Raw genomic sequence first — 52,955 nt, 5'->3', positions numbered from 1 at the left:
TCTGGAACACCGAGGATGAGCGGCTCTGCAGGTAGAGCGCGAAGTCCCTGCGGCCCTGGTTCCACAGCCAGTGCGCCAGCCGATGCGTTTGGATGGCATGGAAACCCTTGAAATAGAGCACCGGCATGATGAAGCGGTCGCAGGCCGGGTCGCGATCGTAATAGGCCTGGATGTCGACGCGCACCGTTGTGCTCCACTCCGTATCGTCGGCAAGCATGGCCTTGAACGTCTGCCGGATGAGGTCGGAGCCGATGTCCTGATGCGCCAGGCGCTCGGCCAGCCGGTGAATGACCGCTTCCTCCAGGCTCTCCTGGTTGAGAATGGTCGAATAGAGGAACGCTGCAAGCAGCGGATCGCGGTTCACCGCTTCCATCGCCTCATCGCGGATCGAACGCCAGATGGGATCGACCGGCTGCACCATGCTGGGGCGCGCTATCGTTACGCTGTTCATCGACGGTCTCCGGCCTGCTCGTTCTCCGGCGCACATATAGGCCATATCATAGCACGGTTGAACTCAATTTTCCTTAGTGCTTTGTCAAATGGACTTGGTTCATCGAAATTCAACCCGCAATGGAAAACGAACCCTTGATCGACGAAGCCCTGAAAAGCGAGCTTTCCGCCCTCTATCGGGCCGCGGATCGGCACTACCACAGCCTCGCCCATATCGAGGCCATGCTGGCGCTAGCCGCGAAGTACAAGAGCCTGCTCCACGACCCGGACGCCGTTGAGGCGGCGATCTGGTTCCACGACGCCGTCTATGACAGCCGCGCCAAGGACAACGAGGCCAAAAGCGCGGCGTTGGCCGCGAAAAAGCTCTCCGGCCGCATCAGCCCCGAGCGCCTCGCACACGTCGCGGTGATGATCAACGCCACCGCCACGCACCAACTGCCGCCGCTCGGCGATGAGCATGCCGCCTATGACGCAGCCCTGTTCCTCGACATAGACCTGGCGGTCCTCGGCGCCGAACCGGATGCCTTCGATGCTTATGAAAAGGCGGTCCGACGCGAATATGGCTGGGTCGAGGAGCCGATGTGGCGCGCCGGCCGCGCTGCCGTTCTGAAGAGCTTCCTCGATCGCCCGCACATCTTCCACACCGCGGAATTCCGGAAGCGTTTCGAGCCTCGGGCGAGGCAAAACCTGAAAAGGTCGCTGGCCGCGCTCGAAGCCGGATAATGTCGCTCAGAGTGGGTTTTCGGCGTAGAACTCCAGCACGCGCTGCTTGAAGCTCTTGTCGCCGACGGCGAGCATATGGTCGCGGCCTTCGATGTGGAACGCTTTTGCGTTGGGCATCAGGACGGCCAGTTCGTCGGGTGAGCCGGCGATGTCGTCTTTGGTCCCGACGGCGATCAGGGCCGGCTGGGCAATGCGCGCGACATCCTCCTCGCTCATGGATGCGCGCGAGCCGACGATGCAGACGGCGAGCGCCCGGCGGTCGCTGCGCGTCTGGTCGGCGAAGGCGCGAAACGAGCGGCCGCGCGCATGGCCGATCGTACCAGGATCCTCGGCCAGAAGCGCATCGGCGATCGGGTCCCAATCGCCGACGCCATCGACAAGGCCGACGCCGAGGCCGCCGAGCACCAGCGTCGCCACCTTGTCCGGATTGGACAATGCCATGAATGCGGATACCCGCGCGCCCATCGAATAGCCCATGACATGGGCGCGTTCGATGCCAAGATGATCGAGCAAGGCGGCCGCGTCCGAAGCCATCCTGGCCGGCGTGTAGTCGGCCTCCTCGTAGCTCTTGGTTGAAGAGCCGTGGCCGCGATTGTCGAAGGCGATGGCGCGGTACCCGGCGTCGTTCAGCGTCTTGAACCAGCCGGGCGAGACCCAGTTGACGTAATGGCTAGAGGCGAAGCCGTGGATCATCAGCACCGGATCGCCCTGCCCGGACGCCGGCTGGCGGTCGAGGTAAGCGAGTTCGAAGCCGTCATGGGAAAAATATTGCATTTGGCGCTGCCGAGGTCAGTTGGAACCGGCGCCTGCGGCCTTGTCGATCGCCGGGTGGCGCAAAACGTCTCCATCCGCGAGACCGTCCCTGGCGGCCGTTCCCGCCTTCAGCTCGAGCACGAAGCTTACGGGCTGCCCCGGGGAGATGATCGCTTCGGATTCCGGTTCGCCGCGCTTGATGGCCTTGATCCTGCCGTCCTGGCCGACGAAGACCAGGTCGAGCGGCATCGGCGTGTTCTTCATCCAGAAATTCACCTCGCCAGGCCTCTCGAACACGAACAGCATGCCGTGATCGTCGGTCATGTCCTTGCGGAACATCAGCCCGGCCTCGCGCTCGTCGGAGGTGTCGGCGATCTCGATGGAGAAGGAATGCTTGCCGGAGCCGGTCACCGCGACCAGCGGCGTCGGATCGACCGGCAGCATCATGGCCTGGCCGTCCGCCGAACTCGGCTTCAGGGCGCTGAAAGTGGCGGCCAAAACGATGGCGGCGGAAAGCGCGCCTGCAGTCAGCCAGTTACGATAAGCCATATGATACCTCGTCCAGGGCTCGTCCTAGACCATGGTCCAGGCGAGTGGAACCGGTTTTTCGGACACGATCGGCCTTTGCACCGGACAAGGGCTATCGTGTCGGGAAAGCCTATTGCATGTCTCCCAAAAGCGCGAAGCGGTTTTGGGAGAACGACATGCACAAAGACCTAAAGCGCGTCGCATGAATCCGTTTTACGCGACGCGCTTTAGTGCGAGACCGGCAAGGTGCCCATATCGGGGTGAATTTCGGCGGCCATAAGGCCTTTGTCGCCGCGGCCGAAGCGAACCAGAACGACCTGGCCGGGTCTCAGTTCGGTGATGCCGTAGCGCCGCAACGTCTCCATATGGACGAAGATGTCCTCGGTGCCCTCGCCCCGGGTCAGGAAGCCGAAGCCCTTGGTGCGGTTGAACCACTTCACCAGCGCCCGCTCGAGCCCGCTCTCCGCCGTCACGGTGACATGCGTCCGCTGCTCCTGCTCCGCCGGATGCACCGCTGTCGAGGCGTCCATCGAAAGAACGCGGAAAGCCTGCAGGCCACGCTCGCCCTGCTTGACGAGGCAGACGACGCGGGCGCCTTCCAACGCGGTCTGGAAGCCGTCCCTTCGAAGACATGTCACATGGAGGAGAATATCACCCGAGACGCCGTCGTCCGGAAGAATGAAGCCGTAGCCCTTGGCCACGTCGAACCATTTGATAGCGCCGGCGATTTCGACAAGCTCGGCGGAGTCGCCGCCACTGTCTCGCGTCAAGGCGTCGTCAAGGCTTCCGTCCCGCCTCGTGAAAGAGGCTTTTTCCCCCATAAGAATGCCCCCTTTTCAACTGCAACCGCTACTGATTCTTGCCATCAGATTAACACCGCGGCTTCCGGGGTGTGCAAGACCTGACGTGCCTTTTTTCACCGTTGAGCACCGGAAAGCCTTAATTGTTGTTTGCCGGCACCGCTTGACGCGCGACGGCGCGGCCCTGAAATCGACCGATCCGTCCGTTTTGTCCGACGATTGCCCTTTGGCGGAGCGGCTCCTATGGTGCGCCGCACGCAACGTTCCGAGGAGCCCGATATGCGCTATCTTCACACCATGGTCCGTATCGCCGACATTGATCGATCGCTCGATTTCTACTGCAACAAGCTCGGCCTCAAGGAAGTGCGTCGCTACGAGAACGAGCACGGACGCTATACGCTGATCTTCCTCGCCGCGCCCGAGGATGAGCAAAACGGCATTGCCGAGAAGGCGCCGCTGGTCGAGCTGACCTACAATTGGGATCCGGAAGAGTATAAGGGCGGCCGCAATTTCGGCCACCTTGCCTATGAGGTCGACGACATCTACGCCACCTGCCAGAAGCTTATGGACAATGGCGTGACCATCAACCGGCCGCCGCGCGACGGCAACATGGCTTTCGTCCGCTCGCCGGACGGCATCTCGATCGAGCTCTTGCAGAAGGGCCCTGCCAAGGCGAAGGCCGAGCCCTGGGCCTCGATGCAGAACACGGGAAGCTGGTAATCCCAGGGAGGCTTCACCTGGCGCTTCACCAGGCAGCGCCTATCTATTCGTGAGTGGCGCCAGCCTGGCCAGGCTGGCGCTTTCTTGATCCGCCGGGAGAATTTCATGCCGACCAGCCGCGCCGATGTCGCCACCGAACATGCCAGCCGCTATCTGCAGCAGCTCTGCAAGCATTGGTCGCACAAGTTCCCGGTCGAGTTCGATCCGCATCACGGCGCCATCCAGCTTTCGCTCGGCCGCACCGTGATGGATGCCGACGACAAGGCTCTTCATATCGCGGTTGCCGCTGACGACGCTGCCTCGCTCGAGCGCCTGGAAACCGTGGTCGCCGACCACATCAAGCGCTTCGCCTTCCGTGAGGAGCTGACCTTCGACTGGCAGCAGGTCGCCTGAGTCCGGAGCAATTCCAGGAAAAGTGCCTCGCGGTTTTCCGTCCGGAATTGCGCAGAATGAATAATCAGCCGCCGGCCTTGCCCGCAATTTCGAGCAGGGCAAGGACGCTCCGCCAGTTACGCGCCGTGCCCGGCACCTTGAGCGTGCGCGGGATGAGATTGGCGAACACCGATTTGCCGAGCCCTTCCGGCGCGTGCAGGTAGAGCACGTCGCCCTTGATCTCGAAACGCTCCGGGCCGGTGCATTTTTCCGCAAGCCGCTTGGTCTCTTCCGCGGTCGGCTCGCGCTCCAGGGCATAGGCATGCAGCTTGGTCGGCTCCCCGGCCACTTCCGGATAGGGATTGTCTGCCACCAGCCGCTCGAACCAGCCGGCATCGCGCACCATGATGCGCGAATTGAAGCCCCATTTCTTCTCGAAGGCCGCTTCGAGCTGCTTCGTCAGCGAGACAGCATCGCCCTTTTTCGCGCGAAACACCACGTTGCCGCTCTGCACGTAGGTCGCGACGTCGGTGAAGCCGAGGCCTTCGAAGAACGACTTTAGCTCCGCCATCTTGACGATGCGGTTGCCGCCGACATTGATGCCGGAAAAAAGCGCGACGAAGACGGCTCCCTTTTCACTCGTTTTTGGCCCGCTCATATGATGAACCCCGCCAGCGTTTCGTTGTCGGTAATGTCCTGATACTGCACGCCCTCGGCGTCGAAATTGGCCTTCAGCAGATCGAAATTGCGCCGGTCCTTGGTCTCGATGCCGATCAGCACCGAGCCGAAATTGCGCGCCGACTTCTTCAGATACTCGAAACGCGCGATGTCGTCGTCGGGGCCGAGCATTTCGAGGAAGTCACGCAGCGCGCCCGGCCGCTGCGGGAAGCGGATGATGAAATACTTCTTCAACCCCTCGAAACGCAGCGCCCGCTCCTTGACGTCCGGCAGGCGCTCGAAATCGAAATTGCCCCCGGAGACGACCGCGACGACGGTCTTGCCCCTGATCTCCTTGCGCGAAAAATCCTTGAGCGCATCGATCGCCAAGGCACCGGCCGGCTCCAGCACCACGCCCTCGACGTTGAGCATCTCGATCATCGTCGCGCAGAGCCGGTTTTCCGGGACGAGCCGGACGGCATCGGCGGTGAACTCCTTGAGATGGCGCAGCGGCTCGCGGCCGATCTCGGCCACCGCCGCGCCGTCGACGAAATTGTCGACCTTGGCGAGCTTGACCCGCTTGCTGCTGGACAGGCTCTCGCGGAGGCTCGGCGCGCCCGCCGGTTCGCAGAAGACGAAGCGCGTGTCGCGGTGCCGGTCCGCGAAATAGTGCGTCACCCCGGCGGCCAGGCCGCCGCCGCCCACCGGCAGCATGACGATGTCGGGCATGCGCCCGCCAGGCATCTGGGCCGCGATTTCATAGGCAACCGTCGCCTGGCCCTCGATGATGTCCTTGTGGTCGAAGGGCGGCACCATATGCGCGCCGGCGGTTTCGGTGAATTCAAAGGCAGCACGATAGCAATCGTCGAAGAAGTCGCCGACCAGCCTGATCTCGACGAAGTCGCCGCCGAACAGCCGCGTCTTGTCGATCTTCTGCTGCGGCGTCGTCACCGGCATGAACACGATGCCTCGTTTGCCGAAATGCCGGCAGACGAAGGCAAAGCCCTGGGCATGGTTGCCGGCCGAGGCGCAGACGAACAGCTCGGCGTTGTTGCCGGCAGCGAGCGCCTTGCGGAAGAAATTGAAGGCTCCCCTGATCTTGTAGGAGCGGACCGGGGTCAGGTCCTCGCGCTTCAGAAGAATGCGGGCGCCGGTCTTCTTCGACAGGTAATCGTTCTCCTGCAGCGGCGTTTCCGGAAAGATCTCGCGGATCGCCTCGGCGGCGGCGGCAACACGGGAGGAGAAACTGTTCATGAGGCAACCGGGTCCGGGATCACGTGGTTCGCGGCCCAAGCCTATTGCATAGTTTGGTTTTTGCGGCCACCGATGCGGCCGCCCCAGGCTTAGATCGCTTTGGCTTTCGCGCAACAGTGCCGGAGCCGTCGCCGGCCGCCGAGCAAATTTCCGCTGGACACGACTTACTTCCGCCGCACTTCGCCTGTCCGGGAGGTTCGCGAGGGGGGATGGCCAATTGGGGCAGGAGCGGATTTGTTCGACGTGCATGTGAAGACGCTTTTGATCATTGCCCTGGCTCTGTCGATCGCAGGCTGCGCAGGGCGGCAGACACAGGAAATTCTGGGCAGCGTCGTCGTACCGACGACGGCGACCGAGATTGCCGGCAATCACTCGATCTTCATCACCACCACCCGCAAGCGCTCCGACGATCCGAACAAGGTCTTCGACGGCGAACGCTCGGCGACGCTGAACTATGCCCGCGTCAACGTCACGGTGCCGCCGGTCCACCAGACCGGCCAGATCGAGCGGCGCTCGCGCGGCAAGTCGAACGACCCGACCAAATATTTCATGGCTTCCGAGGTCGTCGGCTACGACACGCAGCCGAAATTCGCTGGCGCGCTCAACGCCGATATCGATGCGCGTGGCGGCCGCGTCATGGTCTTCGTCCATGGTTACAACACAGGCTTCGACGACGCCGTCTACCGGCTGACCCAGATCGTCCACGATTCCGGCTATCCCGGCACGCCGGTGCTGTTCTCCTGGGCTTCAGGCGCCAAGACCACCGACTATGTCTATGACAAGGAAAGTGCCGCCGCCGCCCGCGACCAGCTGGAAGTGACGCTGAGGATGCTCGCGCAGACAGGTGCGCGGCGCATCGACATCGTCGCGCATTCGATGGGGACCTGGGTGACGATGGAGACGCTGCGCCAGATCGCCATCACCGGCGACCGCGACCTCGGCGGCAAGCTCGGCGACGTCGTTCTGGCCTCGCCCGACATCGATGTCGATGTCTTCAAGAGCCAGATGCGCCGCTACGGCAAGCCCGACAAGCCCTTCATCCTGCTCCTGTCGGACGACGACCGCGCGCTTCGGCTTTCCGGCCTGATTGCCGGCTCACGGCCGCGCGTCGGCGACTACAGGGACGCGGCCGATCTCGCCTCCTATGGCGTCACGGTCGTCGACCTCTCCAAAGAGAAGGGCAGCGACAGCTTCAACCACACCAAATTCGCCGACAACCCGGTGCTGGTGAAGATGATCGGCCAGCGGCTGCGCGAGGATGATGGCTTTGCCAGCGACCGCGACGTCACCGACCGCATCAGCCAGCTCGCCACCCAGTAACCGTGTTCACGCGGTTGCTGGCCTGCACCGACTTTGAACTGGACCGGGCTCGGCTCTGGCTTTATCGAAGTGGCAGGAGAGGTTTGCCGCCCTTGGGGGACCCCGGGTGATCGTGCGTTCGAAGATCGTCCTTGGCCTTGCCTTTGCGCTTGTCCTGTCGGGCTGCGCCGGGCGGAGCGCGCATGACCTGCTCAGCCGGACGGCCGTTACGGTCCCCGCATCGGACATAGCGGCCAAGCACGGGATCTTCGTCGCCACGACCCGCCAGCAGGCGACCAAGGACCCGCGGCAGGTTTTCGATGGCGACCGTTCGCTGACCACCAGCTATGCCCGTGTCGATGTCACGGTTCCAAAGATCCATCAGGTCGGCGCGATCGAGCGCGCCAAGGGTTCGGCCGACAGCAATCCGGCCAAGCAGTTCACCGCCACCGATGTCGTCCACTACGGCGACGCTTCGCAATTCGCCAAGGCGGTCGGCGCCGATATTGCCATACGCGGCGACCGCGCCCTGGTCTTCGTGCACGGCTTCAACAACGGCTTCGACGATGGCGTTTACCGCCTGACGCAGATCGCGCACGACACGAACTATCCGGGCACGCCGGTGCTGTTCTCGTGGGCATCGAGCGCCAAGACGACCGGCTACATCTATGACAAGGACAGCTCCACCGCCGCGCGCGACGACCTCGAGGCGACGCTGAGGATGCTTGCCAAGTCACGCGCCAAAAGCATCGACATAATCGCCCATTCGATGGGGACCTGGCTGACGATGGAAGCTTTGCGTCAGCTCGCCATCACCGGCGACCGCGATCTCAACGGCAAGCTCGGCTATGTCATCCTCGCCTCGCCCGACATCGACGTCGATGTCTTCAAGAAGCAGATGATCCGCTACGGCAAGCCCGACAAGCCGTTCGCCATCCTGCTCTCGGGCGACGACCGGGCGCTCAAGCTGTCCAGCTTCATTTCCGGCGACAAGCCCCGCGTCGGCGACTATGGCAACGCGGCTGATCTCGCCAATTACGGCGTGACGGTTGTCGATCTGACCCAAACCAAGGGCGGTGACCAGTTGAACCATGCCAAGTTCGCCGACAATCCGATCCTGGTGCAGCTGCTCGGCAATCGCTTGCGTACGCCTGCCGGCCTTGCCTCCGATGAGCCCGATCCGACGCAGCTCAATAATATCGGCCAGGGTCTCGGCAAGGCGGTCGGCTCGGTCGCCGAGGTGGTCATCACCACGCCGTTCAAGGTGCTGACCATCGCCACCGGCGGATGATCAGCTGACGCCGCCCCGCTCACACAAATAGATCGACCTTCTGGAACGTCGTCACGTCGACAAGGCCGACGTCTGAGATCCTAAGCTCCGGGATAACCACCAGCGCCAGCAGCGAATGCTGCATATAGGCGTTGTTGAGCGAGCAACCGACCTTGCGCATCGCCTCGGTCAATTGCTCGGCTTTGGCCGCGACGATCTCGGCGCGTTCGTCCGACATCAGCCCGGCGATCGGCATCTCGACCAGCGCCAGTTCCTTGCCTTTGGAATAAAGCACGACGCCGCCGCCAACCTCGCCCAGCCGGTTGACCGCTAAAGCCATGTCCTCCTTGTTGGTGCCGACGACGATGATGTGGTGAGCGTCATGCGCCACGCTCGAGGCCATGGCGCAGTCGTCCATGTAGCCGAAGCCAGAAACGAAGGCGTTGGTGACGCCGCCCGTGCCCCTGTGGCGCTCCACCAGGGCAATCTGGCAGATGTCGTTGCGGCGGTCCATGGCGACCAGCCCGTCCTCGACCGGCAGGTCGGCCTCCAGCGCCCGCGTCGGCGCCTGGTTCTCGATCACGCCGATCACCCGCGCCCGCACCTCGTTGGCGCCCTGAGGTGCGGCGATGTCGAAATCCGCCGCCTTGAGCCTCTTGCCGAGCTTGACCGTATTCTTCGCCGTCTGCGGATAATCATAGGCCGGAATGTCGATCTCGAGCTTGCCGGCCTTGGCCAGCCTGACGCCGCGGCCATAGACCTCGTCTATTGCCATCTGGGCGAGATCGGAGACGATCAAAAGATCGGCCAGCCGACCGGGCGCGATCGAGCCGATCTCGCGCTCCAGCCTGAAATGCTGGGCGGTGTTGAGCGTCGCCATCTGGATCGCCGTCACCGGCTTCAGGCCCTGGCTGATGGCGTGCCGCACCACGCGGTCCATATGCCCTTCATGCACCAGCGTGCCGGAATGGCTGTCGTCGGTGCACAGGATGAAATTGCGCGGATCGACGCCGCCTTCGGTGACCGCCTTGATCTGCGCCGCGACGTCGTACCAGGCGGACCCCAGCCTCAGCATCGCCTTCATGCCCTGGCGCACGCGCGCGATCGCGTCCTCCGCGCGCGTGCCTTCATGATCGTCCTCGGCGCCGCCGGCGACATAGCCATGGAACGGCAGGCCGAGGTCGCGCGAGGCATAGTGGCCGCCGACCGTCTTGCCGGCCTTGATCGTCTCGGCGATCTCGCCCGACATCACCGGATCGTTGGCGGCGACGCCCGGAAAGTTCATCACTTCGCCAAGGCCGATGATGTTTTCCCAGGTCATCGCCTCGGCGACGTCGGCGACCGTAAGCTCGGCGCCGGCATGTTCCAGGCCGGGCGCCGAAGGTACGCAAGACGGCATCTGCACATGCACGTTGATCGGCATCGCGACAGCCTCGTCATGCATCAGGCGGACGCCCGGCAGGCCCAGCACATTGGCGATCTCGTGCGGGTCGATGAACATCGAGGTGGTGCCGTGCGGGATCACCGCGCGGCAGAATTCCGTCACCGTCACCATGCCGCTTTCGACATGCATGTGCGCGTCGCAAAGGCCTGGCACCAGATAGCGTCCGCCGGCATCGACCACCTTGGTCCCCTGCCCGATCGCGTGGCCGGCATTCGGCCCGCAATAAGCGAAGCGCCCGGCGGCAATCGCAATGTCGGTGCCGGGGATGATCTCGCCCGAATGGACATTCACCCACCGGCCGTTGCGGATCACGAGATCGGCGGGCTTGCGCCCCATCGCGACGTCGACCAGATGCGTCGCCACCTCGGTCCAGGGCTTGGGTTTTGTTGGATTGGTGCGGCTCGCCATGACGGACTCCTGTTTGCCCGACTGTGCCAAGCGGGCGCGGTTTTGACCAGTTGGCAAAACTGGTTTGTTTTTAAGGCAGACCCAGTTCTCGATATCTCTCCTCCGGCAGGGCGAAAATCGCGTAGACTGAGCGCTCAGGCTGCCGTTCGGGGTGCAAAAAGAGATGGCACAGGCGATCCGGTTGGCAATTTTCGTGCTGTCGGCATGTTGCGCCGGCCTGGCCTTCTTCACCTTGCATTCGCTCTGGGCATGGGCCGTGCCGATCGCCATCTTCATCGCCGGCTCGTTACTTGCCGAGTACGCTTTCAGCCATCTGGCCTCGCCCGAGGAGAAACAGCGCGATCTGGAGGATCGCGTCCGCAACCCGCCGACGTAAACCACTGTTGCAGGAATACAATTCCGTTTCCGGGCGAATAACGCTAGGTTGCGCCGAGGAGTTTTTCGAAACCGCCATTTCGGAGCGCTCGATGGGTCGCCTGACGCTTGCCAGTGCCGGCTTTTTCGCCTTGCTGTCCGGGTCGACCTTGGCCGCGGACGCAGGCGCCGACCTGCCCATGACCGCGCCAGGCTTCGACTGGACGGGTTACTATGCCGGCCTCCAGGCCGGCTATGGCTGGGGCTCCTCCGACATCTCCGGCACCGAAGGCGAGCCGTTCGCTGCCTCGCCCGATCTCGACGGCGGCTTTGTCGGCGGCCATGTCGCCGGCCTGTGGCAGTTCAGCCAGGCGGTGATCGGCGCGCGGGCCGAGCTCAACTATTCCTCGACCGACGGTTCGGCCCTGCTGGGCCCCGGAAATTCTGTTGGCACCGACATCAAATGGTTCGGATCGGTCAATGCCGAGGCCGGCTTGGCGGTCGATCGCTGGCTGATCTACGGCGTTGGCGGCGTCGCCTTCGCCAGCATCGAGACGTCGCAAGAGGCCGGACCCAGCTTCGCCAAGACCCACACAAGCGCCGGCTGGACGATCGGCGCCGGGGTCGACTACGCGCTGAGCAACAATATCGTCGTTGGCGCGCAATACCGCTACTACGATTTCGGCAAGGAGCATTTCGACGTCCCGGACGACTTCTCCGACCGCGACCAGGACGTGAAGCTGCACACGCTGGGCGTGAACTTCAGCTACAAGTTCTGAGAGGAATGAAGGCCGGCGCCCGCAGGGGGCGGGGGAATGGGTAGGGCCTGATAGACGCCGGCCTCGGCAGATCAAATCTGCCACGTGAATAATCTAGCGTATGCCTCCGGAGGCGTAATTCCGCGATCGCGCCACTATCCAGGATCAGCCGAAGCGATCTTTCCGGCTGGCGTTGCCTGAGGCCCTCTTCCAGCCGTCCCAGGCGGGCTTTTTGCCATCGCAAGTGCGCATTCAGGCGGGATGTTGGCTAGAAAAATGCCGATAAGCTCGGTTCGGATAGTCTCCCATGTCTAACACCGCCAATTGACGCTGCAGCGCCGGTTTTACGCTGTCGTGCTTCACGGAAGGACAGCATGCCCTCAAACATGGCTTGACGGCTTCCGGCTGGCATCTGAAAAGGGCTCGCCTGCGGACGTGGCGGAATTGGTAGACGCAAGGGACTTAAAATCCCTCGATCTCTGATCGTACGGGTTCGATTCCCGTCGTCCGCACCACGTTGAAATTCCTAGACAATTCGCCTCTCACCCTACGTCGGGGCTACCCTAGTAAAAGCTGACGTGGGTAGCCGTATGGGTAGCCGAGACACCAGAAACGCCCGAGACGAAGCCGATGTTGAAGCCTGGGGGAATCGCCATCGCGCTAATGGGAAGCGCCCGCTACGTTGCCGCAGCGAGCGCTCCAGTGGCCCCGTTGCCCCTCGACGGCAAGACGGTACGCCTCGCTTAGCTGGATAATAAGCTCGCGCCGGTTGAGGCTCTGCATATTCAAGCTGCGTGACTTTTGTGCCACATAAGAAAGCCCGCCACCGTGAGGCAGCGGGCCAATGTGATTTGTGCGGGTTCTTCTGCAACCCGCACAATCGGTGCACCTTCACCCGTTCATTTCGCGGGCATTGGCAAGAGCGTTCAGCCCTTCACTCATTGCGATGGCATTGGCATCATCGAAGCGCCGCCTGAATTCGGAAGCGACCTCCCGCAATTTCGCAGGAGTCAATCGCCGCAGCAGATGCAGGAATTCTGCTTCGTCGCTGTCGGGCATTTCGGGCACCGTGCTCATAGCGACACCAGCACTTCCTGCGACTGGAGATCGTCGCTCCACATGATCGTTTCGCCATCGGCGACAAGCTCTGGCTCGTCGCCCGCGTCCTGCTCGCCATCGAAGAAAGCGGTATCGGCAACGCCCGCCGCCAGCGCATGCTCTTGGTTGACCGTCACAGTCCAGCCGAGCGAGGCCTCGTGCTCGTCGCCACTGTCCTCCAGGTCCGAGTCGTCCCCTTCGCGTCGTCATCTGAGCCGCCGGCAACTGGCCCGCGTTCTGTCCAGCCCAGATAGGGTTCACCGTCGGCGGTGTCCTCCAGATCGCAATCGGCCTCCATGAGATCCAATGCGGTGATCAGCGACATGGCGCGGTCTAGTAGGTCGTTCAGGCGTTTCTCAACGGAATTGGCGCCATTGGCGAGGATCGACGCCTGCAGGCATGCCGTAGGGCTTTAGAACGGGCGTGTGGGCGTTCATGACCTTGCCCCCGTCAGAGCGAGGGCGTGGACGTAGAGCGATGTTTGTTCAACATCGAGAATGCCGCTGACCAGATACTGAGCGGCGAACTCCACAGGCGTCCTTGCCGGCGCTGCCAGCATGGTCGCCTCAATGACGGCCATGGCGTCGAAGATCCGGGAGCGCTCGTCTGGCATGTCGTCATCAATCGAAGCATTCAGGCCCTGCCATTGGCGCAGTAGGCTCATGACGTGGTCGTCTGTGCCGGCAGATGGTAGCGCCGCCGCAGCCGTCCCTACGGCGGGAACAGACGCTATGGCGCCAAGCAGGGCGCGGCGGGAAAACCGCCCGACGATGATGGTAGGCTGGGCAGCGGGCATGGCTTCGCCGGCGGCCGGAACATGGGTGTTCGGCATGATTTCGTCCTTTCAACGAAAAGCGTTTACCATTCTTGTAAAGCGTTAAACTAAACAAGTGTCAACGAAATTCGTTTGTGGTAGACGGTTTTCGCGGAACAGGAGATGCAGCAGGAAATGTCTATGACGCCTTCACAGTCGCGAGCAGCACGAGGCCTGATAGACTGGTCGCAGCAGGAGTTGGCCGGCCGATCCAACCTCAGCGAGAGCACAATTCGCGATTTCGAAAAGGGGCGCCGTGTCCCGTCAGTCAACAATCTGGCGGCAATGCGCGCTGCTCTCGAATCCGCTGGCGTCGAGTTCATCCCCGAGAATGGCGGGGGCGCTGGGGTGAGGCTGAGGAAGGTGTGATTTCTGCGCTGGCCTGACAAAAAATAAGGGGCCTTAAACGCGAAACCCCAAGCCGGAGCCTGGGGTGTGCTAGGGACGTATCCCGTCGCGGTGATAGCGTTTATGTGATTGAGTCCGGCTAAAAAGTCAAGGCGGGGAAACGTGCCTATTAGGTCCGCGCTTTATGTCGACGGGTTCAATCTTTACCACTCTGTAAAGGACCTAAACGAGGATTTCTTGAAGTGGTGCAATCTTTGGCGGCTCGGGGAAATCATCATCCCTTCCGTCTCAGAAAAGCTTGTAAAAGTTGTTTTTTGCACCGCCTACTACCCTGGAGATCCACAAAAGCGCTGGCGGCATGAACAGCTTATGAACGCTCTGCGAAATGTCGGCGTCGATTGCGTGATGGGCCACTACATTCATGAGGAACGTGATTGTCGAGAATGTGGTCGCGTCTGGCAACAGCCGAACGAAAAGGCGTCTGACCTCAATCTTGGCCTGTCCTTGATCACCGACGCCTGGAATGACGTTTTTGACCGCGCCTACCTGCTCACTGCCGATTCCGATCAGGCGGCCACAGCTCGATTCCTCCGCGAAACCTTCAAAGAGAAAAAGTCATTGGTGACTGTCTCGCCGCCAGGCCGAAATTTCTCTGCGAATATCACACAATTTAGCGAGGGGCGCATAGCGTTGACGAGGGAGCATATAGAGCGGTCTGTTTTCCCGGCCACCATAATGGGTAACGGCCCTCCTGGTCGTCGGCCACGCGAATATGATCCACCTGCCGATTGGGTCCATCCCGACAATCGACCACAGAAAAAGGCCGAGGCTTGATAAGCAGATTCCTCTTGCTCTGGTGGTACGTCGTGCTCGCATTCGCTGCGATCGCAAATCCACTCGTTGCAATCTTTCAACTCTATCGCGGCGATCTAGTTGGAGGAGCATTCTTTACAGCTTTCACCGCAGCATCGTGGCTGGTGGCGCGCAATGTGCTTCGTGACGTGCGAATGTGGAGAAGGAGGACGTAACAGATGGTCATTCCGTATCTTTCAATTGTCACGAGCCTCGTCGCGGCAGGGCTGGGCATCAGAGCGGCAACCATCCCTATCAGGGACAGCATAGACGACATGATGCCTGACATCGGCCGACGGGGAAAATGGGCCAGCTGGGCAGCGGTCGCGGCTGGCGTGTCGGTGGTGTTGCAAGCACTGGATAGGCTTTGGCAGTAGCCGTTTACATCGCCGCAATCGGCGCCGTGATGCTCGCCGGCGCGGTCTGGTCCTTTCGCCGCGGTCGCTTGGTCAGATCCGCGGCCTGCCTGCTGATGGCCGCCGTGTGCGTCTATGCGTTGATGCTTGCGCCGGCTCGCTCAGAGCCAGCGCTGACCCTGATCGCACGTTGCGAATTCTTCCTGCAAACGATGATGTACCGTCGCGGCCTGATCTACCGGCCGACCAAAGCGACCGAGCGAGCCGATCCGCCGGTCGTCACAGTCGAGTTCGAGACGCGGAACCGGGCGCACGCACCAGGCCGATCGGTTATCGGCACCTGCGAATTTGCTCAGGATCATCGGCATATCTCGTTCATCACCTTGGATGGATTGCGCGCCCAGATCGTATACGACTAGGCCCAAGCGGAGGCCCGCCAGCGCGCGTTCTGTCTGGCCGCTGTCCAACACGGGCGATGTGCTTCCCGCGCTCTGGCGCTTCCCGCTGGCCTGAATTTTTGCTTTCCTACGGCGCTCACGGCAATGCTGATACGAGAGGGAGGAGACGCGATGGCTAGGGAAGCCGACTATCAGGATGACGACATAGTGGTCATCTCGCGCAACCCCCTTGTAGGCAAATTGCTGCTGATCACGGAAGACGACGAAGAGATCGATCTTCATCTTGAGAGGGATAGCGCCGAAGCGCTGATGAGCGCGCTGGGTGCCTTCCTGATGGAGGGCGCGATCGGCCCCTTATAGCAACCCGCCAGCGGGAAGCCCGCTTGCGCGCGCCTCCTTTGCCTTTGACGGGCGATCCCTCTAAAATGTGCAGAAGAAAATAAGGGGAAAGGCTTATGACTGAGCCTGACGCTGCGCACGAAGCAATCGTCGATACGTGGCGTGGTTTTGGCGCCTCTGATTATGAGTACTTTGAGCGGTACGAGGATCCTGAGCTGCTGGCTTGGTTTTGGGCACCGGCGAGCCGCTTTCGCAAAGCTTTTGAGCGATATTTGGATTTGGATGATGTGCTTGAGATAGCCAGCGGTGCTGGACGCCATTCGGCGCAGATCGTGGGCCGCTGCAGGCGGCTGACGTTGATCGATACTTCAGTCGACGCCACCGCATTAGCCAGGAAACGGTTTTCAAGCGCTTCTCATGTGACCGTGACGCTTTCGCCGGACGGCAAGAGTCTACCATTTGAAAAGGGGCGTTTTTCCTCTGTTTTCAGTTACGACTCGATGGTTCATTTCGAACCGCTGACCGTGGCGTCGTACATCATGGAAGTCGCCTCCGTCTTGAAGCCGAGGGGGCGAGCCGTCCTTCATCATTCGAACTACTCGGAAAATCCAACCGGAACATTCAAGGAAAATCCCGATTGGCGGAACTTTATGCCAAAGGGATTTGTCGAGCATGTTAGCTCGCGTGCCGGGCTGACCATCATCGAACAGCAGGCGTTCCCCTGGAATGGGAATAGCGAAACTGACGCTCTCACTGTCGTGGAGAAGGTTTAACGGCGCGAGGACACGACCTTCGCCGCCCACCTCGCTGTGCGCATTCGGCCTCCGCTTATCTGGCGTCGCCGCATGGTTTGTGAACACTATTTTAATCGCCTTGCCCAGTGCGATCTGGTTCTATCTGCGCCGCGACTTCATCGGCATGGCCCCCTGTCGCAGGCTTGGCTCTCTACGTGCTGCTCAGCTAGCCCGTCTTAGGCTCGGCTCTGGAGGCCGCGCGTCTGCTCGGCCGCAAAGTGGCTCCGCTTATCTGGCGTCGCCGCATGGTTTGTGAACACTATTTTAATCGCCTTGCCCAGTGCGATCTGGTTCTATCTGCGCCGCGACTTCATCGGCATGGCCCCCTGTCGCAGGCTTGGCTCTCTACGTGCTGCTCAGCTAGCCCGTCTTAGGCTCGGCTCTGGAGGCCGCGCGTCTGCTCGGCCGCAAAGTGGTAGCGCGTCAAGGCTTCCCGCTCGCGCTCGCGTTCCAGCCGGATAGATTCTCTCGGGCAACTGCTGCCAGTGATCTCAGTCTCGGCTGGGGCTCGCCTACGTTTCAGCCCGGCGACCGTGGCTGGGTGGCGGGTTTGGCCGCCGGGCCAAGCCGGAAAACGGGGTTAGGTTCGCCGGCCGGTGAGGTTTATAGGCCAGCTTGCGGCGCTGCCAACTTGGCAAAACTAGGGTGTTTGGCTTGCTCTATTCACAAATTGGATGAGCCCAGAGTCGCGACCCGAAGTATGCCTGCCCTGTTCCGATTCCGAGCCCCCGCCGGTTAGGTCCGGCGTCCACTGGCCTACCCCGCCAGAGCGCCGGGCCGCTCCCGTTTCAGGGGCAAGCCGTCCAGCCCTTGCGCTTATCCGGCGTCGCCGCATGGTTTGGCAATTACTAAATATGAAGCCCGCTGCCAAAGAGCCGGGTGCAGCGGGCCTCATTTACAGCCGGAGAGAGTGGGGGGAAACGCAAGATTGAGGTCCATGGCGGTTCCTTTCCGTGATCGCGGAATTTGTGTTTTCAGCTTGTTTGAAGCATTGTCCGCGCGGGGAGATTGCGCAGCATGAGGGAACGGTTCGGAGATCGCGGCGCTGAAAGCTTCAGCACCACGCTGCCGGCAATGATCGAGGAGATGAAGGCGGCGCCCGAGGCGATGCAGCCCTCGAAGTTCTGGCAAGACCTGAACCGGCGGCATGCCGAGCGCATGGCATCGACCGGGATCGCAAATTTCAAGCGGACGCTGGCCAAGGACTATTTTACTTGGATGCGGGTCCTGCCCTGGGACCCGCAAATCCGTTTTCTGATCGGCCACCTGCCGCCCGCAGCGTCACTCCGGGCCGCGCTTGGTGTCATGTCGCCGTTAAAGCATCGCCATATTCCGTTGTTCGAGGGCTTCGCCCTGAACTTTCTCACCCGGCTCGTCTGGCAATATGCCGGGCAGGAATGCCCGGAAGAGATCGCGGCCCTGTCGGAGCCATCCGTCGGAAACCCGCCGGCCATCCGCATCGGCGGAAGACTTGTTTCCCAGGATCTTGCCAATTCAATCCTGGAATACAAATCGGTCGAGCCGGTCGCGACAGGGACGATCTGCGAGCTCGGTGGCGGCTACGGCCGAACAGCGTTCGTCATTGCCTCGCTGCGTCCGACCGTCAGATACATCATGGTCGATATCCCTCCGGCTCTCGGGGTCGCCCAGGAATATCTCTGCCAGGTGTTTGCTGACAGAAGCATTTCCGCTTTCGTCCCTTCGGCAATTTTGAAACCGTTCGCGACGAATTCGAGGCGTCCGCGCTTGCCTTCCTATTGCCTCATCAACTTAAACTTCTGCCGGATTCCACCGTCGATCTTTTCGTCAACATCTCATCGCTGCACTAAATGCGGCTCGACCAGATCGAGTGCTATCTGTCGGAAATCCACCGCCTCGTTCGCCCGCAGGGACATTTTTACCTGAAAGCCTGGCAAGTTTCGAAAATCCCGTTCGAAGGGATTGTCATCCGGGAGAGTGACTACCCATTGGAACGATGGGATCGCGTCTATCGCCGGCTTCCGAAGGTCCAGGCGAGCTTCTTTGAAACCTTGCTTCGGAAACCGAAAAATTGACACGCCCGCTCATGCGCTCAGTGCCGGAGCAACACTTGCGGCAAGTATTCGGCCGGGCATGACTGGGGAGGTGGGGATGCTCCGTCTGATAGGCACAATAGCATCACTGGCTCTATTTTGCGGTGCAGCGGCGGCCGAAGAACGATCGTGCGAAATGCTCGGCACCTTGCTCTCTAACGGCAACTGTCAGGATGGCGACATAGCCAAGATTGCCGGCATTCGCGCTGACGATGTCCCAGACGCGATCCAAACCTATTGCGACTTCGGTTCCCAAATCCTGACCTTGCCGGACAAAGGCGTAATGACCCAGATTTCGGGCCAGTCTCAGTATGTGGTGCTCTGCAAGTTTCATGAGCGACCGTCTGCACCGAAGAACTAATAGCAGGAAAAACCTTAATGGCTGCAAACAAAGAGCACTGGAAAGCTTTCCGAGCGGAGCTGAGCGAATCGCTTGAAAACGAACGCCGGTTCATTGCCACGGCCGAGGCTGGCCAGACGGGAATTTGGCAAGTTGAGCCAGGCAAAGGAAAGGTCGACACTACTGCGGCGCATATTGCGCAATCGAAGCGAGCAGTTGAGGTTCTTGCCGGACTAATTGCCAAAATCGACCAAGACCATTTGGCCGAGTGAGCCCTGTCCCGCTCTACATCTACCGCCGAAGCGGAAGACTCCGCTGGTGGATAAGCCGACATAGCGAGCATAAGCGGTCGCTAAGAACTGGTGCGAAGACGCCATAAGGGTGGGGATTCACATCCGCCGCGTTCCGATCTAGAATCTTCGGCATGGAAGCGATCTTTGATGACCTTTCCAGTGCTCTCAGGGAGCCACGCGCAGACGTTTCGGCTGCTGTCCGCGCCTTTGCCCTAGACATTGCCGGCAAGCTCTTCCTGGGCATTGCCATTGGCCTTGGCGTCGCCATCGGGCTGGCCATCGCCGGCTGATCTTAGACAGATCCACCAATGACGCGCGGATGGTCAGTTACCGACGTACCTGTCACGCTGCTGGCCAGAGTGTCTCTGAGTTCATGAATGTCTCGGACAAGTGGCGCATAGGCCACTGTCAACGATGTGGGCCGGATCGTGCTCGGCGCATAGCCTTTCGCCAGCGCTGCTATCTCATCGCTGGTTAAGTTCGTTGACCAATATCCGATCTCTGCGATTTCCCCGACGTAAGCTGACCAAAATCCGTTTAGTTGGCTGCACGCAATGGAATAGGTAGGCGTGAGGTTGTTTCCCCAATTGCTTGAGGAATTGCCGGAGACCTCGGAGACGCCGTCAATAAACAGAGCGTTGGCCTGTCCGCTGCTTCTGTTGAAATTGAAAGCGACATGACGCCAATTTCCGTCATTCAAGTTGGATGTGGAAATCAGCGTGATACCTGCCGGGGTGGACGAGGGGTAGCCGACCGCAGTCAGTTTGTTCGCTGTATTGTTCAATAATATCCCGAAGCCCAACCGGCTGCCGGTGCTCCAATGCGACATCACAGAGACATTGGACGTGGTTTGGGTTGTCTTCAGCCAAAACGCAAAGCAGCCCACTGAGGGCTGGGCAGGCGTTGCTGTCCTCGACCAGGAAAATTGATCCGTGCCGCCGGCATTGCTCCTCGCCATCTCACTGCCCCACCATCATGACGCGCAGCAACTCGGCATCACCGGTCGCTGTGTCGTTGGTGACATCGCGCTCGATCTTCAGCCGGAACGCTTCGCCAGCAGCCAGGTTGTCCATATCGTCAGGCGATGACCCGCTGCCGATGTTGACGCTCATCTTCAGGACTTGGCCGCTGGTGCCGGGGACAGTCGTCGCGGTAATCGTCTGGGTGGCCGAAAAGCTGTCGCCGTCGATATCGTGGCCCGATGCATTGATGCGCTCGATCGAGACAAGCCACCCCACCGTTCCGCTCGTAGCCGAAGTGAGCGCGCACCAGACAGAAACCGTCAGGCCGGCGCCGGCATAATCGGCTGGTAGAACTCCGGTGAAGATCGCCGCTTCCTGGGTGGTGGCGTCGAAGTCCAGGCAGGGATGCCCGTTGCGGCTGTCCAACGTCGCGTAGTTGCTTGTCGGCGGCTCATTGACCAGAGGAGACCACTGTAGCTGCCAGGCGCTACCGCTGCCGCCACCGCCAGATACCGCCGCCCAAATGGGATTGAGTCCAGCTCCTTGTGTTTTGAGGTAGTAGCCGCTGGTTCCAGCCGCCAGCCGCCGCCACTGAGCCGGCGAGCTGTTGTCATAGTAGAGGATGTCGCCGGCTGAGGCTCCCTGGAAGGCGTCGATAGACCAAACCGAACCACCGCCGGAAACTGTAATGTCGCCCCTGTCGCCGTCGCTGACGCCGATCGCTCCGGTTGACGATGCCGTGAACCCGTAAAGCCCTGGAGATGAACCGTTGGTATAACCGATGAATATCTCGCCCGGTGCGACGGCCTTGGTCAGCGCCGTCTCAGGGGAACCACCATCGGTGCTTTTCAGCGTGACGGTATATGTCGCGTCGCTGTTGTGGAACTCGAAGGGTCGCTTGATGGCTGGGAGAATGAGCGTTCGGGCAGCCGAGAGTGCAGCGCTCGGCTTGAAGATCATCGCGGAGCGGTATTGTGTCGAGTTCAGCGTGACATTGCCGGCCGAGAAGTCGACGGAATAAGTATCACCAAAGGCATTGCCCAGAGCGGCATCAGCGTCATTGCTCGTTTGCCATTGCCCGTCGGCCTGGCCATCTGCGATCACTGGAAAATTGAGATCATGCGCCATCGGCGAGGCCCTTTAGTTCGCGCTCAGCAAGCGCCATTGCGAGCTTCAAGACTTCCTCGCGATCGAAGCCCAAGGCCTGGCATTTCGCTTGGAATCGCGTGAACTCCAGCACGACGGGAAAAAGCCGGCTGGGCTGCTTGCAGCCAGGTTCGAACATCGCCGGATCGAAGAGGATGCTAAGGCTATCCATCGTTTCCCTTTCTTGGGTCATTTCGACGTCTCCAAAAGCGCCCGTTGCAGCTCGACCGCTTGCTCGTACGATTGGTCGAAAAGGGTGGTCCTAGAATTGGGCGGACGTTCGGGATCACAGCCGAGCGGTTCGATATCGCGCGGCAACGGACTCATTTCCCATGGTCGCAAGCTCAGGGCACGATGCAGGGCCAGGTAGTCATTTGCCTTGAATGCTTCGACCGCCGCCTGCGAGATCCTGCGTTTCACATTTCTGTTTCGTGGTGTGCGTTTCGTCGGCATCAGGGTGCTCCGAACTCGCGATAAGCCGCCGGTAATTGCTGAGTGTCGGTCGGTGTCCATTCGGCTATGAAGCGGGCACCGAAGCGCTTCCAGGCATCCGCCATTTGCTCTTTGAATGCAGCTCGTGCCGCCGGCATTTCCGCCACAGGAACGATCCGGTTTACCGGGTCGACGATGCCGAACTCGCTTAATTCATTGAAGCCATCGTTTCCGGTCTCGAATGCCTCTCGCCATGCCTTGTACTCGGCATTGCCGCCGATATGCCGGCGCCGGATGGGGCTTCGCTTTGTCGCCATCGCTCAGCCTCCATAACCGGGACCGGCAGGGCGGCCGGGCCCGCCATGGAGAGGTTCCAAATCCAAGCCAAGCCGCGCCAAGGTTCTGATGCAGAGGCTCCGCGCTGCCGTTTCGTGCTTCAGCCCCGGATGATCCTTCAAGCCTGCTTTCGTGCGGATGACAGCGCCATCGGCATCGATCTGCGCCTTCAATGCCTCCGCCCGATCGAGCGCCTGGCACGCGGTGACAAGGAACTCGATGCCGGCAGCATCTTCGATGGCGTATTGAGCAACTACCGAACGCCAGAGAGCCATGCCGTGCTGGCCGAGCGGCCTAGGTGGCGCGCAGGTCAAAGGCGGGTTGTCGGCAACGAGTTTCAGATTTTTAGGCACTAGGGTTTTGTCCTTTGAATGTTTTCCTCAATTTCATGCGCGAAAGGGGACCAGACCGGTCTCCGAGGGGATCGACCTTCGGACGAGATGGCCCCCCGGGGTCTGCATGGTCATCCGATCGGCCTCCAACCATCAGGACGAGCGGCGGCGCGCCATTCATCGTGGTTCAGGCTGTTCTCATCGATCGGCATGGGCAGAGTGTCGAATGACTGCATCCACATCGCATCATCGATATAGCCGCAGAGCGCTATGGTGCGGTTGTCCTCGCACAGCACGACATCAATCTGATCAAACGCTGGTGCTGGCATGCGCCTTCTCCATCTTCTCGACTGCACCGCGCTTGACCGCGAGCTTCCACACCATTGGCGCGTCGTTTGGGCGGACGCCTCTGCTCCGGATCTGAGCGTGCCAAAGACCGCCTTGGTGGCTCACGAAGTCGCCTGGCTGGTACTGCGCTTCACTGCTTCATGCGCCCTGGTATGGCAGGCCATTCGCTTCGGCCAACGCTGGTGTCAGCGACAGCAGGAAGTTGGCGGATACGGGCCGCCTTTCTCTTGGCAGGCGCTTTTGCGACTGCTGCGCTGCTTGTCCTCTTTTTCCCCCAATGCTCGGGTGGACCGCTTGCCGGGCTGAGCGACTACGTACGCGACAATTGGCTTTCGCGCGTCGGGCAGGAACACAGCGCCTTCCTCAGCCCGGACTTTTTGAGCTCCGGCCGTTTCGCCAGGTTTTCTTTGGCCATTCTGGGCGCGGCCGCGACATGCAGCTTGGCCCTGTTTGACACAAGCAGAAGGCGCACCTGGATAGTCCTTGCGCTTTTTTCCACAGTCGGGCTCCTGCTGGGGCTGCTCTATCTGCGATACTTCCGCTTTTTCCCGCTCTTTGTTGCCCCCGGCCTAGCCCTGCTCATTTACCAGGGCTTACCAGCCCGGCTGGCGCTAGGGCGCTATTTCGGCACCAAGTCCAACGACGAATTGCCGGGCGTCTCTGTTCTTGCAGCTCCCGGAGTGGCGATTATCGCCATTCTTTTTGTGGGGCATCTGGTTTGGCCTCCCCGGGAAACGAAACTTCTCGGCATCGATATCGCCAAGGCCTGCGAGAAAGCCGGCGCCGGTCCGCATTTCGTCTGGCCGGATGGCGCGCGGCTGTTCGCACCTCCCAACATCGGGGCCGCCGGTTTGGGGTCTCCTGTCGGGCTCGACGTCGTGGCCGTCCCTTTTCACACATCGGCCAAGGGCATTGAGCGCGTCCTGCGATTTTTCGATCCGGCTACGCCCGATCCGGCGCGGCTGCTTGACGAAACCAAGGCCACCCATGTTGCGGTCTGCCGCGTGGAGGAGAGAACACTCCGGTCGGTCGAAGCTCAATTTCCGTTGGCCAGCCGATTGGCCACGGGAAAGCCACCAGACTGGCTGGCGGAGTGTCCCGTTGCGGGCCCGCTGCGCATCTATCGATATTCGGCGGCGGGCGGCCCTTCCGGCCAATGCCCTGTCGCGGGCCAATGAGCCGTAATGCGGTGACGCCTGTCAGGGCGTGATCGGGTTCAATTTCAGATGCTGGACCAGGATGATGGTCTTGGCGTCGACGATACGGCCGTCGGCAATGCCGGCCAGCGCCTCGTCGAGCGGCATCTCCAGAACCTCGATGTCCTCGCCTTCCTCCGGCGCTCCGCCGCCATCGGAGATGCGGTCGGCCGGTGAATAGCGCGCAGTGAAGAACCAGAGCCGTTCCGTCACGCTGCCGGGGCTCATATAGGGCGCGAACAGCCGCTCGACGTCCTTCAGACGATAGCCGAGCTCCTCTTCCGCTTCCTTGCGGATGCAGGTTTCCGGATCGTTTTCGTCGAGCAGGCCGGCGCAGGCCTCGATCAGCGGCTCGCGATGGCCGGTGGCATAGGCCGGATAGCGGAACTGCCGCACCAAAAGCACCGTCGAGCGTTGCGGATCGAAGGGCAGGATCACCGCGCCGTCGCCGCGGTCGTAGGTCTGCCGGGTCTGCGTTTCCCAGCGCCCGTCGCGGCGGCGATAGTCGAGCACCGTCTTCTTGAGCACCGCCCAGTCGTCGGACAGGACTTCTTCAGAGCGGATACGGACGCGATCTTCCATGGTGAACTCCGTGCTGCCGGCAAGCGTTATCGGCGAACTGGTGCCTGCGCAATCCTGGAAACCGACTGGTCCAGCAAGACTTTCACCGGCTCGTGTCTGGCGCGAAATGCCGCGGCTGCCTAGATAGCGGTATCTCTCCCAGGAGCCCCGTCTCATGACATCATCGCTTTTCCAGCCGATCACCCTCGGCGGCCTCACCTTTCCCAACCGCATCGCGGTAGCGCCGATGTGCCAGTATTCGGCCGAGGACGGGTCCGCCAGCGACTGGCATCTCCACCACTGGATGAACCTGGCCATGTCCGGCGCCGGCATGGTGACCGTCGAGATGACCGACGTCGAGCGGCGCGGCCGCATCTCGCATGGCTGCCTTGGTCTCTACTCCGATGACAACGAGGCTGCGGCCAAGCGCACGCTCGATGCCGCCAGGCGCGTCGGCGCGCCCGGCACCAAGTTCGGCGTCCAACTCGCCCATGCCGGCCGCAAGGCCTCCAACAGGAAGCCTTGGGAAGGCGGCGGTCCCCTGCAACCGGGCGAGGATCCCTGGCAGACCGTTTCGGCCTCGGCCATCGCCTATGACACCGGGTGGAATGTACCGCACGCACTGGACGAGGGAGAGATAAAGCAAGTCATCGGACGTTTCGCCGAGGCGGCCGCGCGGGCCGAGCGCGCCGGCTTCGACTTCATCGAACTCCACGCCGCTCACGGCTATCTGATCTTCCAGTTCCTGTCGCGGCTCTCCAACCAGCGCACCGACCGCTGGGGCGGCTCGCTGGAAAACCGCATGCGCTTCGCCGTCGAAATCGCCAGGGCTGTGAAGCAGGCCGCACCGGGCCTGATGCTGGGGGCGCGCCTCTCGGTGAAGGAATGGGTCGACGGCGGCTTCGAGGTCGAAGAAGCGATCGAAGTGGCCAAGGCACTGAAGGCGGAAGGCGTCGCCTATCTCTGCTGTTCCAGCGGCGGCAATTCGCCATTGCAGAAGCTGCCCAGCGGTCCCGGTTACCAGGTGCATCTGGCGGAAGCCGTGCGCAAGGGCGCCGACATTCCGACGCGCGCCGTAGGCCTGATCGACGATCCCAAGCAGGCCGAGACGATTTTAGCCGATGGCCGCGCCGACATGGTGGCGCTGGCGCGCGCCTTCCTCGCCGATCCGCGCTGGGGCTGGCGCGCGGCGGCGACGTTCGGCGAGGAAATCCGTCCGGCGCCGCAGCTGGCGCGCTCGGTGACGACGATGCAGCACTGGATGAAGGCGGCCGGCTGAGCGGCTGTTTCCATAGGTGACGCAGGGGCTGAGACCTTTGGGCGCAGGCGCCCCGCCACGATTGCAACCAAATTGGCCGTTTTGCGTTGGCGGCCATGACAGACAGCAAGCCGTTTGAAAAGCCGGTGGTGGTCGAGCTCGGCCATGTCGGCAAATATCGCCAGATCCGCAGCACCCGCGAAGCCGCCGAGTGCCTGATGACCGTTTGGCCGCTCAATCGCGGCCAGCGGCATCGTGATGCTCTCGACACTTGCCTCAAGGCGCTGGAAGGTTATCGTTCGACGGCGGACGCACGCCGCGCGTTGATCGAGGCAGCCGAGGAATCTGAAGTGTTGGTTCCCGAAGACAGGTTGCCTGACGAAAAGCTGCATTGAGCAAGCAAGGGCTTCTCGACCGGAGGATTCCATGGCGAAACTGACTTACAAGATCGTCGAGCATGACGGCGGCTGGGCCTACATGGTCGGCTCGACTTTTTCAGAAACATTTCCCACCCGCCAGGACGCGCTGCGCGCGGCTGAAATTGCTTCGGCCGAGCAACAGGTCGCCGGCACCACGGACGGCATCCAATATGAGGATTCCGAGGGTGTCTGGCATGACGAACTGGCCGACGGCCGCGACCGGCCGCAGACCGAAGTTTCCGATTAGTTTTTTACGGCCGCGCCGCGACCGACCATGCCCCTGCCTTCATGCCGGCCGCTGGCGGACGCGTCGGTTATTATTTGCCGCAGTACTGGTCGTTGACATTCTGCCCGGAATTGGCGTCGGGTCCGGGCGTATCCGAGGCGCACGGACCGATGGCCCCCGGATTGCCGAGGCTGTTAAGGCCGGTGGCTTCGCTGCTCGAAGAGATACTGCCTGTGGTGTAAGGATCGACTGGCACCCGCTCGCTCGAGACCGGACGATCATGGTGCCACCACGACCACACGTCCGAGGACTGCGCCATTGCCGAGGTTGCCATGCCCAGCGTGAGCACCGAGGCTGCAAGAACTTTCATAACCATTGGATACTCCATTCGGTTGATCGCCTAGATTTTGATGGCGACACGAATGAAACCCTGGGTTGGGTGCAAAAGTTCCAAGAGAAAATCGGCATGCAGCAGAGCCGCGCGACACGTTTGTGTGACGAGGCCGTGAGCCGCCGGAACGTTGGGCTGGTCCTATCGTCCTCGAAATTCAGGTCACGCCGGCGAACGCACGTGTGGCGATGCGTTGGATGAAGGCGACCACGCGTTCCGGTTCCGCGAATTGCGGCATGTGCCCCAGCCCTTGGACCCGTTCGAAGTCGAGCTGCTTGATCCTGCCCGGCATCGGATCGCCATGCGCCGCGATGCCGATGACCCGGTCATCCGCGCCGAACAGAATGCCTGCCGGCATCACGATCTCGCCATAGCGCCGCTCCAGGCGGCCGAGATCCTCCTCCACTGCCACGAAATCGGTCGAGGTCGCATGGAAATGAGCAGGCCGCAGCCCGAGCCACCCGCCTCCGGCGATCATGTAATCCCCGGGCACGGCTTGCGGCGCGAAGATGAATTTTCATCGTCGGCTCCGCATATTTCAGGCTGGCCGGTATCGCTACCGTACGGGCCAAGACCCGCCGCCACAGGCGCGAGGGAACATAAAGCAGGTCGAATTTCCGGCGCACCCTCGCTTCCAGATGCGTCAGCGGCGCGAGCAGCGCGATGCCGGAAATCGCAGTCGGATGCTCGATCGCGAGCGCAAGCGCGATGGCGCCGCCGAGTCAATGGCCGACGATCAGTGGCCTTTCCAGCCCAAGCTCCTCGATGAAACGCCGCACCACTTCCGCCTGTTCGGGCAGACGGCCGCCCGCCCCGCCTGCCCGCACCGAATATCCCGAGCCCGGCCGGTCGAGAGCGATCAGCCGGTAGCCGGCGCCGAAGCGTCCGAACAGCGTATGCCGGAAATGGTGGAGCTGCGCGCCGAGGCCGTGCAGGAAGACGATCGGCCTGCCCTCGCCCGCTTCGACATAGTGGATGCGGTTGCCGTCGATCTCGACGAACTTGCCGCAAGCCGGTACCAGCCTTTCGGCCCTGGCCGCGATCCACCATGTTGCAAGCATGAAGCCGAGCACGACAACAGCCGCCGCAACGATCAGGCCGCCGATCAGCCACGACAAAACCGATATCAGCATCTTCCACCCCAGCCGGACCGGCGCACCTTACCCGCAACCGTCTCTGCCACAAGAGCCCGGCCTGCCTGCGCATTGCAGCCGGCTGGCCGCCGCGTTATCTCAGGCGACTTGCAGCCGGAGTGAGCCATGTCTGAAATTGTTACCGCTGCCATGCTCGTCATCGGCGACGAGATCCTCTCCGGCAGGACCAAGGACAAGAACATCGGCCATCTCGCCGATATCATGACGGCGATCGGCGTCGATCTGAAGGAAGTGCGCATCGTTCCCGATGAGGAGGACGAGATCGTCGCCGCCGTCAACGCGCTGCGCGCCCGCTACGTCTATGTCTTCACCACCGGCGGCATCGGCCCCACGCATGACGACATCACCGCCGATTCGATAGCCAAGGCCTTCGGCGTGCCTTGCGAATACGATGCCAAGGCCTACGCCATGTTGGAGGCAAGCTTTGCCGAGCGCGGCATCGAATTCACCGAGGCGCGCAAACGCATGGCGCGCATGCCGCGCGGCGCCGACCACATCGACAATCCGGTATCGATCGCGCCGGGCTTCCGCATCGGCAACGTTCACGTGATGGCGGGCGTGCCGTCGATCTTCCAGGCGATGCTCGACAATGTGGTGCCGACGCTGAAGACCGGCACCAGGATGCTGTCGGCTACGGTGCACTGTCCGTTCGGCGAAGGCCTGATCGGTGGACCGCTGGCCGACATCCAGAAGGCGCATCCCGACACCATCATCGGCTCGTACCCGAAATATGGCGACGGCAAGTTCTGGACCGAGCTCGTGGTGCGCGCCCGCGGCGAAGCGGCTCTCGAGGCCGCGCGCAGGGACGTTGAGGTCATGGTGGCGGGCCTGTCGGCCGCGAGCTGATCCCGGAACCAGAAGGCGCGCGCCGACGTTTCTGGCACGGCACTTCATGCCGGCCATTTTGATGGCCGGAGGCGCGCTTGCGCCGACAAATTTGAGGGATCTGTCATGCGCTTCAAGACGATCGTCGCCATTCTGCAGAATGAACAGGACGCCGAGCGCGTGCTCGACTGCGCCATCCCGCTTGCTGAGCGGTTCGAGAGCCATCTCGTCGGCATCCATGCGGAAGCGCTTCCGGTCCCCTATACGTCGGCCACTGGTTTCCCCGACACGGAATTCCTGCAGGTCTCGGCCGAGATGAACAAAGAGCGCGCCGACAAGCTGCGGGCGGTCTTTCTCAGGCGCATCGAGGATTCCGGCCTGTCCTTCGAGTGGCGCAGCCTCGAAAGCTTCTCCGGCGACAGCGCGCTGACCGGCATTTCGAGCGTGCGGGCGGCTGACCTAATCATCGCCGCGCAGCGCGATACCGGAGGCGATCCGGGCGCAGATGTCGACACGCTGGTCTACGACGCAGGGCGGCCGGTGCTTGTCGTTCCGCATGCCGGGCCGCTCGTCACCACCTTCAGGCGCGTGCTGCTCGCCTGGAACGGCAGCAAGGAGGCGGCTCGCGCCGCATTCGACGCCCTCCCCTTCATCAGCGAAGCGGACAAGACCGACATTCTCGTCATCGATCCGCCGGAGACGCTCGACGAGGCTCCCGAGGCGGCGGGTGCCGAGATCGCGGCTGCCTTGTCACGCCACGGCGCCAATGTCAGCGTTTGCGTGCAGAAATCGGGAGGAAACTCGGTCGACGACATCATCCAGGAGAGGATCGCCGAATCCGGCGCCGATCTGCTGGTGCTCGGCGCCTACAGCCATTCCTGGCTGCGCCAGCTTCTTTTCGGCGGCGTCACCCGCACAGTGCTGCGCACGGCAAACGTAGCGGCCTTCCTGTCGAGATAAGTCCACAGCCATCACTGGATCCCACCCTTGCCAAGGCTGGCGCTTTCCGGCTAATTCCGCTTGCATTCCATCGTATTTGCGCGCAGAGGCGCGCGCTTGCGGAGTGCGCGAACCATGTCCCTTCCCGAAAAAGCCTTTCCGGTCTCCTGGGACCAGTTCCACCGCGATGCCCGCGCGCTCGCCTGGCGCCTTTCCGGCACCAACAAAGGCCAGTGGAAGGCGATCGTCTGCATCACCCGGGGCGGCCTGGTGCCCGCCGCGATCATTTCGCGCGAGCTTGGCATCCGCGTCATCGAGACGGTCTGCGTCGCCTCCTATCACGACTACACGAGCCAGGGTCAGTTGCAGGTGCTGAAGGAAATCTCCCCTTCGCTTCTTGCCGATGACGGCGCCGGCGTGCTCATCATCGACGACCTCACCGATACCGGCAAGACGGCAGGCATCGTGCGCGCAATGATGCCGAAGGCGCATTTCGCCACCGTCTATGCCAAGCCGAAGGGCAGGCCTCTGGTCGATACATTCGTCACCGAGGTCAGCCAGGACACCTGGATCTACTTCCCGTGGGACATGGGCTTCACTTACCAGAAGCCGATCGCCGATGATCACGCCGGCTGATTCGTTGGAAGTCGCCATTTAGGTCCAGCGCCCGCTGACGAGCATTGATTGCTGCACAAATAAAGCCGTCGGGCACGATATTTCGTAAAATTAACCCGCCTGGGTCGAACTTAACCAATCCGAGTGAAGTTTTTTACTTTTATTGTCCACAATACGTCGTAAGATTCGTTTGACGGCAAACGATTCTGGAGGCTGGGAGCAGCTTCTACGATGTTGACGAGGCCAACGACGCACAACCAAATGGCCGAAAGAGTCCGGCGACTCTTCGGCACGGCGCCCTGCCGCCTGCAGGTTGCAGCCTTGCCTTGGCGCGAAAATGAGAACGGCGTCGAGATCATGCTGATCACCAGCCGCGATACCGGGCGCTGGGTGCTGCCGAAAGGCTGGCCGGAAGCCAGGGAGCCGCTATGCCAAGCCGCCGCCCGCGAAGCGGGCGAAGAAGCGGGATTGCACGGCACCGTCTCGCATCTTGAAGTCGGTCGCTATTTCTACGCCAAGGTCCTGGCATCCGGCGAGGAAGTGCCTTGCGAGGTTCTGGTGTTCCCGCTCGAGGTCGACCGCGTCGCCGACCGCTGGAAGGAAAAGCGCGCGCGCACCCGCAAATGGGTCGGCTCGGCCGAGGCCGTTCGTATGGTCAACGAGCCCGACCTTTGCCAGATCATCGCCTATTTCTGCGCCGATCCGCATAAATTCGCCTGAGTCATCGGTCACATAATCGAATATGCAACCCGACGGCATGCCGCGCGTTGCGGTGCGCGAGCATCGGTGCTTTGTTGTTATTGCAGTGCCGATTCGGCTAATGGCGTCGATCGATGACGAACTCCGCGCAACCACTCGAAGAAAACTCCGGCGAACACCGGCGTGAGCACCGCCAGCGCGTGCTCAAGGGCGGGACGATCATCACCGGCATCCAAAATTCAGAGGTGAGCTGCACCTTGCGGAACCAAAACCCGGGCGGCGCCGAACTGAAAGTCGCACCGGAATCACGCGTTCCCGATCGTTTCCTGCTCTACGTTCCGGTCGATGGTGTGGCCTATCGGGCGGAAGTCCGCTGGCGCCGCAACGACCGCGTCGGTGTGAAGTTCACCGGGATCGAGCCCAAGCCCAAGCTGCACTACGGCTGAGGGCAATAGTGCATGTCGCGCAAAAGTGTGCAGCGGTTTTGCGAAAACGACATGCATAAAAACAAAGACCTAAAGCGCGTCGTACGAATCCGCTTCAGCGCGAAGCGCTTTAGGCAGCCGGCCGAAGCCGGATGCCTGTTTTTTCAGATGCTCATCTGTTTCACATGACGAGCCCTTTGGTCAGTTCCAGCGCCTGGCGCTCGAACAACCGCCGGTAGATCCCGCCGTTCAGCCGGATCAGCTCGTCATGCGATCCTTCCTCGATGATGCGGCCACGGTCGAAGACCAGCAACCGGTCGAGCGCCCGCACAGTGGAGAGCCGGTGCGCGATGACCAAAGTCGTGCGCCCGACCATCAGCCGCTCCATCGCCTTCTGGATGAGCACTTCCGATTCGGAATCGAGGCTGGATGTCGCCTCGTCCAGGATCAGGATGCGCGCATCGGCCAGGAAGGCGCGCGCGATCGCCACGCGTTGGCGCTCGCCGCCCGACAGCTTCACGCCGCGCTCGCCGACCAGGGTTCCGTAGCCTTTGGGCAGGTTGGCGATGAAGTCGTGCGCGCTGGCGAGCTTCGCCGCATGCTCGATCTCGGCCTGCGTGGCGCCCGGCCTGGCATAGGCGATGTTCTCGGCCAGCGACCGGTGGAACAGGATCGGCTCCTGCTGGACGATCGCGATCTGGCTGCGCAGCGATGCCTGCGCAACCTGTGCGATGTCCCGGCCGTCGATCAGGATTCGGCCCGCATTCACGTCATAGAGGCGCTGGATCAGCTTGACGAAGGTCGTCTTGCCCGATCCCGAATGCCCGACCAGCCCGATGCGTTCGCCCGCCGCGATCTCGACCGAGAAGTCGCGGTAGAGCGGCAGCCGGTGGTTGCCGTAGTGGAACGTCACCTTGTCGAACGCGATGCGGCCGTCGGTGATCCGGATCGGCGCCGCACCGGGCCGGTCCTCGATGCCGAGCGGCTCCGACTGGAAGTCGACCAGTTCCTCCATGTCGTTGATCGAGCGCTGCAGGTTGCGGATATGCGTGCCGATATCGCGCAGATAGCCTTGCAGGACGAAAAACGAGGTCAGCACGAAGGCGATATCGCCGGCGCTTGCCTCGCCCCATGCCCAGAGCATGAGCGCGAGGCCGATCACAGCCGCCCGCATCAAGAGCAGCATCGTGCCTTGCGTGGTGCCGTTGAACGTGCCGCGCACCCAGGTGCGGCCCGTGCGCAGGCGCCATTTGGCCACGACCCCGGCAAGGCGCACCTCTTCGCGGCTCTCGGCGCCAAAACCCTTGACCACCGCATTGCAGCTTACCGCGTCGGCCAGCGCGCCGCCGAGGCGCGTGTCCCAGCTGTTGGCAAGGCGTGCCACCGGCGCGACATAGCCGAGCGACAACATGGCGGTGACGGCGATGAACAGCACCGAGCCAACGGCGACCACCAATCCCATCATCGGCCAGAACCAGCCAAGCAGCAGCGTCGACCCGACCAGCATGACGAGCGACGGCAGCAGCGCGATCAGGATCGTGTCGTTGAGCAGGTCGAGCGCCCACATGCCGCGCGTGATCTTCCGCACGGTCGAGCCGGCAAAGCTGTTGGCGTGCCAGTCCGTCGAGAAGCGCTGGACGCGGTGGAAGGCGCCGGCGGCGATGTCCGACATCATCTTCAGCGTCAATTCGACGATCCACATGAAGGCGGCGTTGCGCAGCACGACGCCGGCCAACGCCAGCGCCATCAGGATGGAGAAGGCCGTCATTGCGGCGTGCCAAGCCGCCTCGTCGGCGCTGGCGCTGCTGGCGACCGCGTCGACCAGCCGGCCGGAATAGAGCGGCGTCAGCACGTCGGCAAGCGTCGAGAGCAGGAATGCGCCCATGATGAGCGACAGCCGCCACGGCTGGCGGCGCCAGTGGCCAAACGTGAAGCCGAGCACGCTGCGAAAGGCGCTGGCGCGCAGATCTATTCTGAAACGAGCCATGATGTCATCCGGGCGCAGACAGGCCCGGTCCCAGTAAAGTCAAATTGGAAACCCGCGGCGGCGCCTGATGGCGCCTGGGAATGAGGTTCGGTATGGTTGGGCGCCCGCCCCGAGGCGGCGACCGACAGCGGCAAGGCTCGTTCTGCGTCTGGCTTTCCGAAGGGACTTCGGACGGCCGGTGCAGACCTAGGCTTCGCGGCCTCGCATAACGATGTCAAATCCTGGCATACGGTCCTCCCGAAAGGGAATCGCGGAATGGCCCTTATAGGGGCGGCTCATCGCCTCGCCAAGGCGGGCTGTCCCCAAAACGACATCTGGTCCAAGCACTGGTACTATTTTGCAACAACGGCGGGTTGTGCCATCCCCGCGCATTCAGGCGGCGGGCTTGCGCTCCAGCCGCATATAGCGGCCATCGATCTTGAACCCGAACTTCTCGTAAAGGCTGTGGGCGTCGTTGGTCGAGAGGCTCCAATGCGAAACGGTCTTCCGCGCCTGAACGAGCCGCTTGCCGATGCCTTGCCCACGATGCCCCGGCCAGATGATGACGTCGGCAAGATAGGCAAAGACCGTATAGTCGGTGATCGCGCGGGCGAAGCCGACCTGCTTGCCGTCGATATAGGCGTCCACGCAAAACGAACTGGCGAGGCACGATGATGCATCTCATCGCTGCGCGCGCTTCCCCAATAGCTCGCCATCAACTGGTCCGAAGTCGCCCGGAAGTCGATCCGCGACAGGTCGAAGCTGATTTCAACGTCACGCATAGGCATGTGGCGGGGATACGCTAGCCGCGATCCCGGAACCGGTTGGTGATCGGGTAGCGGCGGTCGCGGCCGAAGTTCTTCCTTGTGATCTTCACGCCCGGGGCCGCCTGCCGGCGCTTGTACTCCGCGATATAGAGCAGATGCTCGACGCGCGTCACCGTCGCCCGGTCATGGCCGCGCGCGACGATGTCGTCGACACCCATCTCGTTCTCGACCAGGCATTCGAGGATGTCATCCAGCACCGGGTAAGGCGGCAGCGAATCCTGGTCGGTCTGGTTTTCCCGCAGCTCCGCCGACGGCGCCTTGTCGATGATGTTCTTCGGAATGACTTCGCCCGATGGGCCGAGCGCCCCCGGCGGCACATGCGCGTTGCGCCAACGCGACAGCGCATAGACCTGCATCTTGTAGAGGTCCTTGATCGGGTTGAAGCCGCCGTTCATGTCGCCGTAGAGCGTGGCGTAGCCGACCGACATCTCGCTCTTGTTGCCTGTCGTGACGACCATCGAGCCGAACTTGTTCGAGATCGCCATCAGGATCGTGCCGCGCGCGCGGCTCTGCAGATTTTCCTCGGTGATGCCCTCCTGGGTGCCCTCGAAAAGCTGGGTCAGCGCATGCTTGAAACCTTCGACCGGTTCGGAGATCGGCACGATGTCGTAGCGGCAGCCGAGCGCGCGGGCGCAGTCCTCGGCGTCCTTCAGCGAGTCTTTCGAGGTGTAGCGATAGGGCATCATCACGGTGCGCAGCCGCTCCTCGCCGAGCGCATCGACGGCCAATGCCGCGCAGATCGCGGAATCGATGCCGCCGGAGAGGCCGAGCACCACGTTCTTGAAGCCGTTCTTGTTGACGTAGTCGCGCAAGCCCAGCATGCAGGCCCGGTAGTCGGCCTCGTCCCGTTCCGGGATTTTCGACATCGGGCCTTCCGAGCAGACCCAATGGTCGGAATTATTTCCATTTCGCGCGCCTGCGGCGACGCGGCTTCTCTTCCATGTGGTGACGTCGACCGCTTCCTCGAACTGGCTCATCTGGAAGGCAAGCGTCTTGTCGGCGCCGATGCCAAACGACGCTCCGTCGAAGATGAGCTCGTCCTGGCCGCCGAGCTGGTTGGCGTAGACAATCGGCAAGCCGGTTTCGATAACCTGGCGGATGACGACCTGATGGCGGACGTCGATCTTGGCGCGGTAGTAGGGCGAGCCGTTCGGCACAAGCAGGATCTCGGCACCGCTTTCGGCCAGCGTCTCGCAGACCGCGATGTCGCCCCAGATGTCCTCGCAGATCGGGATACCGATGCGCACGCCGCGGAAATTCACCGGCCCTTGCAGCTCCGGCCCGGCCTGGAAGACGCGCTTCTCGTCGAACTCGCCATAGTTCGGTAGGTCGAGCTTGTAACGCTCGGCGATGATCTTGCCGCCATCGGCGAAGACGATCGAATTGTGCGTGCCGCTCTTGCGCTTCAGCGGCGTGCCGATGATGACGCCAGGACCGCCGTCGGCCGTGTCCCTGGCGAAATCCTCAGCCGCTTTTTCGCAGGCTTTCAGGAAGGCCGGCTTCAGCACCAGGTCTTCCGGCGGATAGCCGGCGAGGAAGAGCTCGGTGTAGAGCACGAGGTCGGCGCCTTGGCGCGCCGCATCCGCCCTCGCCTCGCGCGCCTTGGCGAGGTTGCCGGCGACGTCGCCGACAGTCGGGTTCAACTGGGCGACGGCGATGCGCAGGATGTCTGGTGCGGTCTGGGTCATGCAGTGGGTTTAGCGTGGCCGAAATCGCCGGGCAATGGCGATTGCTTGTACCAAATCCGCAGCGCGCACGAATGCGATCAGACCTAATCGTTCATGTACTCGCTTAGTGCCTCCACGGAGCGGTTCTCACCGATCGACATGGCAAGGATGCGCGAGATGTGCCGACGGGGCAGCCCAGTTTCAGCCGCCCATTGGTTGATCTGCACCTGGATCTTGTCGAGGTCTCGCTTCGAGGTCGGGCTTTCGGCGATGTCCAGGCCGGCGTCGCGCAACGCCGCCGCCATGTCGGCGGAAAGGACGAAGGTGTCCCACTCCAGCCAGCGCAGGAAATACTGGCCGGTGTTGCCGCCGAGCCGGCTTCCGTGCTTGCCGAGATAGGCGGTCAGTCCAACCTGGTCGTCGGCCGGCCATTCGGCGAGGAACTTGCCGAAGCCGCCATGCTCCTTCGAGACGCGGTCGACGAAGGCGGCATTGTCACGCACGGATTTGATCTTCTGCGGGTTGCGCACGATGCGCTTGTCGGACGCCAGCTCGTGCCAGAAATCGTCCGGCTGGAACAGGAGCCGCTTCGGCTCGAAACCGAGGAACGCCTCCTCGAAGCCCGGCCACTTCTGCTCGATGACGCGCCAGACGAAACCGGCGGCAAAGATGCGCTCAGCCATGGTGGAGAGGATGCGGTCATCGGGGACTTTCGCCACAGCCGCATTGTCGGGCATCGGCCCAAGCAGCGACGCCAGCGCCTCTTCACCGCCCTTGCGCTTTGCCGCCCGGGCACGAATTTTCTGAAAATCAGCCATTATGGTCCTCGCAAGTCGCGTGAATCTACCACTTCCCGTTCCAACCGGCAGCCTCTACGTCTATCGCAGACGCTGACGGAGGCGACACATGAACAAGACAGTCGAAGATCTGGCAAACCGCTGGCTGAATCGGAGACCAGATGCGTTGAGTAACATCGAGAGCCGGGTGCTGCAAAGCGCGCTCGATCGCACCACCATCTCGAAGGACACCAACAAGGCAGTCGCTTTCCACCAGACGTTCGGTGACCGGGTAGCCGACACCATCGCCCGCATCGGCGGCTCGTGGTCCTTTATTCTCGGCTTCATCGCCTTCCTGATCCTGTGGACTTTCGGCAATGTCTGGTTGCTGACGCGCGATGCCTTCGACCCCTACCCGTTCATCTTCTTGAACCTCGTGCTCTCCATGGTCGCCGCCCTGCAAGCGCCGGTGATCATGATGTCGCAGAACCGCCAGACCGAACGCGACCGCATCGACGCCGCCCATGACTACGAAGTCAACCTGAAGGCGGAGATCGAGATCATGGCCCTGCATGAGAAGCTCGACGAGTTGCGCCACAGCGAGATCATCGGCATGCGCGACGAGATCCTGCGCATGGCCGAGCAGATCAGGCGGATCGACGAGAAACTGTCGGCGCGATCGGCAAGCTGATGACCGAGGCCATCCATCGTCTCATCGAGCAATACGGGCTGATCGCGGTCTTCCTCGGCTGCGTCGCCGAGGGCGAAAGCGCCGCCATCCTCGGCGGCTTCTTCGCGCACCAGCAGATATTCGTGCTCTGGCAGGCGTTCATGGCCGCGTTTCTCGGCGCCTTCGCCGGCGATACGTTTTTCTTCACCCTCGGCCGCAGCTTTGCCGATCATCCCTATGTTGTCAGGCTGCGCAAACGGCCAGGTTTTCGCCGCGCCTACCGGCTGCTCAACACCCATCCCAACATCTTCGTGCTGACGAACCGCTATGTCTACGGAATGCGCCTTGTCGGCGGCATCGCCGCCGGGCTGTCGACCGTGTCGGTGCCGCGCTTCGTCATCCTGAACGCGATCTCGTCGGCGGTCTGGGCGACCCTCTTCGGCACCGTCGGCTATGTCTTCGGGCTGGGCGCGGAGCGCATGGTCGGCCAAGCGTTTGCCCGCCACGAGCGCCTGCTCATCGCCCTTGCCGTTGGCATCGCCGTGGCCGTCCTTGCCTGGCTGGTTGCCCACCACTTTGCCCGAAGAGAACGTATAAAGGATGCAAGAGAGGATCAGGCGGAATCCTAAGCTGTCGGATCCGTGCCTACGGTCAGATCGGCGCGCCAATGATGCGTTCGATTATCGCGAGACCCCAGACACCGCTCGCGATCACGATCGAAATCAGCACGGCCAGCGAGCCGCAGTCCTTGGCGAGCTGGATGTCGATGTGGAACTCGCGGGAAATCGCGTCGCACGCCGCCTCGATGCCGGTGTTCAGCACCTCGACCATGATCATCAGCAGAACCACGCCGATCAGCAAGGCATAGCCGCGCCAGGACACCGAAATGAACCAGCCGGCCGGCAGAGCGAGCGCAAACAGCATCAGCTCCTGCTGGAACGCCTTTTCATGAGCAGCCAGCTTGCGGAAAGCCCGCACCGAATTGATGAAAGCGTCGATCAGCCGCTGCATACCCGGTCCCGTTTCGAATCACCGTCAGGGGATATCGCAACGGCCGGAGCAAGGGAATAAGGCAGCGGCTCCAAAAATCATTGGTCCGCGACCTTTATCGACGGCGTCGACTTCTCGAACTGCGGCAGTCCGTCGTCGATCGCGTAGTAGTCGCCTTTGTCACCGACGAAGATGTGGCTTTCGGCCGAAAGACCCGTCGGCTTGTCGAACGAGCCGGCCATGATCGAGATGGTGTCAAGCTCGTTGTGCTTCCAGAACATCACCGAACCGCAGCTGCGGCAGAAGCCGCGTTTCGCAACGTCGGAGGCGCCGTACCAGGTGAGCGCGTCGGCTCCCTCTATGTCGATCTCGGCATCTTTTGAGGCGGTCGCGGCAACGAAATGGCCCGTTTGCTTGCGGCATTGCGAGCAATGGCAATAGACCACTCCACGCAACGGGCCCCTCGTCCTGAAGCGCACCGCCCCGCACAGGCATGATCCACTGTGATTTTCGTCCATTCCGGGCCTCCTTCGACGTCGTTCGCCTCGATCGTGCCGGACAAGATTCCAGTTCTGCGGCTGTCAGGCGCAGGCAAATGCGACACCGAAAAGGCGCCTTTCAAAAGTCATGTCCGCACCGAATTGCAGCCTATGGTAGCAGAGACAATGAGGAAATGCAGGCCATTAAGGAAACTTTAGCTCAACTGCATCTATGATTCCTGCAAGCGAAGGTCGTGTTGGGGACGCGCCGTCGCATTCGCAATTCTGATTCAAATCCCCGTATAGGCGGCTCCCGGCGGTGGCAGGTCTCCGGTCGCACTGAAGGGGTAGTGAACAGACCATGCAGCCGGCAGCCGTCCCGACCGACAGAAATAGCGACATCGCCAGCACCGTTGTGGCGACCATGCGCCAGCTCGGCGTGCTCGGTCTGCCGCGCAACTACGAAATCTTCTACGAGGCGCTTAGCGGCAGCAATCACGAGCTCAGTCTTGCCGTCGTCTCGTTGAGCAACCGGCCGACGCAGGAGGAGCTCGACGGCATCGGGCGCACCTTCTTCCCGCAGCACCACGGTCCCGCCATCGTCGAGCACGCCCGCGAGATGGTCGCCAAGGAGCTCGAGGACATCGCCGCGCTGCTGCGCAGCGAGCGCACCCACGTTGAGAAGTACGGCCGCATCCTCGACGAGACGTCGAGCGGCCTGAGCAACCGCAGCCTGCTCTCCCAGGATCTGTTGCAGAAGATTGCCGGCGCCATGTCGGCCGCCACCAGCTCGACGCTGGATCACAACCGCCATATCTCGAGCACGCTCAGCGAGAAGACCGCCGAGCTGGAGAGCGTCAAATCGAAGCTGGAGGAATACAAGCGGCTCGCCGATACCGATCCGCTGACGCAGATCTGGAATCGCCGCGCCTTCGACAAGGAAATCACCCGCATCTACAACAGCAACCGCGGTATCCTGTTCAACGCGCTGATCCTTGCCGATATCGATCGCTTCAAGGATATCAACGACCGTTACGGCCATCCGGTCGGCGACAAGATCATCCAGATCATCGCCGAGATCTTCCAATCCAGCATCCGCGCCGACATGTTCGTGGCGCGCACCGGCGGCGAGGAGTTCGCGCTGATTGTCGAAGGCGCCAGCGAGGATACCACCTACGAAATCGCCGAGCGCATCCGCGTGCTGATCGAACAGACGCCGTTCACCAGCAGCCAGACCGGAATGAACTACGGCACGGTGACCGTCTCGATGGGCATTTGCATGGCTTCCGAGGCCGACACCCCCGAAGACCTCTACACCAAGGCCGACCGCGCGCTTTACCGCTCCAAGGTCAGCGGCCGCAACCGCGTGACAAGGCATTCCACCATGGCCGGCCGCGCCGGCAAGGGTTGGCTGCTCTATAAGAAAGACTGACATTTCGGCGGGCGGATTCGGGCCGATCCCTTTCCAAATGAATTTTTGTGGACTATATTTTCCACAGAAATGAAAGGGTGCGCTTATGCAACGTCCAGTCGCCGCCGCGACGGCGGCGGAAAATGCCGTCATCACCAAGGCCACGCTGCGCGCGGCCGACCTGCTCGACATCACCGCGAGAACGCTGGCGCTGGTCATCGGTGTCTCGGAAGCGACGGTCTCGCGCATGCGCAAGCAGGAATTCCTGCTCGAGCGCGGCACCAAGCCGTTCGAGCTTGCGGTGCTGTTCGTCCGGCTGTTCCGTTCGCTCGACGCCATCGTCGGCGGCGACGAGACGGTCGCCCGGGCATGGCTGAAGAACCCAAACACGGCGCTCGACGGCACGCCGCTCGAAAAAATCCTGACCATTGCCGGACTTGTCGATGTCATCGCCTACCTGGACTCCCGACGCGCTCTCGTCTGAGGCGGTCGGGCTCGAAGGCAAGTATTGGCGGATGGTCGAGGCGCAGCACCGCGTCTCGACGCTGAAGCTCGTCGACGGGCTCGACGAACAGGGCTTGCTGGAGGACCTGATCGAGGAGACCAAGCCGCAGATCCCGCTCGAATGCCGCCATCTTCACTACCTTCTGGCGACGCCCTTCCGCTACGGCTCGATCTATCCGTACGGCTCGCGATTCCGCCGCGCGGGCAAGACCAAAGGCGTCTACTACGCCGCCGAGACGGTGCTGACGGCGGTGGCGGAGATGGCCTTCTACCGCTGCCTGTTCTTCGCCGATTCGCCGCAGACGCAATGGCCGAATGACGCAGCCGAATACACGGCCTTTGCCGCGGCGATCAGATGCGACAAGGCCGTCGACCTCATCCGGCCGCCGCTCGACCGCGACGAGAAGGCATGGACGGATCCGACCGACTACTGCGCCTGCCAGGCCATCGCGGACGTCGCGCGCGAGGCCGGGATGCGGGCGATCCGCTACCGATCGGCGCGCGACCCGAAGGGCGCCAACATCGCGCTTCTGACCTGCAAGGGTTTTGCTAAGGCCAAGCCGCTGGAACCTCACACCTGGCGCATCCGCATCGGTTCGTTCGGCGTCCAGGCGATTTGCGAATTTCCGGACAAGCGGCTGGAATTCTCAAGGACGAGCTTCGTCGATCCGCGGCTGACGAACATGCGCTGGGAGCGCGGGCGTTGATTTAAGCCAAAATGTTCACAGCACGCGCGGCCACCAGCGCGATGGTCAGCAGCGAGATCATCGCCTCGGCCATCATCAACAGCTTGGCGCGCTGGGTGAGCGGCAGTGTGTCGGTCGGCGAGAACGCCGTCGCGTTGGTGAAGGCCAGGAAGAAATAGTCGACGAAGCCCGGCAGCCAGTCCCTGGTTTCGCGATCGGGCAGCGTCATTTGCGGGAACAGGAAGTCGGCATGCGCGCGCTTGACCAGGCCGCAGGTCGGCGGCCCGCCGCGATCAGTGTTCCAGAACCACAGCGCGAAGACGATGACGTTGGTGACCCAGATGTTCAGCGCATCGACCAGCAGCGTCGTGCCGGCGCCGGCATGGCCTTCGAGCAGCTTCTGGACCAGCAAGACCAGCGAGCCGCAATTCATGATGCTGATGACGCCTGTCATCACCAAGGCTGCACGGCGGATGAAGACACGAAACCGGCCGATCGCATACCAATGTTCATGGTCGACGGCCTTCTGCGTCGCCATCTGCGTCCAGGCCGTTGCGATCGACAACGGCGCGAGCAGCGCCGCTTCGATTGCCGGAGCCAGCCAGCGCGGACCGAACGATAGGTCGTTGATGACGAGAAGCTGCAGGCAGATGACGACAAGCACCGCCGCCCGCGCCGACCAGAAATCGATCGCGCGGTGATGGATGATGGCATGCTCGTGACGCATTGTGACAAGAAGGAACCGGGTTGGCGGGCGCGCACGCTTCACGCCAATCTTGGTTTTGCAATGGACGTCCCCGGACACATTTTCGTAATCGCTCGCGTGACCACGCCGACCGAAAACGAAAAGGCGCCGGATTTCTCCGGCGCTTGATCGACAAAATCGGATTGGAGGCAGGCTCAGGCGCTGGCGGCCTGCTTGTGCTGGACCGTGTGGCTTTTCTTGAGCAGGTCCGAGACCAGGAAGGCCAGCTCGATCGCCTGGTCGGCATTGAGGCGCGGATCGCAATGGGTGTGGTAGCGGTCCTGCAGGTCTTCCGCCGTGATGGCGCGGGCGCCGCCGGTGCATTCGGTGACGTTCTTGCCGGTCATCTCGACATGGATGCCGCCCGGATGCGTGCCTTCGGCGCGATGCACCTCGAAGAAAGTCTGCACTTCCTTGAGAATCCGGTCGAACGGCCGCGTCTTGTAGCCCGCCGCCTCGATCGTGTTGCCGTGCATCGGGTCGGACGACCACACCACGTTGCGGCCTTCCTTCTTCACCGCCCGCACCAGCTTCGGCAGGTGTTCGGCGACCTTGTCGGAACCGAAGCGCGCGATCAGCGTCAGCCGGCCCGGCTCGTTCTCGGGATTGAGCAGGTCGATGAGTTCCATGAGGCCATCGGGCGTCAGCGACGGGCCGCATTTCAGGCCGAGCGGGTTCTCGATGCCGCGGCAATATTCGACATGCGCATGGTCGGGCTGACGGGTGCGATCACCGATCCAGATCATATGGCCGGAGGTCGCGTACCAATCGCCGGAGGTCGAGTCGACGCGGGTCAGCGCCTCCTCATAGCCGAGCAGCAGCGCCTCATGGCTGGTGTAGAAATCGGTCTCGCGCAGCGCGAAGTTCGTCTCGGAGGTGATGCCCACCGCGCGCATGAAATCCATCGTCTCGGTGATGCGGTTGGCGAGCGACTCGTACTTTTCGCCCTGCGGGCTGTCGGCGACGAAGCCCAGCATCCAGCGATGCACATTCTCCAGGCTGGCATAGCCGCCCTGCGCGAAGGCGCGCAGAAGATTGAGGGTGGCCGCCGACTGTCGGTACGCCATCTCCTGCCGCGCGGGATCCGGGATGCGCGAGGAGGCGTCGAATTCGATGCCGTTGATGATATCGCCGCGGTAGCTCGGCAGCGTCACGCCGCCTTTGGTCTCATTGTCGGACGAGCGCGGCTTGGCGAACTGGCCGGCGACGCGGCCGACCTTCACCACCGGCTGCGCGCCGGCGAAGGTGAGCACCACCGACATCTGCAGGAAGACGCGGAAGAAGTCGCGGATGTTGTCGGCGCCGTGCTCGGCAAAGCTCTCGGCGCAGTCGCCGCCCTGGAGCAGGAAGGCCTCTCCGGCGGCGACCGCCGCCAGCTGCTTCTTCAGCTTGCGCGCCTCGCCGGCAAAAACCAGCGGCGGGTAGGTGGCGAGCCGCGCTTCCGTGGCCTGCAGCGCCGCAAGGTCCGGATAGGCCGGAACCTGCTTGATCGGCTTTGCTCTCCACGAATTCGGCGACCATTTCGTCATCGTTGCACCCAAACGCCCTTCCAGAGCAATTCCGGGAATGTGACGTTTCCGTCCGGAACTGCGTCAAAAACAGATGACCAGGCACCCTCGCCCGCGTCTTCAGCCCCGATATGGGGTGGCGGCTCCTTACACGAAGCCGATTTCCTATTCTAGCCGGGAATTTCAGCAGTGGCGAATGCCTTCGCCTGCCAAGGTAGGTCGAGATTCAGGTCAGGCCGAGCGGGAGTCGAAGACGGGCGCGAAGCGACCAAACTGGGTGGGTTCCGAGAACCGGAGCTGAGCGTACCTGAAAGTACGTGAGCACCGGCCTACGCCGGCCGTAGCACTCATGAGTGGCGTGGCAGTTAAATTAAGGCTACGGCCGGCGAAGGTCGGAAAGCGCAGGAAGGCGCCATTTGCAGGCCGGCCTCACCTGAATATCGACCTGCCTTAGGCGGCTTTGTCGACGAGCCGCGCCAACTGCGTCATCACCACTGCCGATCCCGCCAGGCGCTTCTCCGCGTTCGGCCAATCGCGCATGAAGACGACGCTGTGGTCGGCCCTGATCTTGGCCAGCGAGCCCTGTTCGCCAATGAATTTGACCAGCCCGACCGGGTTGGGAAACTCGCGCTTGCGGAAATGAATGACGACGCCCTTGGGGCCGGCGTCGAGCTTCTCGACATTGGCCTTGCGGCAGAGCGCCTTGATGAAGACGATCTTCAGGAGATGCGTGACTTCCTCCGGCAGCGGTCCGAAACGGTCGATCAGCTCGGCGCCGAAGGCATTGATCTCCTCGGTGTTTTCGAGGTCGCCGAGGCGGCGGTAGAGCGCCATTCTGAGCTGCAAATCGGGCACATAGCTTTCCGGAATCATCACGGCCGTGCCGACCGCGATCTGAGGCGACCAGCCGCCGTCCTGCACTTCGCCCGAATCCTTCACCTCGGCCACCGCCTCTTCCAGCATCTGCTGGTAGAGCTCGAAGCCGACCTCCTTGATATGGCCGGACTGTTCCTCGCCGAGAAGGTTGCCGGCGCCTCTGATGTCGAGATCGTGGCTGGCAAGCTGGAAGCCGGCGCCGAGCGTGTCGAGCGACTGCAGAACCTTCAGCCGGCGCTCGGCCGTGTCTGTGAGCTTGCGGTTTGCCGGCAGCGTGAACAGCGCATAGGCGCGCACCTTCGAGCGGCCGACGCGGCCGCGCAGCTGATAAAGCTGCGCCAGGCCGAACATGTCGGCGCGATGGATGATCAGCGTATTGGCGGTCGGAATGTCGAGGCCGGATTCGACGATGGTCGTCGACAGAAGCACATCGTACTGGCCGTCATAGAAGGCGTTCATGATGTCGTCGAGCTCGCCGGCTGGCATCTGGCCGTGGGCGACCGCCACTTTCAGCTCCGGCACGGATTCCTTCAGGAAATCATGGATTTCGGCAAGATCGCTGATGCGCGGCACGACATAGAAGGAATGGCCGCCGCGATAGCGTTCGCGCAGCAGCGTCTCGCGGATGACCAGCGGATCGAAGGGCGAGATGAAGGTGCGCACCGCCATGCGGTCGACCGGCGGCGTGGCGATCAGCGACAGTTCGCGCACGCCGGTCAGCGCCAATTGCAGCGTACGCGGGATCGGCGTCGCCGACAGCGTCAGCACATGCACGTCGTTCTTGAGCTCCTTCAGCCGCTCCTTGTGCTTGACGCCGAAATGCTGCTCCTCGTCGATGATCAGGAGCCCCAGATTCTTGAACGAGATCGAGCTGCCGAGCAGTGCGTGTGTGCCGACCACGATATCGACCGTTCCGTCGGCGATGCCCTTCTTGGTCTCGGCCAGTTCCTTGGCGCCGACTAGGCGCGAAGCCTGCGCGATGCGGATCGGCAGGCCGGAAAAGCGCTGCGAGAAGGTCTTGAAATGCTGGCGGGACAGCAGCGTCGTCGGCACCACGACAGCGACCTGAAACCCTTCCATCGCCGCGATGAAAGCGGCGCGCAGCGCCACTTCCGTCTTGCCGACCCCCCCCCCCCGCCCCCCAGCCGGTCCATCGGCTTGCCGGCGCCGAGATCGTCCATGACGGAATCGATCGCCGTCTGCTGGTCGTCGGTCTCCTCATAAGAGAAGCGCGCGGCGAACTCGCCATAAAGGCCGTCGGCCGGGATCATGGCAGGAGCGGCGCGCATCTGCCGCTCGGCGGCGATGCGGATGAGCTGTCCGGCCATGTCGAGCAGGCGCCGCTTCAGCCGCGCCTTGCGCGCCTGCCAGGCGCCGCCGCCGAGCTTGTCGAGCGTCGCTTCCGCCGAATCCGAACCGTAGCGCGACAGGAGCTCGAAGTTCTCCACCGGCAGGAACAGCCGGTCGTCGCCGGCATAGTGGATCTCGAGGCAGTCATGCGGCGCGCCAACCGCCTCGATGGTGCGCAGGCCGACGAAACGGCCGATGCCATGGTCGGCATGGACGACGATGTCGCCGGAAGACAGCGACGACGCTTCGGCGATGAAATCGGAAGCCTTCTTCTTGCGCTTCGAACGCCGGATCAGTCTGTCGCCGAGAATGTCCTGCTCGGCGACGACGACCATGTCGTCGGTCTCGAAGCCGGACTCGAGCGGCAGCACGGCGAGGCCCGCCTGCCCCGGCTCGAGCTTTTCAACCTCGGCAAGCGTGGCGACGGGTTTGAGGTTGCCGAGATGGTGTTCGGCGAGGATCTGGCTAAGCCGGTCGAGCGAGCCCTCGGTCCAGCCGGCGACGATGACGCGGCGGCGCGCGGCGCGCTCGTCGGCAATATGCTTCACCACGACATCGAAGACATTGATGTTGGGATCGGCGCGCTCTTCGGCGAAGCTGCGGCCGTGGCGCGAGCCCGCGTGGAATACTTTCTTGCCACCGACATCGGGCGCATCGAAGACGGTGAAGTCGATGTCCTCGCGCGGCCCGAGTGAAGCGCGGAGGTTCTCCGGCGAGAGATAAAGCAGGTCCGGCGCCACCGGCTTGTAGGGCACCGCATCCTTCAACGCGCTGTCGGCCTGTTTCCGGCGGGCTTCATAATGGTCGAGTATCAACTTGTGGCGCTCAGCCAGCGCCTCATGCGCCAGATGGTCGAAGACGACAGGCGCATCCGGCAGATAGTCGAACACCGTCTCCAACCGCTCGTAGAAGAACGGCAGCCAATGCTCCATGCCGGCAAAGCGTCGGCCCTCGCTGACCGCCGCATAGAGCGCGTCGTCGCGCGACGGCGCGCCGAAAGCCTCGATATAGGAGCGGCGGAAGCGGCTGATCGTATCCGGCGTCAGCGCCACCTCGCTCATTGCCTGCAGCGCCATCGACTTGCGCTGGCCGGTTGTGCGCTGGGTCGCCACGTCGAAGACGCGGATCGATTCCAGCGTGTCGCCGAAGAAGTCGAGCCTCAGCGCCTCGCTCCAGCCGGGCGCGAAAAGGTCGAGGATGCCGCCGCGCACCGCGAACTCGCCGACGTCGCGCACCGTCGGCACGCGCTCGAAACCGGAATTCTCCAGCCGCGCGATCAGCACGTTCATGTCGATCTGGTTGCCGGGCTTGGCATGGAAAGTCTGCGCTTCGATCAGCCCGGCCGGCGGAATGCGCTGCAAGAGCGCATTGGCGGTGGTGAGGATCACGGCGCGATGCGGCTTCTTGGCGAGCGCAATGATGGCGGAAAGCGCGGCGAGCCGCCGCGCGGCGGCATCCGCGCCAGGCGAGACACGGTCGTAAGGCAGACAATCCCAGGCAGGCAGTTCCAGCACCGGCAGTCCGGGCGCCGCGAACGCGAGCGCATCGATGATCGCCGGCAGCCGCTGGCCGTCGCGCGCGACGAACAGCACCGGCTTGTCGGGTGCGATCTCCTGCGCCGTCTGCACCAGCGCGAAGGCTTCGTAGCCGTCGGCGACGCCGTCGACGATGAACTGGCCGGCGCGGCCCTTGGGCAGGCCGATTGAAGGAATGAGGCTCATGCTTATGCGTTTTTCAAAATGTCATGGCCCGGCGCGACGCCAGGATCTTCCGCAGCACCGCGCAATCGACATCGGACGGAACCGGACGTTCGCCGGTGATCATCGGCAGGAATTCGGTATCGGGAATTTCGAGGAGCTTTTCATATTGGTCGATTTCGTCGCCGGTCAAGGCGCCGATCTCGGCATCGGCAAAGGAACCGAGGATCAGGTCCATCTCGCGCATGCCGCGATGCCAGGAGCGGAACAAAAGCTTACGCCGCCGGGCGTCGAGCCCCTCGCTTGATCGCTGTGTTCCGGTCATCGCCGCATCCCTGTTCGAGCGGCGCATATAGCGTGGATAGAGGGCGGTGTCAGCCTTTGCGCTGCGGCCGTCGCGACATAAGCTGACAGCATGCGTCCCTCCATCCTCGATCCATTGTTCGTCCCGATCACCTCGCTTGCCGGCGTCGGCCCGAAGGTTGGCGTCCTGATCGAAAGGGTCGTGCCGGCCGATCTCGGCGACCGTCCCGCGCGCGCGGGCGACCTTCTGTTCGTGCTGCCCAACACAGTGATCGACCGCCGCAACCGGCCGGGCATCGCGCTCTCGGCCGAAGGCCAGATCGTTACGCTCGAAGTCCGGGTCGACCGGCACCAGCCGCCGCCGCGCGGCAACAGGTCCGTGCCTTACCGTGTCTATGCACATGACGACACCGGCGAGATCGCGCTGACATTCTTCCAAGCCCATGCCGCCTATCTGCAAAAAATGCTGCCCGAAGGCGAGCGCGTCGTCATCTCCGGCCGCATGGAATGGTTCAACGGCCGCCCGACCATGGTCCATCCCGACCATATCGCCCCGCTCGATGAGGCCGAGGGTCTGCCGCTGGTCGAGCCGGTCTATCCGCTCACCGCCGGACTATCGGCGAAAGTGCTGCGCCGCGCCATCGGACAAGCGCTCGGCCGCTTGCCGGAATTGCCCGAATGGCAGGACGACGCTTTCATGCGCCGCCACACCTTTCCGTCTTTCGGCGATGCGCTCACCCGCATCCACAATCCGAAGGACCCGATCGACGTTGCCATCGAAGGGACGGCCTGGCGGCGCCTGGCTTACGACGAGTTCCTGGCCGGACAGGTGTCGCTGGCGCTGGTGCGAGCGAGAATTCGCCGCCTGTCGGGCCGGCCGCTGGTCGGCGACGGCCGCGTCGTCGAAAAACTGCGTGCCGCCCTGCCCTACAAGCTCACGCATAGTCAGGAATTCGCGCTCGGCGAAATCAACGCCGACCTCGCCGATCCCGAACGCATGCTGCGCCTGCTGCAGGGCGATGTCGGCTCCGGCAAGACGGTGGTCGCGCTGCTTGCCATGGGACGCGCGGTCGAGGCCGGTGGCCAGGCAGCGCTGATGGCGCCGACAGAAATCCTGGCGCGCCAACATCTGGCGACGATCGCGCCGCTGGCGGAGAAAGCCGGGCTGCGCGTCGCCATCCTTACCGGCCGCGAGAAGGGCCGCGAACGCACCGAGACACTGGAAGGGCTTGCCGGCGGCGTGATCGACATCGTCGTCGGCACGCATGCGCTGTTCCAGGAAACGGTGACGTTCCACGACCTCGTGCTTGCCGTCGTCGACGAGCAGCACCGGTTCGGCGTCCACCAGCGCCTCGCCATCACCGCCAAGGGCGACGCGCCCGACATGCTGGTGATGACGGCGACACCGATCCCGCGCACGCTGGTGCTCACCGCCTTCGGCGACATGGATGTCTCGAAACTCACCGAGAAGCCGGCCGGCCGACAACCAATCCGCACCGTGACCTTGCCGCTGGAGCGGCTGGACGAACTGGTGGGTCGCATGCGCGACGCCGTCGCCGAAGGCCAGAAGATCTACTGGATCTGCCCGCTGATCGAGGAATCCGAAGAGATCAAGCTGATGTCGGCGGAGGACCGTTTCGCCTCGCTGAAGCCGCTGTTCGGCGATCAGATCGGCCTGGTTCATGGGCGCATGAAGGGCGCGGAAAAGGACGAGGCGATGCGCGCCTTCAAGCAGGGCGAGACGCGCATCCTGATCGCCACAACCGTCATCGAGGTCGGCGTCGACGTGCCGGACGCGACGATCATGGTCATCGAGCATGCCGAGCGCTTCGGCCTTGCCCAGTTGCACCAGTTGCGCGGCCGGGTCGGGCGTGGCGATCGGCCCTCCTCTTGCGTGCTGCTCTACAAGGATCCGCTCGGCGAGACGGCGAAGCGCCGGCTTTCGGTGATGCGCGAGACCGAGGACGGCTTTCGCATCGCCGAGGAGGATCTGAAGCTGCGCGGCGAAGCGAACGGCGGGCCCCCCGCCAGTCCGGCGCGCCGGGCTTCCAGGTGGCGCGCATCGAGTTCCATGCCGACCTGCTCGAAGGCGCGCGCGACGACGCGCGGCTGATCCTGTCGCGCGATCCGGAACTGCGGTCCGAGCGCGGCGAGGCGCTTCGGCTGCTGCTTTACCTGTTCGGGCGCGACGAGGCGGTGCGGCTGCTGCGCGCCGGCTGAGCAGCGCCGATCGCCGGATTGGCGAGCGCCCCCTCGATGGGCTCGCCGTTCAGCGTCACCAGCTTGGCCTTGACCTCCGGCGCCACCATGCCGGCTGAAACGATCAGCTTGGCGCCGTCCTCGATGCTCATATCGAGTGGCACGATCTCGGATTTATGCACATACATCAGGAAGCCTGTGGTCGGGTTCGGCGTGCAGGGCATGAACACCGCAATCAGCGGATCGCCTTCCTGGTCGAGCTTCTGGTTGATCTCGGTTTCCTTTTCGCTGGCGACGAAGACCAGCGACCAGACCCCTTTTCGCGGATATTCGACCAGACCGACCTGGCGGAACATGTCGCCCTTGTTCGACAGCACCGTCTCGAAGATCTGCTTCAGCGAGCCATAGATGCCGCGCACCAGCGGCATGCGGCCGAGCAGCCGCTCGCCGAAATTGACGATGGCGCGGCCGACGATGTTTGCCGTCAGGAAGCCGATCAGCGTGATCAGGATGAGCGCCACGATCAGCCCGAAGCCGGGGACCGGGAACGGCAGATAGGTATCCGGGTTGTAGCGCGCCGGAATATAAGGCTTCACCCAGGAATCGACCCAGCCGATCAGGGACCAGGCGATATAGGCGGTGATCGCCAGCGGCGCGCAGACGACGAAGCCGGTCAGGAAATAGTTCCTGAGCCGGGTCATGCCAGAGGTCTTCAGGGCGTCGGACATGGGGTCACCGCGGCGCAGGTTGCACGCCAAGATTAGTGAACCGCGAGCCGGTTTGGAACTGCGAAGTTTTTAAAGAACGCCTAGGTTGAAAAGGCGTATATCCGGTTATTCCACTGTGACCGATTTCGCCAGATTGCGCGGCTGATCGACGTCCGTGCCCATGAAGACGGCGGTGAAATAGGCCAGCATCTGGATCGGCAGCGCGTAGATGATCGGCGAAATGATCTCCGGCACGTCGGGCAGGATGATCGTCTCCATCGTCTTGATGCCCGCCTGGGCGGCGCCCTTGGCGTCGGTGATGAGGATGATCTTGCCGCCGCGCGCCGCCACCTCCTGCATGTTCGACACCGTCTTTTCGAAGATACGGTCATGCGGCGCGATGACGATCACCGGCATGTTCTCGTCGATCAGCGCGATCGGCCCGTGCTTCAGCTCGCCGCCGGCATAGCCCTCGGCGTGGATGTAGGAAATTTCCTTGAGCTTCAGCGCCCCTTCCATGGCTAAAGGGAAGTTGGTGTCGCGGCCGAGATAAAGCACGTCCTTGTAACGGGAGAGCTCGCGCGAGATGCGCTCGATCTGCTCGTCGAGCTTCAGCACCTGGGTGGCGAAGCGCGGCGCCTCGGAAAGCTCACGCACCAGCTGCTTTTCCTGCTCGCGCGAGATCGTTCCGCGCGCCACGCCCGCCCGCACGGCGAGCGAAGCCAGCACGGACAGCTGGCAAGTAAAAGCCTTGGTCGAGGCGACGCCGATTTCCGGCCCGGCAAGCGTTGGCAGCACGACATCGGATTCGCGGGCCATGGTCGATTCGCGCACATTGACGACCGCGCCGATCTTCATGCCGGCCTGGCGGCAGTAGCGCAGTGAGGCCAGCGTGTCGGCGGTCTCGCCCGACTGCGAGATGAAGAAGGCCGCGTCGTTCGCCGACAGCGGCATCTCGCGGTAGCGGAATTCCGAGGCGACATCGATGTCGACCGGCAGCCGCGCATAGCGCTCGAACCAGTATTTTGAGATCAGTCCGGCCAGATAGGCGGTGCCGCAGGCGGAAAGCGCCAGCCGGCCGATCTTGGCGAAATCGAAGGGCAGGTCGAGCGGCTTCGACACGCCGGCGACGAAATCGACATAGTGCGCCAGCGTGTGCGAGATCACCTCCGGTTGCTCATGGATTTCCTTCTCCATGAAGTGGCGGCGATTGCCCTTGTCGACCATGAAGCTGGTCGACAACGACTGCTGACGCCTGCGCTCGACCTGGTTGCCGTCGATGTCGTAGATCGCCACGTTGTTGCGACGCACCACCGCCCAGTCGCCATCCTCGAGATAGGTGATGGAATTGGTGAAGGTCGCCAGCGCAATCGCGTCCGAGCCCAGGAACATTTCGCCGTCGCCGTGGCCGACGGCCAATGGCGGACCGTTGCGGGCGCCGACAATCAGGTCCTCGTCGCCCTTGAACATGATCGCCAGCGCGAAGGCGCCTGCGAGCCGCTTCAGCGCCTGGTGCGCGGCCTCCACCGGCTTCAGCCCCTTGGCGATCTCGCGCGACACCAGATGGGCGACGACCTCCGTGTCGGTCTGCGAGGAGAACGCATAGCCATCGCGGGTCAGTTCGTCGCGCAGCTCGGCGAAATTCTCGATGATGCCGTTGTGGACGATGGCGACGCCGTCGGAAAAATGCGGATGCGCATTGGTCTCGTTCGGCACGCCATGGGTCGCCCAGCGCGTGTGGCCGATGCCAATCGTGCCTTCCAGCGGCTCTTCCTTCAGCCGGCGCTCGAGATTGATCAGCTTCCCTTCGGCGCGGCGGCGGCCGAGTGCCCCATT

At 62.6% G+C, this 52,955-nt stretch carries 64 protein-coding genes, 1 tRNA gene and 2 pseudogenes (2 of these 67 cut by a window edge); 34 read left to right on the top strand and 33 right to left on the bottom strand.

Going from position 1 to position 52,955, the window contains the following annotated elements; genetic code table 11:
• Positions 1-451, bottom strand: partial view of a serine O-acetyltransferase gene (cysE, locus tag DH10_RS09765; RefSeq protein ID WP_192253781.1) — the 5' portion only. It extends 398 nt beyond the left edge of the window; 451 of the gene's 849 nt are visible here — the first part of the coding sequence; it begins with the start codon at positions 449-451; its stop codon lies off the left edge, out of view.
• Positions 452-570: 119 nt separating this feature from the next.
• Here cysE and DH10_RS09760 point away from each other — a divergent pair, with 119 nt between their 5' ends.
• Entirely contained in the window at positions 571-1,173 is a 603-nt protein-coding gene (locus tag DH10_RS09760; protein WP_192253779.1) for an HD domain-containing protein, read from the top strand.
• 6 nt (positions 1,174-1,179) lie between these two features.
• Here the strand turns inward: DH10_RS09760 and DH10_RS09755 are convergent, their stop codons facing one another.
• The 3 genes from DH10_RS09755 to DH10_RS09745 all read right to left on the bottom strand — a co-directional run bounded on the left by DH10_RS09755 (position 1,180) and on the right by DH10_RS09745 (position 3,275).
• Positions 1,180-1,947: an alpha/beta fold hydrolase gene (locus tag DH10_RS09755; RefSeq protein WP_192253777.1), complete on the bottom strand. Its 768-nt coding sequence runs from the start codon at positions 1,945-1,947 to the stop codon at positions 1,180-1,182.
• A gap of 15 nt (positions 1,948-1,962) precedes the next feature.
• On the bottom strand, positions 1,963-2,475 hold the full coding sequence (locus DH10_RS09750) for a DUF192 domain-containing protein (RefSeq protein WP_192253775.1): 513 nt from the start codon (positions 2,473-2,475) through the stop codon (positions 1,963-1,965).
• 206 nt (positions 2,476-2,681) lie between these two features.
• Positions 2,682-3,275, bottom strand: coding sequence for a cold-shock protein (locus DH10_RS09745; protein WP_192253773.1), 594 nt, complete (start codon positions 3,273-3,275; stop codon positions 2,682-2,684).
• Between the two features lie 258 nt (positions 3,276-3,533).
• Here DH10_RS09745 and gloA point away from each other — a divergent pair, with 258 nt between their 5' ends.
• Positions 3,534-3,974: a lactoylglutathione lyase gene (gloA, locus tag DH10_RS09740; RefSeq protein ID WP_246506343.1), complete on the top strand. Its 441-nt coding sequence runs from the start codon at positions 3,534-3,536 to the stop codon at positions 3,972-3,974.
• Between the two features lie 105 nt (positions 3,975-4,079).
• Positions 4,080-4,367, top strand: coding sequence for a DUF2218 domain-containing protein (locus tag DH10_RS09735; protein ID WP_192253769.1), 288 nt, complete (start codon positions 4,080-4,082; stop codon positions 4,365-4,367).
• A 64-nt stretch (positions 4,368-4,431) separates the two neighbouring features.
• On the opposite strand, the gene DH10_RS09730 is transcribed toward DH10_RS09735, so the two are convergent.
• Together DH10_RS09730 and ilvA are read right to left on the bottom strand one after the other, a co-directional pair.
• Positions 4,432-5,004 carry a DUF1697 domain-containing protein gene (locus DH10_RS09730; protein WP_192253767.1) on the bottom strand — a complete coding sequence of 191 codons (573 nt, stop codon included), beginning with the start codon at positions 5,002-5,004 and terminating at the stop codon, positions 4,432-4,434.
• Complete coding sequence (ilvA, locus tag DH10_RS09725) at positions 5,001-6,257, bottom strand: threonine ammonia-lyase IlvA (RefSeq protein ID WP_192253765.1); 1,257 nt, start codon at positions 6,255-6,257, stop codon at positions 5,001-5,003. The genes DH10_RS09730 and ilvA overlap by 4 nt, the downstream gene beginning before the upstream one ends.
• 234 nt (positions 6,258-6,491) lie before the next feature.
• Here ilvA and DH10_RS09720 point away from each other — a divergent pair, with 234 nt between their 5' ends.
• Together DH10_RS09720 and DH10_RS09715 are read left to right on the top strand one after the other, a co-directional pair.
• The gene (locus DH10_RS09720) at positions 6,492-7,577 is read left to right on the top strand and encodes an alpha/beta hydrolase (RefSeq protein ID WP_210325227.1); all 1,086 of its coding nucleotides are present in this window, start codon (positions 6,492-6,494) and stop codon (positions 7,575-7,577) included.
• 106 nt (positions 7,578-7,683) lie between these two features.
• Positions 7,684-8,847: an alpha/beta hydrolase gene (locus DH10_RS09715; RefSeq protein WP_192253763.1), complete on the top strand. Its 1,164-nt coding sequence runs from the start codon at positions 7,684-7,686 to the stop codon at positions 8,845-8,847.
• A gap of 19 nt (positions 8,848-8,866) precedes the next feature.
• Here the strand turns inward: DH10_RS09715 and ade are convergent, their stop codons facing one another.
• A complete protein-coding gene (ade, locus tag DH10_RS09710) occupies positions 8,867-10,678 on the bottom strand; it encodes an adenine deaminase (protein WP_192253761.1) in 1,812 nt (603 codons plus the stop codon).
• 163 nt (positions 10,679-10,841) lie between these two features.
• Between ade and DH10_RS09705 the strand changes: the two genes are divergently transcribed.
• From DH10_RS09705 to DH10_RS09695, 3 genes are all read left to right on the top strand, one after another.
• Positions 10,842-11,054, top strand: coding sequence for a hypothetical protein (locus tag DH10_RS09705; RefSeq protein WP_192253759.1), 213 nt, complete (start codon positions 10,842-10,844; stop codon positions 11,052-11,054).
• A 91-nt stretch (positions 11,055-11,145) separates the two neighbouring features.
• Positions 11,146-11,811 carry an outer membrane protein gene (locus tag DH10_RS09700; protein WP_192253757.1) on the top strand — a complete coding sequence of 222 codons (666 nt, stop codon included), beginning with the start codon at positions 11,146-11,148 and terminating at the stop codon, positions 11,809-11,811.
• A gap of 408 nt (positions 11,812-12,219) precedes the next feature.
• Positions 12,220-12,305, top strand: a tRNA-Leu gene (locus tag DH10_RS09695).
• Between the two features lie 376 nt (positions 12,306-12,681).
• Here the strand turns inward: DH10_RS09695 and DH10_RS09690 are convergent.
• From DH10_RS09690 to DH10_RS09680, 3 genes are all read right to left on the bottom strand, one after another.
• Positions 12,682-12,867 (bottom strand): hypothetical protein, encoded by a 186-nt coding sequence (locus tag DH10_RS09690; protein WP_192253755.1) that lies wholly within the window; start codon positions 12,865-12,867, stop codon positions 12,682-12,684.
• Positions 12,864-13,025: a hypothetical protein gene (locus DH10_RS09685; RefSeq protein WP_192253753.1), complete on the bottom strand. Its 162-nt coding sequence runs from the start codon at positions 13,023-13,025 to the stop codon at positions 12,864-12,866. Before DH10_RS09685 ends, DH10_RS09690 begins: the two co-directional genes overlap by 4 nt.
• A gap of 296 nt (positions 13,026-13,321) precedes the next feature.
• Positions 13,322-13,720: a hypothetical protein gene (locus tag DH10_RS09680; RefSeq protein ID WP_192253751.1), complete on the bottom strand. Its 399-nt coding sequence runs from the start codon at positions 13,718-13,720 to the stop codon at positions 13,322-13,324.
• A gap of 123 nt (positions 13,721-13,843) precedes the next feature.
• Between DH10_RS09680 and DH10_RS09675 the strand changes: the two genes are divergently transcribed.
• The 7 genes from DH10_RS09675 to DH10_RS09645 all read left to right on the top strand — a co-directional run bounded on the left by DH10_RS09675 (position 13,844) and on the right by DH10_RS09645 (position 18,694).
• On the top strand, positions 13,844-14,071 hold the full coding sequence (locus DH10_RS09675) for a helix-turn-helix domain-containing protein (protein ID WP_376774892.1): 228 nt from the start codon (positions 13,844-13,846) through the stop codon (positions 14,069-14,071).
• 216 nt (positions 14,072-14,287) lie between these two features.
• Positions 14,288-14,884: an NYN domain-containing protein gene (locus tag DH10_RS09670; RefSeq protein WP_343221496.1), complete on the top strand. Its 597-nt coding sequence runs from the start codon at positions 14,288-14,290 to the stop codon at positions 14,882-14,884.
• Positions 14,885-15,081: 197 nt separating this feature from the next.
• The gene (locus tag DH10_RS09665) at positions 15,082-15,279 is read left to right on the top strand and encodes a hypothetical protein (RefSeq protein ID WP_192243576.1); all 198 of its coding nucleotides are present in this window, start codon (positions 15,082-15,084) and stop codon (positions 15,277-15,279) included.
• Between the two features lie 29 nt (positions 15,280-15,308).
• Positions 15,309-15,677 (top strand): hypothetical protein, encoded by a 369-nt coding sequence (locus DH10_RS09660; RefSeq protein WP_192243578.1) that lies wholly within the window; start codon positions 15,309-15,311, stop codon positions 15,675-15,677.
• 150 nt (positions 15,678-15,827) lie between these two features.
• Entirely contained in the window at positions 15,828-16,016 is a 189-nt protein-coding gene (locus DH10_RS09655; RefSeq protein WP_192243580.1) for a hypothetical protein, read from the top strand.
• Between the two features lie 95 nt (positions 16,017-16,111).
• Positions 16,112-16,768, top strand: a complete 657-nt coding sequence (locus tag DH10_RS09650) for a class I SAM-dependent methyltransferase (RefSeq protein ID WP_192243582.1) — start codon at positions 16,112-16,114, stop codon at positions 16,766-16,768.
• A gap of 1,038 nt (positions 16,769-17,806) precedes the next feature.
• Complete coding sequence (locus tag DH10_RS09645; protein ID WP_192384629.1) at positions 17,807-18,694, top strand: putative sugar O-methyltransferase; 888 nt, start codon at positions 17,807-17,809, stop codon at positions 18,692-18,694.
• A 261-nt stretch (positions 18,695-18,955) separates the two neighbouring features.
• On the opposite strand, the gene DH10_RS09640 is transcribed toward DH10_RS09645, so the two are convergent.
• The gene (locus tag DH10_RS09640) at positions 18,956-19,195 is read right to left on the bottom strand and encodes a hypothetical protein (RefSeq protein ID WP_192243586.1); all 240 of its coding nucleotides are present in this window, start codon (positions 19,193-19,195) and stop codon (positions 18,956-18,958) included.
• Positions 19,196-19,239: 44 nt separating this feature from the next.
• Between DH10_RS09640 and DH10_RS09635 the strand changes: the two genes are divergently transcribed.
• Together DH10_RS09635 and DH10_RS09630 are read left to right on the top strand one after the other, a co-directional pair.
• Positions 19,240-19,473, top strand: coding sequence for a hypothetical protein (locus DH10_RS09635; RefSeq protein ID WP_192243588.1), 234 nt, complete (start codon positions 19,240-19,242; stop codon positions 19,471-19,473).
• A 152-nt stretch (positions 19,474-19,625) separates the two neighbouring features.
• Positions 19,626-19,784 (top strand): hypothetical protein, encoded by a 159-nt coding sequence (locus DH10_RS09630; protein WP_192243590.1) that lies wholly within the window; start codon positions 19,626-19,628, stop codon positions 19,782-19,784.
• 2 nt (positions 19,785-19,786) lie between these two features.
• On the opposite strand, the gene DH10_RS09625 is transcribed toward DH10_RS09630, so the two are convergent.
• From DH10_RS09625 to DH10_RS09605, 5 genes are read right to left on the bottom strand one after another with little or no spacing between them, the layout of a single operon-like run.
• Positions 19,787-20,452: a LamG-like jellyroll fold domain-containing protein gene (locus DH10_RS09625; protein ID WP_192243592.1), complete on the bottom strand. Its 666-nt coding sequence runs from the start codon at positions 20,450-20,452 to the stop codon at positions 19,787-19,789.
• A gap of 1 nt (position 20,453) precedes the next feature.
• On the bottom strand, positions 20,454-21,584 hold the full coding sequence (locus DH10_RS09620; RefSeq protein ID WP_192243595.1) for a hypothetical protein: 1,131 nt from the start codon (positions 21,582-21,584) through the stop codon (positions 20,454-20,456).
• Positions 21,574-21,795, bottom strand: coding sequence for a hypothetical protein (locus tag DH10_RS09615; protein WP_192243597.1), 222 nt, complete (start codon positions 21,793-21,795; stop codon positions 21,574-21,576). The genes DH10_RS09620 and DH10_RS09615 overlap by 11 nt, the downstream gene beginning before the upstream one ends.
• Positions 21,792-22,055, bottom strand: a complete 264-nt coding sequence (locus DH10_RS09610) for a hypothetical protein (RefSeq protein WP_192243599.1) — start codon at positions 22,053-22,055, stop codon at positions 21,792-21,794. Before DH10_RS09610 ends, DH10_RS09615 begins: the two co-directional genes overlap by 4 nt.
• The gene (locus DH10_RS09605; RefSeq protein WP_192243601.1) at positions 22,055-22,351 is read right to left on the bottom strand and encodes a hypothetical protein; all 297 of its coding nucleotides are present in this window, start codon (positions 22,349-22,351) and stop codon (positions 22,055-22,057) included. The genes DH10_RS09610 and DH10_RS09605 overlap by 1 nt, the downstream gene beginning before the upstream one ends.
• Before the next feature lie 45 nt (positions 22,352-22,396).
• On the opposite strand from DH10_RS09605, the gene DH10_RS09600 reads away from it, so the two are divergent.
• Positions 22,397-22,726, top strand: a complete 330-nt coding sequence (locus tag DH10_RS09600) for a hypothetical protein (RefSeq protein WP_192384628.1) — start codon at positions 22,397-22,399, stop codon at positions 22,724-22,726.
• A 107-nt stretch (positions 22,727-22,833) separates the two neighbouring features.
• Here the strand turns inward: DH10_RS09600 and DH10_RS09595 are convergent, their stop codons facing one another.
• On the bottom strand, positions 22,834-23,031 hold the full coding sequence (locus DH10_RS09595) for a hypothetical protein (protein WP_192243605.1): 198 nt from the start codon (positions 23,029-23,031) through the stop codon (positions 22,834-22,836).
• A 246-nt stretch (positions 23,032-23,277) separates the two neighbouring features.
• Between DH10_RS09595 and DH10_RS09590 the strand changes: the two genes are divergently transcribed.
• Positions 23,278-24,228 (top strand): hypothetical protein, encoded by a 951-nt coding sequence (locus DH10_RS09590; protein ID WP_192243607.1) that lies wholly within the window; start codon positions 23,278-23,280, stop codon positions 24,226-24,228.
• A 21-nt stretch (positions 24,229-24,249) separates the two neighbouring features.
• Here the strand turns inward: DH10_RS09590 and DH10_RS09585 are convergent, their stop codons facing one another.
• Positions 24,250-24,828 carry an NUDIX domain-containing protein gene (locus DH10_RS09585; protein WP_192243609.1) on the bottom strand — a complete coding sequence of 193 codons (579 nt, stop codon included), beginning with the start codon at positions 24,826-24,828 and terminating at the stop codon, positions 24,250-24,252.
• 154 nt (positions 24,829-24,982) lie between these two features.
• Between DH10_RS09585 and DH10_RS09580 the strand changes: the two genes are divergently transcribed.
• From DH10_RS09580 to DH10_RS09570, 3 genes are all read left to right on the top strand, one after another.
• Entirely contained in the window at positions 24,983-26,086 is a 1,104-nt protein-coding gene (locus DH10_RS09580; RefSeq protein ID WP_192243611.1) for an NADH:flavin oxidoreductase/NADH oxidase, read from the top strand.
• 95 nt (positions 26,087-26,181) lie between these two features.
• Positions 26,182-26,460, top strand: coding sequence for a DUF982 domain-containing protein (locus DH10_RS09575; protein WP_192243613.1), 279 nt, complete (start codon positions 26,182-26,184; stop codon positions 26,458-26,460).
• Positions 26,461-26,491: 31 nt separating this feature from the next.
• On the top strand, positions 26,492-26,731 hold the full coding sequence (locus tag DH10_RS09570) for a DUF2188 domain-containing protein (protein WP_067328195.1): 240 nt from the start codon (positions 26,492-26,494) through the stop codon (positions 26,729-26,731).
• 70 nt (positions 26,732-26,801) lie between these two features.
• Here DH10_RS09570 and DH10_RS09565 read toward each other — a convergent pair whose 3' ends face one another.
• From DH10_RS09565 to DH10_RS36750, 3 genes are all read right to left on the bottom strand, one after another.
• Positions 26,802-27,086 (bottom strand): hypothetical protein, encoded by a 285-nt coding sequence (locus tag DH10_RS09565; RefSeq protein WP_192243616.1) that lies wholly within the window; start codon positions 27,084-27,086, stop codon positions 26,802-26,804.
• A 172-nt stretch (positions 27,087-27,258) separates the two neighbouring features.
• Complete coding sequence (locus DH10_RS36755) at positions 27,259-27,579, bottom strand: alpha/beta fold hydrolase (protein WP_246505814.1); 321 nt, start codon at positions 27,577-27,579, stop codon at positions 27,259-27,261.
• A gap of 244 nt (positions 27,580-27,823) precedes the next feature.
• Positions 27,824-28,234, bottom strand: coding sequence for an alpha/beta fold hydrolase (locus DH10_RS36750; protein ID WP_246505815.1), 411 nt, complete (start codon positions 28,232-28,234; stop codon positions 27,824-27,826).
• 126 nt (positions 28,235-28,360) lie between these two features.
• On the opposite strand from DH10_RS36750, the gene DH10_RS09555 reads away from it, so the two are divergent.
• The 5 genes from DH10_RS09555 (at position 28,361) to DH10_RS09535 (ending at position 31,779) form a co-directional block, all read left to right on the top strand.
• Positions 28,361-29,101, top strand: a complete 741-nt coding sequence (locus DH10_RS09555) for a competence/damage-inducible protein A (RefSeq protein WP_192243618.1) — start codon at positions 28,361-28,363, stop codon at positions 29,099-29,101.
• A gap of 105 nt (positions 29,102-29,206) precedes the next feature.
• Positions 29,207-30,040, top strand: a complete 834-nt coding sequence (locus DH10_RS09550; protein ID WP_192243620.1) for a universal stress protein — start codon at positions 29,207-29,209, stop codon at positions 30,038-30,040.
• A 114-nt stretch (positions 30,041-30,154) separates the two neighbouring features.
• Positions 30,155-30,655, top strand: coding sequence for a xanthine phosphoribosyltransferase (gene gpt / locus DH10_RS09545; protein WP_066998919.1), 501 nt, complete (start codon positions 30,155-30,157; stop codon positions 30,653-30,655).
• A gap of 210 nt (positions 30,656-30,865) precedes the next feature.
• Positions 30,866-31,354 (top strand): NUDIX hydrolase, encoded by a 489-nt coding sequence (locus DH10_RS09540; RefSeq protein WP_192243622.1) that lies wholly within the window; start codon positions 30,866-30,868, stop codon positions 31,352-31,354.
• Positions 31,355-31,467: 113 nt separating this feature from the next.
• Entirely contained in the window at positions 31,468-31,779 is a 312-nt protein-coding gene (locus tag DH10_RS09535) for a PilZ domain-containing protein (protein ID WP_192243624.1), read from the top strand.
• Positions 31,780-31,939: 160 nt separating this feature from the next.
• Here DH10_RS09535 and DH10_RS09530 read toward each other — a convergent pair whose 3' ends face one another.
• The 4 genes from DH10_RS09530 to DH10_RS09515 all read right to left on the bottom strand — a co-directional run bounded on the left by DH10_RS09530 (position 31,940) and on the right by DH10_RS09515 (position 37,036).
• The gene (locus tag DH10_RS09530; RefSeq protein ID WP_192243626.1) at positions 31,940-33,745 is read right to left on the bottom strand and encodes an ABC transporter ATP-binding protein; all 1,806 of its coding nucleotides are present in this window, start codon (positions 33,743-33,745) and stop codon (positions 31,940-31,942) included.
• 372 nt (positions 33,746-34,117) lie between these two features.
• The gene (locus tag DH10_RS09525; protein ID WP_312891178.1) at positions 34,118-34,372 is read right to left on the bottom strand and encodes a GNAT family N-acetyltransferase; all 255 of its coding nucleotides are present in this window, start codon (positions 34,370-34,372) and stop codon (positions 34,118-34,120) included.
• A 154-nt stretch (positions 34,373-34,526) separates the two neighbouring features.
• The gene (locus DH10_RS09520) at positions 34,527-36,239 is read right to left on the bottom strand and encodes an NAD+ synthase (RefSeq protein WP_192243628.1); all 1,713 of its coding nucleotides are present in this window, start codon (positions 36,237-36,239) and stop codon (positions 34,527-34,529) included.
• Between the two features lie 83 nt (positions 36,240-36,322).
• Positions 36,323-37,036, bottom strand: a complete 714-nt coding sequence (locus DH10_RS09515; protein WP_192243631.1) for a DNA-3-methyladenine glycosylase I — start codon at positions 37,034-37,036, stop codon at positions 36,323-36,325.
• Between the two features lie 88 nt (positions 37,037-37,124).
• Between DH10_RS09515 and DH10_RS09510 the strand changes: the two genes are divergently transcribed.
• Both DH10_RS09510 and DH10_RS09505 read left to right on the top strand, forming a co-directional pair.
• Positions 37,125-37,685 (top strand): DUF1003 domain-containing protein, encoded by a 561-nt coding sequence (locus DH10_RS09510; protein ID WP_192243634.1) that lies wholly within the window; start codon positions 37,125-37,127, stop codon positions 37,683-37,685.
• Positions 37,685-38,293 (top strand): DedA family protein, encoded by a 609-nt coding sequence (locus DH10_RS09505; RefSeq protein WP_192243636.1) that lies wholly within the window; start codon positions 37,685-37,687, stop codon positions 38,291-38,293. The genes DH10_RS09510 and DH10_RS09505 overlap by 1 nt, the downstream gene beginning before the upstream one ends.
• Before the next feature lie 22 nt (positions 38,294-38,315).
• Here the strand turns inward: DH10_RS09505 and DH10_RS09500 are convergent, their stop codons facing one another.
• Both DH10_RS09500 and DH10_RS09495 read right to left on the bottom strand, forming a co-directional pair.
• On the bottom strand, positions 38,316-38,675 hold the full coding sequence (locus DH10_RS09500; RefSeq protein WP_192243638.1) for a diacylglycerol kinase: 360 nt from the start codon (positions 38,673-38,675) through the stop codon (positions 38,316-38,318).
• A 77-nt stretch (positions 38,676-38,752) separates the two neighbouring features.
• A complete protein-coding gene (locus DH10_RS09495) occupies positions 38,753-39,172 on the bottom strand; it encodes a GFA family protein (RefSeq protein ID WP_192243640.1) in 420 nt (139 codons plus the stop codon).
• A 322-nt stretch (positions 39,173-39,494) separates the two neighbouring features.
• On the opposite strand from DH10_RS09495, the gene DH10_RS09490 reads away from it, so the two are divergent.
• The 3 genes from DH10_RS09490 to DH10_RS09480 all read left to right on the top strand — a co-directional run bounded on the left by DH10_RS09490 (position 39,495) and on the right by DH10_RS09480 (position 41,755).
• On the top strand, positions 39,495-40,565 hold the full coding sequence (locus DH10_RS09490; protein ID WP_192243642.1) for a GGDEF domain-containing protein: 1,071 nt from the start codon (positions 39,495-39,497) through the stop codon (positions 40,563-40,565).
• An 85-nt stretch (positions 40,566-40,650) separates the two neighbouring features.
• Positions 40,651-41,028 carry an antitoxin Xre/MbcA/ParS toxin-binding domain-containing protein gene (locus DH10_RS09485; RefSeq protein WP_059185195.1) on the top strand — a complete coding sequence of 126 codons (378 nt, stop codon included), beginning with the start codon at positions 40,651-40,653 and terminating at the stop codon, positions 41,026-41,028.
• The gene (locus DH10_RS09480; protein WP_192243645.1) at positions 40,988-41,755 is read left to right on the top strand and encodes an RES family NAD+ phosphorylase; all 768 of its coding nucleotides are present in this window, start codon (positions 40,988-40,990) and stop codon (positions 41,753-41,755) included. The genes DH10_RS09485 and DH10_RS09480 overlap by 41 nt, the downstream gene beginning before the upstream one ends.
• A gap of 1 nt (position 41,756) precedes the next feature.
• On the opposite strand, the gene DH10_RS09475 is transcribed toward DH10_RS09480, so the two are convergent.
• A complete protein-coding gene (locus DH10_RS09475) occupies positions 41,757-42,461 on the bottom strand; it encodes a hypothetical protein (RefSeq protein ID WP_192243647.1) in 705 nt (234 codons plus the stop codon).
• Here DH10_RS09475 and DH10_RS09470 point away from each other — a divergent pair.
• The gene (locus tag DH10_RS09470; RefSeq protein ID WP_192243649.1) at positions 42,447-42,608 is read left to right on the top strand and encodes a hypothetical protein; all 162 of its coding nucleotides are present in this window, start codon (positions 42,447-42,449) and stop codon (positions 42,606-42,608) included. The genes DH10_RS09475 and DH10_RS09470 overlap by 15 nt on opposite strands.
• Before the next feature lie 26 nt (positions 42,609-42,634).
• Here the strand turns inward: DH10_RS09470 and DH10_RS09465 are convergent, their stop codons facing one another.
• From DH10_RS09465 to DH10_RS09455, 3 genes and pseudogenes are all read right to left on the bottom strand, one after another.
• On the bottom strand, positions 42,635-44,008 hold the full coding sequence (locus DH10_RS09465) for a class II 3-deoxy-7-phosphoheptulonate synthase (protein ID WP_192243652.1): 1,374 nt from the start codon (positions 44,006-44,008) through the stop codon (positions 42,635-42,637).
• Positions 44,009-44,437: 429 nt separating this feature from the next.
• Positions 44,438-47,934, bottom strand: a pseudogene (mfd, locus tag DH10_RS09460) (transcription-repair coupling factor).
• Positions 47,935-47,947: 13 nt separating this feature from the next.
• Positions 47,948-48,235, bottom strand: a complete 288-nt coding sequence (locus tag DH10_RS09455) for an FAD assembly factor SdhE (RefSeq protein WP_192243656.1) — start codon at positions 48,233-48,235, stop codon at positions 47,948-47,950.
• Positions 48,236-48,325: 90 nt separating this feature from the next.
• Here DH10_RS09455 and recG point away from each other — a divergent pair.
• Positions 48,326-50,433 (top strand): annotated as a pseudogene (gene recG, locus DH10_RS09450) (ATP-dependent DNA helicase RecG).
• Here recG and DH10_RS09445 read toward each other — a convergent pair.
• Both DH10_RS09445 and glmS read right to left on the bottom strand, forming a co-directional pair.
• Entirely contained in the window at positions 50,385-51,140 is a 756-nt protein-coding gene (locus tag DH10_RS09445; RefSeq protein ID WP_192243660.1) for a DUF502 domain-containing protein, read from the bottom strand. The pseudogene recG and the gene DH10_RS09445 overlap by 49 nt on opposite strands.
• 105 nt (positions 51,141-51,245) lie before the next feature.
• Positions 51,246-52,955, bottom strand: partial view of a glutamine--fructose-6-phosphate transaminase (isomerizing) gene (gene glmS, locus DH10_RS09440; RefSeq protein ID WP_192384627.1) — the 3' portion only. It continues 114 nt past the right edge of the window; 1,710 of the gene's 1,824 nt are visible here — the last part of the coding sequence; its start codon lies off the right edge, out of view; its stop codon occupies positions 51,246-51,248.

Origin of the sequence: Mesorhizobium silamurunense (assembly GCF_014843825.1) — a bacterium.
GTDB lineage: Bacteria > Pseudomonadota > Alphaproteobacteria > Rhizobiales > Rhizobiaceae > Mesorhizobium > Mesorhizobium silamurunense.
This window is presented reverse-complemented; position numbering and strand designations above follow the sequence as displayed.

Bases quoted from the DNA above. Each gene is read 5' to 3' on its own strand.
- DH10_RS09615 (WP_192243597.1), bottom strand. From the start codon at position 21,795: ATGACCCAAGAAAGGGAAACGATGGATAGCCTTAGCATCCTCTTCGAT.
- DH10_RS09645 (WP_192384629.1), top strand. From the start codon at position 17,807: ATGAGGGAACGGTTCGGAGATCGCGGCGCTGAAAGCTTCAGCACCACG.
- DH10_RS09580 (WP_192243611.1), top strand. From the start codon at position 24,983: ATGACATCATCGCTTTTCCAGCCGATCACCCTCGGCGGCCTCACCTTT.
- DH10_RS09600 (WP_192384628.1), top strand. From the start codon at position 22,397: ATGGAGAGGTTCCAAATCCAAGCCAAGCCGCGCCAAGGTTCTGATGCA.
- DH10_RS09735 (WP_192253769.1), top strand. From the start codon at position 4,080: ATGCCGACCAGCCGCGCCGATGTCGCCACCGAACATGCCAGCCGCTAT.
- DH10_RS09605 (WP_192243601.1), bottom strand. From the start codon at position 22,351: ATGGCGACAAAGCGAAGCCCCATCCGGCGCCGGCATATCGGCGGCAAT.
- DH10_RS09620 (WP_192243595.1), bottom strand. From the start codon at position 21,584: ATGGCGCATGATCTCAATTTTCCAGTGATCGCAGATGGCCAGGCCGAC.
- DH10_RS09475 (WP_192243647.1), bottom strand. From the start codon at position 42,461: ATGCGTCACGAGCATGCCATCATCCATCACCGCGCGATCGATTTCTGG.
- DH10_RS09640 (WP_192243586.1), bottom strand. From the start codon at position 19,195: ATGAAACTTGCAGAGCACCACATACTGAGACTGGCCCGAAATCTGGGT.
- DH10_RS09530 (WP_192243626.1), bottom strand. From the start codon at position 33,745: ATGGCTCGTTTCAGAATAGATCTGCGCGCCAGCGCCTTTCGCAGCGTG.
- DH10_RS09660 (WP_192243578.1), top strand. From the start codon at position 15,309: ATGCTCGCCGGCGCGGTCTGGTCCTTTCGCCGCGGTCGCTTGGTCAGA.
- DH10_RS09465 (WP_192243652.1), bottom strand. From the start codon at position 44,008: ATGACGAAATGGTCGCCGAATTCGTGGAGAGCAAAGCCGATCAAGCAG.
- DH10_RS09490 (WP_192243642.1), top strand. From the start codon at position 39,495: ATGCAGCCGGCAGCCGTCCCGACCGACAGAAATAGCGACATCGCCAGC.
- DH10_RS09630 (WP_192243590.1), top strand. From the start codon at position 19,626: ATGGAAGCGATCTTTGATGACCTTTCCAGTGCTCTCAGGGAGCCACGC.
- DH10_RS09665 (WP_192243576.1), top strand. From the start codon at position 15,082: ATGGTCATTCCGTATCTTTCAATTGTCACGAGCCTCGTCGCGGCAGGG.
- DH10_RS09650 (WP_192243582.1), top strand. From the start codon at position 16,112: ATGACTGAGCCTGACGCTGCGCACGAAGCAATCGTCGATACGTGGCGT.
- DH10_RS09570 (WP_067328195.1), top strand. From the start codon at position 26,492: ATGGCGAAACTGACTTACAAGATCGTCGAGCATGACGGCGGCTGGGCC.
- DH10_RS09760 (WP_192253779.1), top strand. From the start codon at position 571: ATGGAAAACGAACCCTTGATCGACGAAGCCCTGAAAAGCGAGCTTTCC.
- DH10_RS09505 (WP_192243636.1), top strand. From the start codon at position 37,685: ATGACCGAGGCCATCCATCGTCTCATCGAGCAATACGGGCTGATCGCG.
- DH10_RS09480 (WP_192243645.1), top strand. From the start codon at position 40,988: ATGTCATCGCCTACCTGGACTCCCGACGCGCTCTCGTCTGAGGCGGTC.
- DH10_RS09500 (WP_192243638.1), bottom strand. From the start codon at position 38,675: ATGCAGCGGCTGATCGACGCTTTCATCAATTCGGTGCGGGCTTTCCGC.
- DH10_RS09575 (WP_192243613.1), top strand. From the start codon at position 26,182: ATGACAGACAGCAAGCCGTTTGAAAAGCCGGTGGTGGTCGAGCTCGGC.
- DH10_RS09585 (WP_192243609.1), bottom strand. From the start codon at position 24,828: ATGGAAGATCGCGTCCGTATCCGCTCTGAAGAAGTCCTGTCCGACGAC.
- DH10_RS09655 (WP_192243580.1), top strand. From the start codon at position 15,828: ATGGCTAGGGAAGCCGACTATCAGGATGACGACATAGTGGTCATCTCG.
- DH10_RS09675 (WP_376774892.1), top strand. From the start codon at position 13,844: ATGACGCCTTCACAGTCGCGAGCAGCACGAGGCCTGATAGACTGGTCG.
- DH10_RS09690 (WP_192253755.1), bottom strand. From the start codon at position 12,867: ATGAGCACGGTGCCCGAAATGCCCGACAGCGACGAAGCAGAATTCCTG.
- DH10_RS09485 (WP_059185195.1), top strand. From the start codon at position 40,651: ATGCAACGTCCAGTCGCCGCCGCGACGGCGGCGGAAAATGCCGTCATC.
- DH10_RS09755 (WP_192253777.1), bottom strand. From the start codon at position 1,947: ATGCAATATTTTTCCCATGACGGCTTCGAACTCGCTTACCTCGACCGC.
- DH10_RS09610 (WP_192243599.1), bottom strand. From the start codon at position 22,055: ATGCCGACGAAACGCACACCACGAAACAGAAATGTGAAACGCAGGATC.
- gloA (WP_246506343.1), top strand. From the start codon at position 3,534: ATGCGCTATCTTCACACCATGGTCCGTATCGCCGACATTGATCGATCG.
- DH10_RS09495 (WP_192243640.1), bottom strand. From the start codon at position 39,172: ATGGACGAAAATCACAGTGGATCATGCCTGTGCGGGGCGGTGCGCTTC.
- DH10_RS09730 (WP_192253767.1), bottom strand. From the start codon at position 5,004: ATGAGCGGGCCAAAAACGAGTGAAAAGGGAGCCGTCTTCGTCGCGCTT.
- DH10_RS09510 (WP_192243634.1), top strand. From the start codon at position 37,125: ATGAACAAGACAGTCGAAGATCTGGCAAACCGCTGGCTGAATCGGAGA.
- ilvA (WP_192253765.1), bottom strand. From the start codon at position 6,257: ATGAACAGTTTCTCCTCCCGTGTTGCCGCCGCCGCCGAGGCGATCCGC.
- DH10_RS09595 (WP_192243605.1), bottom strand. From the start codon at position 23,031: ATGCCAGCACCAGCGTTTGATCAGATTGATGTCGTGCTGTGCGAGGAC.
- DH10_RS36750 (WP_246505815.1), bottom strand. From the start codon at position 28,234: ATGCTGATATCGGTTTTGTCGTGGCTGATCGGCGGCCTGATCGTTGCG.
- DH10_RS09455 (WP_192243656.1), bottom strand. From the start codon at position 48,235: ATGACCGGAACACAGCGATCAAGCGAGGGGCTCGACGCCCGGCGGCGT.
- DH10_RS09625 (WP_192243592.1), bottom strand. From the start codon at position 20,452: ATGGCGAGGAGCAATGCCGGCGGCACGGATCAATTTTCCTGGTCGAGG.
- DH10_RS09680 (WP_192253751.1), bottom strand. From the start codon at position 13,720: ATGCCGAACACCCATGTTCCGGCCGCCGGCGAAGCCATGCCCGCTGCC.
- ade (WP_192253761.1), bottom strand. From the start codon at position 10,678: ATGGCGAGCCGCACCAATCCAACAAAACCCAAGCCCTGGACCGAGGTG.
- DH10_RS09555 (WP_192243618.1), top strand. From the start codon at position 28,361: ATGTCTGAAATTGTTACCGCTGCCATGCTCGTCATCGGCGACGAGATC.
- DH10_RS09540 (WP_192243622.1), top strand. From the start codon at position 30,866: ATGTTGACGAGGCCAACGACGCACAACCAAATGGCCGAAAGAGTCCGG.
- DH10_RS36755 (WP_246505814.1), bottom strand. From the start codon at position 27,579: ATGATCGCCGGAGGCGGGTGGCTCGGGCTGCGGCCTGCTCATTTCCAT.
- DH10_RS09470 (WP_192243649.1), top strand. From the start codon at position 42,447: ATGCTCGTGACGCATTGTGACAAGAAGGAACCGGGTTGGCGGGCGCGC.
- DH10_RS09750 (WP_192253775.1), bottom strand. From the start codon at position 2,475: ATGGCTTATCGTAACTGGCTGACTGCAGGCGCGCTTTCCGCCGCCATC.
- DH10_RS09700 (WP_192253757.1), top strand. From the start codon at position 11,146: ATGGGTCGCCTGACGCTTGCCAGTGCCGGCTTTTTCGCCTTGCTGTCC.
- DH10_RS09745 (WP_192253773.1), bottom strand. From the start codon at position 3,275: ATGGGGGAAAAAGCCTCTTTCACGAGGCGGGACGGAAGCCTTGACGAC.
- DH10_RS09515 (WP_192243631.1), bottom strand. From the start codon at position 37,036: ATGGCTGATTTTCAGAAAATTCGTGCCCGGGCGGCAAAGCGCAAGGGC.
- gpt (WP_066998919.1), top strand. From the start codon at position 30,155: ATGTCCCTTCCCGAAAAAGCCTTTCCGGTCTCCTGGGACCAGTTCCAC.
- DH10_RS09520 (WP_192243628.1), bottom strand. From the start codon at position 36,239: ATGACCCAGACCGCACCAGACATCCTGCGCATCGCCGTCGCCCAGTTG.
- DH10_RS09550 (WP_192243620.1), top strand. From the start codon at position 29,207: ATGCGCTTCAAGACGATCGTCGCCATTCTGCAGAATGAACAGGACGCC.
- DH10_RS09635 (WP_192243588.1), top strand. From the start codon at position 19,240: ATGGCTGCAAACAAAGAGCACTGGAAAGCTTTCCGAGCGGAGCTGAGC.
- DH10_RS09705 (WP_192253759.1), top strand. From the start codon at position 10,842: ATGGCACAGGCGATCCGGTTGGCAATTTTCGTGCTGTCGGCATGTTGC.
- DH10_RS09445 (WP_192243660.1), bottom strand. From the start codon at position 51,140: ATGTCCGACGCCCTGAAGACCTCTGGCATGACCCGGCTCAGGAACTAT.
- DH10_RS09565 (WP_192243616.1), bottom strand. From the start codon at position 27,086: ATGGTTATGAAAGTTCTTGCAGCCTCGGTGCTCACGCTGGGCATGGCA.
- DH10_RS09535 (WP_192243624.1), top strand. From the start codon at position 31,468: ATGACGAACTCCGCGCAACCACTCGAAGAAAACTCCGGCGAACACCGG.